The sequence below is a fragment of the Collinsella sp. AF04-24 genome (genome assembly GCF_003465685.1).
In the GTDB taxonomy this organism is placed as follows: Bacteria; Actinomycetota; Coriobacteriia; order Coriobacteriales; family Coriobacteriaceae; genus Collinsella; species Collinsella aerofaciens_AP.
In genome coordinates, this window is the sequence record NZ_QSBK01000021.1 from 1 (window position 1) to 41,619 (window position 41,619).

Here is a 41,619-nt window from a genome sequence, read left to right on the forward strand (position 1 = left end):
ACTTAGTTTTCAGAACATTCCGCAGACCAGGAAACCCCCTTATCCGCAGCTCCGAAGGAGCAGGATAAGGGGGTTTCCATGGTCGAGGACGTTCTGAAAACTAAGTCCAGCACGGGCCCGAACGATAACAACCGGCTACAGGTCGATGTGCGATTCCTTGATCGGGAACGGCTCCGCGAAGTGGCAGGCGCAGCAGTGGCCCGGGGCAACTTCCTTAAACTCAGGAAGCTTCTCGGAGCAGATGCCCTGCGCGATCGGGCAGCGCGTGTGGAAACGGCAGCCGGTCGGCGGATCCAGCGGCGACGGCGGATCGCCGGCGAGGATGATGCGCTTGCGGGTCTTCTGAATATCCGGATCGGGAACCGGCACGGCAGATAGCAGCGACTGCGTGTACGGATGGTGAGGCTCGCTATAGAGCGTCTTCCAGTCCGAAACCTCGACCATCTTACCCAGATACATAACGGCAACGCGATCGGAGATGTGCTGCACGACGGACAGGTCGTGGGCAATGAAGAGATAGGCCGTACCGAACTTGTCCTGAAGTTCCTTGAGCAGGTTCAGAACCTGGGCCTGAATGGAAACATCCAGAGCGGAAACGGGCTCGTCGCAGATGATCAGCTTGGGCTTCAGAGCGAACGCACGGGCGATGCCGACACGCTGACGCTGACCGCCCGAGAACTCGTGCGGATAGCGGTTGATGTGCTCGGGGTTGAGGCCGACGACGTCCAGCAGCTCACGGACACGCTCAATGCGCTCCTCCTTGGTGCCCACGCCATGAATAGTCATGGGCTCGGAGACGATCTCGCCGATGGTCATACGAGGATTGAGCGAAGCATAGGGGTCCTGGAAGATGAACTGCATCTCACGACGCATGTCCTTGATCTCATGCTTGCTCATCTCGGCAACGTCTTTGCCCTGGAAGAACACCTTACCTGCCGTCGGCTTGGTCAGGCGCATGATGGTGCGGCCCGTGGTGGACTTACCGCAACCAGACTCGCCGACCAGGCCAAAGGTCTCGCCCGGATAAATCTCGAACGAAATGTCATTCACAGCAGAGACGACGCGCTTGGAAAAACGCTTGGCGAACATGCCGGACTCTGCGGGGAACTCCTTAGAAAGATGCTCGACCTTCAGCAGCGGAGTGCGCTCGTTATTGTCTGTCATTTACGCCTCGCCTCCCTTCTTGGAATCCTTGCGCGTGCGGGACGTCTCAGGGGCGTTCTTGAGGAACTCGGGGTCACCGGAATAATGGCACGCAGAATAGTGGCCGGACTCGGTGACAACGCGCTCGGGGCGCTGCTTGCGGCACTTGTCCGTCGCATAGGGGCAGCGAGGAGAGAAGACGCACCCCTCGGGCAGATTCATGAGCGAAGGCGGGTTGCCGTGAATCGGCGTCAGCGGCTTCTTCTCATCGATGGCCTGCTCCGGGATGGAGCGAATAAGACCCCAGGTGTAGGGATGGCGGCTCTCGTAGAAGATTTCCTCAGCAGTACCGAACTCGACGGGACGGCCGGCGTACATAACCATAATCTTATCGGCCATATCGGCGACGACGCCCAGGTCATGGGTAATCATAATAATGGCGTTGCCGTTCTTCTCCTGCATCTCCTGCATGAGCTCGATAATCTGAGCCTGAATGGTAACATCCAGAGCCGTCGTGGGCTCGTCGGCAATCAGGATATCGGGATCGCAGGCAAGAGCCATGGCGATCATGACGCGCTGACGCATACCGCCGGAGAACTGGTGCGGATACTCATTGACGCGCTTCTCGGGCTCGGGGATACCCACGAGGTCCAAAAGCTCGGTGGCGCGCTTGAGCGCCTCCTGCTTGGAGTAGCCACGGTGCAGACGAAGGCCCTCGCCCACCTGCTTGCCGATCTTATAGACCGGGTTCAAGGAGGTCATAGGATCCTGGAAGATCATCGCGATATCGTTACCGCGAATGTGCTGCATCTCTTCCTCGGTCATCTCGAGGATAGAACGACCGCGATAGCGAACGTCGCCGCCCTCAATCTTTCCCGGAGGCATCGAGATAAGACCCATGATGGTCATGGCGGTCACGGACTTACCGGAGCCGGACTCACCGACGACACCGAGGGTCTCGCCACGATCGAGCGTGTAGGAGACACCGTCGACAGCGCGAACGACGCCATCTTCGGTGTGGAAATACATCTTAAGGTCATCGACCTCGAGCAGATGCTGGCCCTCGGGAACCGGCTGGTCCTTCAGGTCCACATAGTTCTTGTTCTTCTTCATCCTTATGCGTCCTTCATCTTGACGTCGAGGGCGTCGCGCAAACCGTCACCCAGCAGGGTGAAGGCGAGCACCGTCGAGAGAATTGCCAGACCGGGCATGATCATCATCCAGGGAGCAGTCAGAAGATACTGCTGACCGTCCTGAATCATGGAGCCCCACGAAGGCGTAGGCGGAATAACGCCCATGCCGAGGAAGGACAGAGCGGACTCGGTCAGAATAGCGCCGCCGATGTTCATGGTCGCGTAGACCACGATGGAAGCAACGGAGTTCGGGAAGATATGGCGCATAACGATACGGGCATCGGATGCACCCATGGCACGGGCGGCGTCAACATAGTCGTTCTCTTTGACCGTGAGGATCGCGGATCTAAAGACGCGCGCAATCGAAGGCCAGCCGAGAATACCGATGGCGATAAAGACGTTCTGAAGGCCACGGCCGATAACGGCGATCATGGCGACGACGAACAGCACGTACGGGAACGCCAGGAAGATGTCCGCGCAGCGCATGATAATCGTATCCCAGATGCCGCCATAGAAACCGGCAAGGGCGCCCATGACCAGACCGATCACCGTGGAGATGGCGGTGGCCATAATACCGACGGAAAGCGAAACACGTGCACCGTAGATAACACGAACGAGAATGTCGCGGCCAAGGGCGTCGGTGCCAAACGGGTGCTCGGCACACGGAGCCAGCAGCGACGTCTCGGCCATGGTGGTCGAGTCGGAAGCCGTCGGCGAACCGAGCCAGGGCTTAGCCCACAGATCTGCGGTCAGGGCAACCAAAACGACGACGATGATCCAGCAGACACCGATAACGGCGAGCTTGTTCTTGCGAAGACGCTTAAAAGCGTCGCCCCACAGCGTGCGGGACTTGGCGGGAGCAGATGCGGCCTTGGTGGCGGTAGCCTGCTCCTGAGACTGAGAATCAGTTTCCTGCATGAGACGTACCTCCCTTAGGCCTTATCCGACGGACCGCCAAGGCGGATGCGCGGGTCGAGGAATGCATAGCTAATGTCGACGAGCAGGTTGATCACCATGACGACGACGACGACGAGCGTAACGCCGCCCATAACGATGGGCCAGTCACGCATGCTGATGGCGCGATAGACCTCATAGCCGATACCGGGCCAGTTAAAGACCGTTTCGGTCAGGATGGCACCCGAAAGCATGCCGCCAAAGTCGACACCAATATAGGTAACGACGGGGATGAGTGCATTCTTAAGCGCATGCTTGATGATGATCGCGCGATTGGAGAGACCCTTGGCCTTTGCCGTACGGATGTAATCTTGGTTCATGACGTCAAGCAGCTGCGAACGCATAATGCGGGCAGCATAAGCGGTCGAAACCGAAGCCAGCGTAATGGTCGGAAGCACATAGTGCATCCAATCCTGATACTGAGAGCTGGAACCGCCGGCACCCGAAATCGGCATGGAGAATGCGCCGCCGGTGAGGTCCTTAAGGATGACGCCGAAGAACAGCTGCAGCAGCATGCCGAGCCAGAAGGCGGGAACGGCAACGAGGATCGACGTGGCCAGCGTTACCAAAATATCCCAGAAGGAATAACGCTTTACCGCCGAAATGATACCCGCACCGATACCCATGATCGCCTCGAGCACGATGGCGCACGCGGCGAGTTTGACCGTATACGGATACTTCTGGGCAAAGATTTCCGTAACCGGCAGCTTGCGCTGGTACGAATTACCCAGATCGCCATGAAGCAGACCGTTCATGTAATACAGATAACGGTCTACAAGCGACGTCTGAACGGGATCGCCGTTCTCGTCAAGGATCGCGTTACCGTCCTCGTCCGTCTGGACCAGGTGATAGCGTACGCGAAGCTGAAGCTCTACCTCGGGGGACAGAGCCTTGTCTCCACCGATCAGCTTGATCGGATCTCCCGGCACGATATTCTGGAGGGCGAACAGAATCAGCGTGACGCCCAAAAACACCGGGATGAACTGAAGCACACGTTTAACGATGTACTTACCCATACCACTCCCCTATCTAGGGATTAACCTAAATGGGATGCCGATCGCCAGACCGGCATCCCAAAATTACCATCAGCCAGTTTACCCCAGGTTAGGGGGAACTGTATGTTTCCCATGAGGTCTACGTAAATACTTGACCCTCACGGAAGCTGCAAACTCTTAGGCGAGCTCAGCGGTACCCAGATCGGCGTGCTTCTGCGGATCAACGTAGAGGTACTTGACGCGGTCGGAGCCAGCGATGGTGTGCGTGTAGAACATCACCGGGATGACCGGGCAGTCGGCGGCGACCATGGCGTCGGCCTCCTGCATCTTGGCGATACGCTCGTCGTCGTCAACCGTGGCACGGGCCTCGTCAACCTTGGCGTCAAAGTCGGGGTTGCTGTAACCGGAGCGGTTGTCGCCACCCAGGGAGTCGGAGTGGAACAGCGGATACAGGAAGTTGTCCATGATCGGGTAATCGGCGATCCAGCCCAGACGGCCGAACTGATAGTTGAAGTTCTGATACTGCTCGAGCAGGGCAGACCACTCAGGGGTATCGGAGACGGCGGTGACGCCCACCTTGGCGAGGTCGCCGATGATGGACTCCATGATCTCCTTGTGGCCGCCGTCCTGGTTGTAGGACAGGGTCACATTGATGCCACGATCGCCGTTAGCGCCAGCGGGAGCGACCTTGTCGAGGTACTCGTTAGCCTTGTCGACGTCGTAGGCGCAGAACTCCCATGCGCCCTCCTTGTAGCCGGCGATTCCCGGAGGAACGATGCCGTCAGCGGGGGTACGGGTGCCCTTGAAGATGGTCTTGCAGATGGCCTCACGGTTGATAGCCAGGGAGATGCCCCTACGCAGGTCAGCGTTGTTGAACGGCTCGGCCGTGGTGTTGCACGTCAGATAGTACGTGGAAGGCTCGGAACCGAGCAGCATGCGCGCACCATCACTCATGGTGTAGCCATCCTTGGACTCGCCGCGGTCCTTCTTGGCGGCGTCGATCTGAGCAACGGGAACGTCGCAGACATCGAGGTTACCGGCCTGGAACTCCTTGTAAGCGGTCTCCACGTCCTTGATGACCTGGAAGTGGATGGCGTCGATCTTGGCCTTGTCGCCATAATAATCGTCGAACTTCTTGAGGTTGATCTCCTGACCATCCTCCCACTTACCGTCCATCATGAACGGGCCGTTGCCGACCGGGGCAAGATAGAAGCTCTTGACATCGGTCTCGGCGCACTCGGGAACCGGGGACAGAGCCGGGTGAGAGGCGACGAAGGGGAAGTCGGCGTAAGCGGAAGACAGCTTAACGACGAGGGTCTCATCGTCGGGGCAAGTAACACCGCTGAGCTCGGTAGCGTTACCGGCAAGTAGATCGTCATAGCCCTCGACCATGGAAAGGTGATAGGAGACCTCGGAAGGACCATACTCGGTAGCGATGGCCGACTTGGTGTTGACCAGGCGCTCCCAACCGAGCTTGAAGGACTTGGAGGTAACGTCGTCACCGTTATGGAACTTGGCCTTCTTGATCTTGAAGGTGAACTCGGTGGCGTCGTCGTTAGCCTCAAAGGACTCGCAAGCCAGCGGAACGATCTCGCCCTTCTCGTTATCGTACTCCGTCAGAGCGTCGAAGAGCTGGTACTCGACCTGAGTGCCCTGATCCTCCTGGACGTTGTAGGGGTCGATGCAGACCGGGTTGTTGATGTAGAAGTTCAGCGTCGAACCGGACTCAGAACCGGAAGCGTCGCCGCCCTTCTTGCCGCATGCGGCAAGAAAAGCCATGGAGCTCGCAGCGAGGGTGCCGCCAACAAAGGCGCGACGACCCATAACGGGCTGGTGGAACATAGAATCAGCCATGCCATCCTCCTTATGAGATAGGACAAAGTGAATTCGGCCGGGCAACGTCGAGACAGCCCAATCGAACCATTCAAACGCGGTCCGCTGTTATGGCTGGTTATGCAATGCGGGCCAACGTTTTGCAATACAGTAGCGCATTTTATGCACAATTTGGCGCTGATTCCGGTTAACGGTCGAGAATTTCTTTAGTTGGGCGAAGTATGTGGGGATATTTTGGCTCTGTTACAAGTCTGTAAACAAAAAGGGCCCCGCACATGTGGGACCCCTTACAAACGTATATACGCCGATGCTTAGTAGCCGACGATGCCCTGCGGGAAGAAAAACATGCACAGAACGACACACACGGCAAAAACGACGGCCATAATTACCGTCAGGCGATCGAGGTTCTGCTCCATGACGCCCGTGGCAGAGCTGGAGTTATACAGCGAGCTAGCGATCATATCCGAAACGCCGGTGCCCTTACCGGAATGCATCAGAACGAGAATCGTCAGCGCCACGGCAGAAACAGCCCAAACGACAAACAGAAGAATCTGGAACGGACCCATAGATAAGCTCCTTAATAGAACAATTAAAACTCCAGTACTGTACCACAACCCCCAACACTCCCCCACCTGCCATTTAGGGACGGGTTAGAAATGGCAGAAATACCAAAAAGGGGGTCGTCCGGTTGTGGACAACCCCCTTACTAGAAAACGGTATTTGTTTTCTATTAGGCCTCGGTGGCGAGCACGCGACCCGTCATCTCGGCGGAAGGCTCAATACCAGCCATGGTGAGCATTGTCGGAGCGATATCGGAAAGACGGCCGTCCTCGATACCGGTGAGCTTGGCCTTATCATCAACGATGATGAACGGCACGCGGTTGGTGGTGTGAGCCGTAAACGGATGCTTGGAACCGTCGGAAGCAACGTCAAACATGTGGTCGGCGTTGCCATGGTCGGCGGTAATCAGCGCAAAGCCGCCCTTAGCGAGAATCGCCGGGACAACCTTGGACAGAGCATCGTCAACAGCCTCGACGGCCTTAACGGCGGCGTCGAAGACACCGGTGTGACCAACCATGTCGCAGTTCGCGAAGTTCACGATGTAGAAATCAGCGCGATCCTCGTTGATTGCGGCGACGAGCTTCTCAGTAACCTCGGGAGCGCTCATCTCGGGCTGCAGATCGTAGGTAGCGACCTTGGGGGAAGCGACGAGCACGCGCTCCTCGCCCTCCTTGGGCCCCTCGATGCCACCGTTGAGGAAGAACGTCACGTGAGCGTACTTCTCGGTCTCGGCGGTGTGCAGCTGCTTCAAGCCATTGGCTGCGATGACGTCGGCCAGAACGTTCTCGGGGAACGTCTTGGGGAAGGCGACCTCGACGTCAAACGTCGGATCGTACTCGGTCATCGTCACAAAGTGCGAGAGCTTGATCTGCTCGCGCTCAAAGCCGTCGAACTCCTTGTCCGTGAACACGCGGGTCATCTGACGGGCGCGGTCGGGACGGAAGTTGAAGAAGATGGCCGCGTCACCCTCGTGGATGCCCTCGTTGTGGGCAGCGAAGGGCTCGACGAACTCGTCGCCGCGCGGGTCCTTCTCGTAGTAGGCCTTGATACCGGCCACGGGATCGGTATCGGCATCGGATGCATTGACCATGACGTCGTAGGCGCGCTGGATGCGCTCCCAACGGTTGTCGCGGTCCATGGCCCAATAGCGGCCCGAAACGGTGGCGACGCGAGCGTCGCAACCGGTCTCCTCGGAAATCTTAGCCAGGAAGGCGCAGAACTCGCTCATGTAGCCGGCACCGGACTGCGGGTCGACATCGCGACCATCCATAAAGGCGTGGACGCGAACGGTCTTGACGCCATGCTGGGCAGCCATCTTGACCAGGGCCTCGACATGGTTCATGTGAGAATGAACGCCGCCAGGGCTCATAAGGCCCATGAGGTGCAGGGTCTTGCCCTCGGCCTTGACATCGTCCATAGCCTTAACGAAGACCTCGTTCTTGGCGATGGAGCCGTCCTTGATAGCGTTATTGATGCGCGAAAGCTCCTGGAACACGATGCGGCCGGCACCGATGTTGAGGTGGCCTACCTCGGAGTTGCCCATCTGACCGTCGGGAAGGCCCACGTCCTCGCCCGAAGCGCCGAGCGTGGTGTGGGGATACTGAGCGTACAGGCTATCAAGGAAGGGCGTCTTGGCAGCGGCGACGGCGTTCTCGCCATCAGCCGGAGCAAGGCCGCAGCCATCCATGATGATCAGGAGTGCAGGAAGATGACGCTGTGCCATATGTCCTACTCGCCTGCCTTGACGACCATAGAGGCGAAGTCGGCAGCCTTGAGCGAAGCGCCGCCCACGAGGGCGCCGTCAACGTCGGGCTTGGCGACGAGCTCGGCAATGTTGCCGGGCTTAGCGGAACCACCGTACAGGACGCGGATGCCGTCGGCGAGCTCCTCGCCAAACATCTCCTTGAGGGTCTCACGGATAGCGCCGCAGACCTCCTGGGCGTCCTCAGCGGTAGCGGTCTTTCCGGTGCCGATGGCCCAGATGGGCTCGTAGGCGACGACGACCTGCTTGGGGCAGGTGATCTCAAGACCAGCAAGGCCAGCCTTGACCTGGTTCACGACGTGCTCGACATAGGTACCAGCCTCGCGGACCTCGAGGGACTCGCCGCAGCAGAAGACGGGAACAAGACCGGCGGCAACGAGGGCCTTGGCCTTCTTGTTCTGGTCCTCGTCGGTCTCGTGGAAGTAGTCGCGACGCTCGGAGTGGCCGATGATGCAGTAGGTGCAGCCAGCGGACTTGAGCATGTCGCAAGAGGACTCACCGGTGAAGGCACCCTTGGCCTCCCAGTACACGTTCTGTGCACCGAGGGCGATGGGGGCAGCCTGAATGCGGTCATGAACCGTGGTGATGTCAATGGTCGGAGGGCAGACGAGCACCTCGACGCCAGCCGGAACCTCGGGCAGAGCCTGAGCCAGCTCGTCGGCGAGCTTGGCGGCCTCAGCGACGTCGTTGTTCATCTTCCAGTTACCAGCGATAAGAAGGGTGCGATTAGGCATCGAGAAGCGCCTCCACTCCGGGCAGGGCCTTACCCTCGACGAGCTCCATGGAAGCGCCACCACCGGTGGAGATCCAGCTCATCTTGTCGGCCAGGTTGAACTTGTTGACAGCCGCGACAGAGTCGCCACCGCCGATGATCGAGGTGCAGTCGGCCTCGGCGACGGCCTCGGCGATAGCCTGGGTGCCGTGAGCGAAGTTGTCGAACTCGAAGACACCCATGGGGCCGTTCCAGAACACGGTCTTGGCACCCTTGACGGCCTCGGCGTAAAGTTCCTCGGTCTTGGGGCCGATGTCCATGCCCTCACGATCGTCGGGGATAGCGTCGGAAGCGACAACCTCGGGGACAGCGTCCTCGCCAAAGTGATCGGCAACGCGGTTGTCGATGGGGAGCAGGATCTTGACGCCCTTCTCCTCGGCCTTCTTGAGCATCTCGCCAGCGCGCTCGACCCAGTCCTCTTCCTTGAGGGACTGACCGACGGTCAGGCCCTGAGCCAGGAAGAAGGTGTAGGCCATGCCGCCACCGATGATCAGGGTATCAGCGGAGTCGATGAGGTGATCGAGAACGCCGATCTTGGAGGAAACCTTGGAACCGCCGACGATAGCGACGAAGGGGCGCTCGGGCTCGGCGAAGATGCCGGTCAGCGTGTCGACCTCCTTCTCGAGCAGGAAGCCGGCGACGGCAGGCAGGTAAGCGGCGGGACCCACGACGGAACCCTGGGCGCGGTGAGCGGTACCGAAAGCATCGAGAACGAAGACGTCACCATAGGAAGCGAGCTTCTTGGCGATCTCGGGATCGTTCTTCTTCTCACGCTTGTCAAAACGGACGTTCTCGAGAACGAGGACCTTGCCCGGCTCGACGGCGGCAACAGCCTCAGCAGCCTTCTCGCCGTAGGTGTCGGCGACAAAGGCAACATCGAGACCAGAGAGCTCAGCGAGCTTCTTGGCGACAGGCTCAAGGGAGAGCTCGGGCTGGAAGCCGGTGCCATCGGGACGGCCGAGGTGGCTCATGAGGATGACGCGAGCGTTGTGCTCAACGAGGTAGTTGATGGTGGGCAGGGCAGCCTTGATGCGGGTGGTATCGCCAACGACGCCATCCTTGATAGGCACGTTAAAGTCAACGCGGACGAGAACGCGCTTGCCGTCGACATCGATGTCGCGGACGGTCTTCTTGGTAAAGGCCATGTTTGCTTCTACCTTTCGTACGTGTCTGCCTCCCATTACGGCAGACGATTTCCTATAAAAAGGGCGCGACCCTAGGGTGTAAGCCCTATAAGGCCGCGCCCTTCTTTAGACGCTCAACGAGCTATTCGCTAAAAGCTAAATTAAGCAACGAACTTCTCGAAGTACTTGATGGTGCGGACCATCTGAGAGGTGTAGGAGTTCTCGTTGTCGTACCAAGAGGTGACCTGAACGAGGGTCTGGCCGTTGCCGAGGTCAGAGCACATGGTCTGAGTGGCGTCGAAGATGGAGCCGTGGGTCTCGCCGATGATGTCGGTGGAGACGATGTCGTCCTCGTTGTAACCGAATGTCTCGGAGATGGTGGCAGCGTAAGCCTTCATAGCAGCGTTGACCTCGTCGACGGTGACCTTCTTGTCAACGACAGCGTAGAGGTTGGTGATGGAGCCGGTCGGCGTCGGGACGCGCTGGGCGGCACCGATGAGCTTACCGTTGAGCTCGGGGAGAACCAGGCCGATAGCCTTGGCAGCACCGGTGGTGTTGGGGACGATGTTAACGGCGCAGGCACGGCTACGACGCTTGTTGCCCTTGCGCTGCGGGCCGTCGAGCGGCATCTGGTCGCCAGTCCAGGCGTGAATGGTAGTCATGATGCCGGACACGATGGGAGCGAAGTCGTTAAGACCCTTGGCCATCGGGGCGAGGCAGTTGGTGGTGCAGGAAGCAGCGGAGATGATGTTGTCCTCAGCGGTCAGCGTCTCATGGTTGACGTTGTACACGATGGTGGGCAGATCGCTGCCGGCCGGAGCGGAGATGACGACCTTCTTGGCGCCAGCGTTGATGTGAGCCTGAGCCTTAGCCTTGCTGGTGTAGAAGCCGGTGCACTCGAGAACGACGTCGACGTCGAGGTCGCCCCAAGGCAGGTTGTTGGCGTCGGCCTCCTTGTAGATCTTAATCTCCTTGCCGTCAACGGTGATGGAATCCTCGCCAGCAACGACCTCGTGATCGCGAGCATAGTTGCCCTGCGTGGAGTCGTACTTCAGCAGGTAAGCGAGCATATCGGGAGAGGTGAGGTCGTTGATAGCGACGATCTCGGAGCCCTCATGACCGAACATCTGACGGAAGGCCAGACGACCGATGCGACCGAAGCCGTTAATAGCAACCTTTACTGCCATTGTGTCTCCTTTCGTAAGGCCCCCGCAAGCTACAGCGCCCGCCGTTGAGGCCCACAAACTAACCACTCGCCTAATATACCTTTTTTTTGACTTGAATTTCACGAGAATAGTCGAAATTGAAAATCAAATTTACGTTAAAACGTTTTAAAGAATAAAATAGCAGCTAAATCCGTATATAAGTCGATACTATAAACTACCTGTTTGCTTCAATGAGCTTTTCAAGCCTCAAAACTCGATGGTAGAGGGCCGACTTCGACAAGGGAGGGTCAGCCATCTCCCCTAAATCACGCAGCGACAGATCGGGATAGCGCTCGCGCAGGTCGCAAAAGACCGCCAAGGCATCCGGAAGCGCATCGCGAAGGCCGCGCTGCTCGAGCTCATCGATAAGCGCAAGCTGATGCTGGGCAGCACCGGCGCTTCTGGTCTGGTTGGCGAGCTCGGCGTTCACGCGACGGTTCACATCGTTCTTAACCAACTTGACCGCGCGCGCCTCCTCAATCTCGGCAACGCTGCGCTTGGCACCAATCAGCTTTAATAGATGCTCGATTTCCTCGGCGCTCTTAATGTACACGGCATATGACCCCCGCCGCGCATTAACACGAGCATGGACCCCAATCTGCCCCAACAGGTCGCAAAGTCCCCGGGCATACTGCTCGCCCTGCACCGCGATCTCCAAATGGAAATCGCCGCGTGGATCGGCCACGAAGCCGCCCGCGATGAGCGCGCCGCGGATGTAGGCAAGCCTGCAGCAGGGACGGGCAACGATGTGTCGGGGAACACCAGCGACGAGCCCTCCTCTGCGGTCTAGAATGCCCAGCAGCACCAGAGCCTTGTCCAAGTCGGGTTGATCGGGCAGGGTAATGAGATAGTTACGGACCTTATGCAAGACCGATTTACGAACGGTGAATTCCGTTTTGAGCTTAAGGATGCGATGCGTCAGCGTGATCATCGTGCGCGCGACGGCTCCCGTCTCGGTCGCGACCGTCAAACGATACCGCCCGGAGCCGGCCAACGAAAGCGTACCGCTCACACGCGTCAGGGCGGCAAGCGTCGACAAATCGCAGTATTCACATTCGGGTTCGCAGCGCGCAAGCTCGTCGCGCACCTCAGCGGTAAACGACATGCAGGCCTATGCCTTCGTGTTGGCGCGCGACAGGTCGCGGTGGGAGATGCTCACGTGATACTGGGCGCCTTCCAGGTAACGGGCCGTGGCCTCGGCAATGGCGACGCTACGGTGCTGTCCGCCCGTGCAGCCGATGGCGATAGAAAGCTGCGGCTTACCCTCCGCGATATAGCCCGGCATCACCGTATCGAGCAGCTGTGTCCAAGCCTTCCAAAACTCCTGCGTCTTGGGGTGGTCCAGAACAAAATCGGAGACCTTTTTATCGAGACCGGTCATCGTGCGCATCTCGGGATCGTAAAACGGATTGGGCAGGAAGCGGACGTCGATCATAATGTCCGCCTCGACGGGCATGCCGTGCTTAAAGCCAAACGAGAACACATGGACGTCCATGAGCTGTTGGTCGGACAGCTCGGAAAATGCCATACGTAGCTTGTTGCGCAGCGCAGAGGTGCGCAGACGACTCGTGTCGATAATCATATCGGCTCGATCGCGCACGCCCTGCAGCTGAAGGCGCTCGCGCTGAATGGCATCGGCCGTAGTCTCCCCCGGCTTGGCAATGGGATGACGGCGGCGATTTTCGCTGTAGCGACGAATCAGCACCTCGTCAGAAGCCTCCAGGAACACGATGTCGCAGCTCATCTCGCGCTCTTCGAGCGCGGCGACCGCATCGAGCAGCTCATCGAACAAGCCCTGGCTACGCAAATCGCAGGTGACGGCGAGATGCCTGCCCACGCCCGTATTAATGCCGACGAGCTCGGCAAGCTGGGCGATCAGACGCGGAGGCAGGTTATCGATGCAAAAATAGCCCATGTCCTCGAACACGTGCATGGCCTGCGTGCGGCCCGATCCGGACATTCCGGTGATGATGACGATATCGGGGATGCGCTCCGAGCGCTCCGCCGCATCCATGGCATCTCCCTTTTGCATGTGCTGCCTCCCGAAAACAAGCGCGGGACCCAGCAACCCGGATCCCGCGCGGTCAATTGCCTTTATTGAGTATACCGCCCCGAGCGGATACGAGGCCTGTCTTACGCCTCAAGCGCAGCCTTGAACCAACTTGTAATACTCGTGGGGTGCGTGATGGCGGTGCCGACGACAACGGCCCAGGCGCCAGCATCGATCGCGGCGCGAGCCTCCTCGGGCGTATGCACGCGACCCTCGCAAATGATGGGAAGGCCGGGGAATTCCTCGGTCGCCTGACGCAGGAGCGGCAGGTCGGGGCCATCGGCCATGGTGCAGTCGATGGCGGCGACACCGTGAGAGAGCGTGGTAGATACCAGGTCGAAGCCCATATCAACCGCACGGCGAATGTCCTCGATGGTGGCACAATCCGCCATCAGGAGCACACCCTCCTCGTGCAGCGGACGGAAGGTATCCTCGACCGTCTTGCCATCGGGGCGCGGACGATCGGTGGCGTCGATCGCCACGATATCGGCACCAGCAGCAACGCAGGCGCGGGCGTGACGCAGCGTCGGCGTGATGTAAACGCCCTCGTGTCCATCCTTCCATAGGCCAATAACAGGAACCTCACAGCGACCCTTAATGGCGGCAATGTCGGCAAGGCCCTGGCAGCGAATGGCGGCGGCGCCGCCGAGTTCGCAAGCGCGAGACATTTGAGCCATGGTCTCGGGCGTACGAAGCGGCTCGCCCATATACGCCTGAACGCTCACGACGAGCTTACCCTTCAGGGATTGAATCAAAGGATCAACGGTCATGTGCGACTCAACCTTTCTCAAAACAGCCTTCTGAGACACCGCACCTTGACGTTCAAACCGTCGCTCGCGTACCGAAGTACGCTTCGCTCCTCTTTCGCGTCAATCTGCGGCACCTCAGAAGGCGCACTTGGTAGTTATGTTTACTTCAACGACGCAAGAAGGTGTTCGGCGGCACCGATGAGCGGAGCATCGCCCTCCAGAGACCCGATGAGAATCGGCGTGTCCTGGAGCGGATCGAGCGCCTGGCTGGCATAGCCCTCGTGCACCGAATCCTTCCACGTCTGCGAACGCCAATCGGGACCCTGATGAATTACGCCGCCCGAAAGCACGATGACCTCAGGGTCCAGGATGTTAGCGAGCGAGCCCAAGCTGGCACCCAACGCAAAGCCGGCATCATGGATGACCTCGGTCGCCTTTGCGTCGCCAGCACGACACAGGTCGTTCACGTCGCGACCGACCGAAGGACGGCTGGGGTCAACTCGACCGAAGCGTTCGTCGTACATACGGCCAATCGAGGTGCCCGAAGCAACAGACTCAAGATGGCCGGAACGCCCGCAGGCGCAGGGAATGCCGGCGGCAGCCGAGCACTCGATGTGGCCCATATGACCGGCAGCACCATGGAAGCCCTGCATCACGCGGCCGTTCTCGACATATGCGCCACCGATGCCCGTACCGATTCCCAGGCACAAGACGGAGAACTTGCCCTTGCCGACGCCCCAGTGGGCCTCGCCCAGAGCATGAGCCTGCACGTCGCCCACAACGGCAACGGGAAGACCAAGGTCCTCGCGCAGACGCGGCCCCAACTGAACGCCGGACCAGCCGGGCATGATCTCATTGGCATAAGCAATGGTGCCCGTCTTGGGATCGACGACGCCTGCGGCACCGATACCGACACCGAGAACCTCGACATCGGGATTCGCCTCAAGAGCGGCCTTGATAGACGCCTCGATACGCTGGAAGACGGCCTCGCCGCCCTCCTGGGCCTCGGTAGGAACCTCGGCCTCAAAAACGGGATGGGGCACACTACCGTCAGCCGGGTACTCCATGATGGCAGTCGCAATTTTAGTTCCGCCGATATCGACAGAGCAGACGTACTTGTTCTCCATGTCGCTCTCCTTCGGAGATAAAAACAACTACAGGAAATGCGCCGTCAGGCTAGCCGTCACAGCGCAGTAAAGGTTTTCCAGGTGTCCGAGATCGCCGAGAAACCGTGTGGCCATTGACCTAATGGGTCATGGCCACACGGTTGAACGGCGAGGTCGGGTGCCTGGGAAGCTTTACAGGAGACCGTTGTCCTGAAGGACCTTCCTAATCGCCTCGACGTTCTCGCCGGTCATGGCCTTCACCGGGCGCGGCATGGTCGGGCTGTCGAAGATGCCCATGAGGTTCATAGCGGTCTTGAAGGCGCCGACGCCACCGGCATAGCCCTGGACGCCCGAGGTGACGTCCCAGATGTGCGAAATCTCATTGAGGCGATCCTGCTCGGCCTTGACGGTAGCCCAGTCGCCGGCCTGAGCGGCCTTCCACTGGCGCACGTAGCCCTCGGGCTCAACGTTGGCAAGGCCCGGGACAGAACCGTCGGCGCCACCGAGGTAAGCGCCGTCGACAACAACCTCGTGACCGGTGAGGATGCTCATCGGATGGCCGTTCTTCTCGTTCTCCTGAACGAGATAGCGGAACGAGATGTCATCACCCGAGGAATCCTTGACGCCAGCAAGGACGCCCTCGGCGCCGAGCTTGGCAAGGAGCTTCCAGGGGAGCTTGGTGTGAACGCAGACGGGAATGTCATAGGCAAAGATGGGCAGGTCGAGCTCCTCGTGCAGGATGCGGAAGTGCTCCTCGACCTCGGTCATGCCCTGCAGGGCATAGAACGGGCAGGTGGCGACAAGCGCATCGGCGCCCAGCTCCTGAGCGACCTTACCGTGCTCGATCATGCGCTCGGTCTCGGTATCGATGATGCCGACCAGGACGGGCACGCGGTGGTCGACGATACGAACGGCCTCGGCGATGATCTGGCGACGACGCTCATCGGTGGAGAAAACGACCTCGCCCGAAGAGCCCAGGAAGAACAGGCCATCGACGCCGGCATCGATCATGCGGTTGATGCTGCGCTCAAAGGAGGCAACGTCGAGCTGGTGGTCTTCGGTATCGGGAACAACGACGGGAGGGATAACGCCGGTGAATTTCTGAGTTGCCACAAGAATCTCCTTAGTTGTCTGGCGGGCGGCCCTATGCCACCCACTCTTGTTGGCAGTGTCCAGGCCGTCTAGGCCAAAGAACACGGGTAGAACGTTTGGTTAAAAAAGTCGATGACTTCGTTTTCGAACGCGTTGATGCGCTCATGAGCGTATTTGGCATAGATGATATGCCTCCGGTCACACTCAAGACCGTTGAATACGGCAAACTGGCCCTTGGGATCACTCACGGCATCCATGAGCGATGTGCCCATGAGCACCGATCCACGCACCCGAGACGACAACGCCTCGAGGCCACCGGGAATTGGATTGGCAACCGCCGTGCAGGCGAGGCCCCGCTCGTCCAGAGCAGAAATCGCCAGCGCGACTCCGCCGCCAAGGCCCTCGCCCCATGCAAAGATGCGGTCGGGGTCCACGCCATCAAGATTGCGCGCCACCTTCGCCATCGCGCAACCCCAACGGACGCGCTTGACAAAAGCAGGAGAGGCAATCCCCTGCTGCAGCTCGCTGGATCCAATCGCCTCATCGTCCAGCGCAAGCACGGCATATCCCATGGCCGCAAACCTCGTCATGTGATGCCATCCCCGCACGGGTCGGTCGATGTCGTGAAACATCAGACATAGCGGCACAAGCTCGGATGCTCGGGCGCGACCGGCAGGCTCGATCAAACGTGCGTGGACCACATCGCCACCAAGCTCAAAGGAAACCTCGGAGTAGCGGGCATACGGATTGGCGAAATCGATCGCCGTAATACTCGGCCCGCAAACCTCAAGGTCCGAAGCGGCTATCTCTAATTCGGAAACATCCGCAGAAGCATCACCGCGCCAATCCCGGAAATCAGCGAGCCTTGACGAGACCGTTCCGGGAATCCCCACAAGGTCGGAGACAATCAGCTCATTGACATTGCTCTCGCACTTAGACATGAGCCTCCCCTCCCTTGCAGAAAAACGGAATGATCAGATCGTCAAAATCCTGAATCTCCTCGTGGCCAAAGCCTTCAAAGAACTCATGACGCTTTTCACAGGTCAGGTTGTTATAGACCGCAAACTGCGTCGCTGGAGGACAGACGGTATCGGCTGTGCCGGTGCCAAACAGCACGGGGCATTTGACCATAGGGGCAAAGTTCTTGGAATCGAAGTACGCCAGCTTGGCATAGGCTTCGTCGATACGAGTCGAGTCCTCGTCAAACCAGCGAGACCAATAGCGCAGGCCCTCGTAGGCAATGTCGTCGGCATCCAAATCCCAGACCAGGCGGAAATCCGACAGGAAGGGATAGAGGATGGCGGCGCGATTGATAAGCTCGCTGTTAAGTGCACAGGTCGCAATGCCCAAACCGCCGCCCTGCGACGCGCCGTTCACAAACACACGGGCAAGATTGATGCCCTCGAGCTCGCGAACGATGCGACACAGGATGCGAATATCTTGGTGCAAGCGGACATAGTAGAGGTTGGCCGGGTCGCCGTCGATACCGGCGACGATATGGCCCGCGACCGTTGTGCCCTCAAATCCACCAATGTCCTCGGAGGGACCTCCTTGACCGGGGCAGTCGAGGGCGATGAGTGCCATGCCCATGCCCGCAAACGACGCCTGCTCAAACCAGCTGCGGCTTGCACCCGGATATCCATGGAACTGAAGTACCAATGGCACGGGCTCGTCCGAGACGGGTTTAAGGTACTTGGCATGCAGGCGAGCGCCACACATGCCGGTATACCAGAGGTCGAAAAGTTGGCAGGTCACGGCATCGGTGACCGATGCCGTCTCGATCGCATAGTCAAGCCCGACGGCGTCGGCCTCGGCCATGCGGTCCTTCCAAAAGAGATCGAAATCTGATGGACGGGGCATGGCGCCCCGATACCCACCAAATTGCTGTTGTAGCTCCTGAGCACTTGGCATGGCTCGTGAACCCAACCTTTCGAAATCGCAACGGAGGTGCGCCCGGCAAGGGAACCGGGCGCACGGGAGGGAAAGCGAGGCTACTCGCCGAGCTTGGGATGCAGCAGCGACGGCGCAGCACCGAGCAGCATCTTGGTGTAGGGGTCCTGAGGGTGCTGGAAGACCTGCTTGGCCTCGCCCTGCTCGACGATCTTGCCGCCATTCATAACGATGATGTCGTCAGAGATATAGCGGACCGTCTGGATGTCATGGCTGATGAACACCATGGCCAGGCCGAGCTCCTTCTTAAGGTCGGTCAGCAGGTTCAGAATCTGCGCGCGGACCGAAACGTCCAGAGCCGAGGTGGGCTCGTCGGCGATGATGGCATCGGGGTTCAACGACAGGGCACGGGCAATTGCGACGCGCTGGCGCTGGCCGCCCGAAAGCTGGCCGGGAAGAACCTCGGCGGCGGAGCTGGGCAGACCGGTGAGCTCCAGGAGCTCCTTGACGCGCTTCTCCTGCTCGGCCTCGGTACCCAGGTTGTGGACGCGCATGGGGTCGAGCAGTTGCTCGCGAACGACCATGCGGGGGTTGAGTGCCGTGGCCGGGTTCTGGAACACGACCGAGATGACGCGACCCATGTGGCGACGGTCCTCGGCGGTACGTTTGGTAACGTCCTTGCCCTTAAAGTAGACCTTGCCGCTCGTGGGGGCCTGCAGGCCGCACATGACGTTGGCGGTGGTGGACTTACCGCAACCGGACTCGCCGACGATGCCGATCGTCTGACCGGGCATGAGCCTAATCGTTACACCCTGGACGGCGTGAACCAGGTTAGGGTGCAGAATCGAGCCGGTACGGGTCCTAAAGGTGACGTGGACGTCATCAAGGAAGATGATCGGCTCGACGCCGTTGACTGCGGTCTCGCTCATCTACATCACCTCCGCGTGAGGGGTCAAACCATTTGCCTTGAGCACCTCGTCGGGGAGCTCGGAATAGAAGTGCTCGGTGCCGGGCACGCGCTTGAAGACCGGACGGGTGTCCAGGCCAATGCGCGGATGGCTCGAGCGGGGCGCGAAGCGATCGCCCTTGGGGAAATCGCGCGGGCTCGGAACGGCGCCGGGTACCTGGTGCAGGCGGCCCGAACCGCTCTCGATGGACAGAACGGAGCCCAGAAGACCGCGGGTGTACTCGTGGATCGGGTTAGTGAGCAGCTCCTTGGTGGGCGCCTGCTCGATAACCTGACCGGCGTACATAACCGTGATGTTATGGGCGACCTCGGCGACCAGCGCCAAGTCATGCGAGACGAAGATCATGGCAAAGCCGAGCTTGGCCTGAAGGTCGTTGAGCAGCTTGATGACCTGCTTCTGGACGGTAACGTCCAGAGCGGTCGTGGGCTCGTCGCAGATGACCAGCTTGGGGTCGCGGGTAAGGGCCATAGCGATCAGGACACGCTGACGCTGGCCACCGGAAAGCTCATGCGGGTAGCTCTCGAGCGTACGCTTGGGGTCGAGGCCCACGAGCTCCAGGAGTTCCTCGGCGCTGCGGGTGCCGCCGCGCTTGGTGAGCTGCTTCATCTGGGCAGAGATGAGCATGGAGGGGTTGAGCGAGGACAGGGCGTCCTGATAGACCATAGCGATATCGGTACCGCGCAGGCCGAACCACTCCTTCTTGCTCATCTTGAGCAGGTCGCGGCCCTCCCAGAGGACCTCGCCGGAAAGATGTTCGTCATCGTCGGTCAGGCCCATGATGGCCAGCGTGGTGATGGACTTACCGCAACCGGACTCGCCCACCAGGCCCATGGTCTGGCCGGGACGGACGTCAAAGTTGACATGGTCGACGACGTTGATATCACCGTGATGCTCAAACTGAATGCAGAAATCGCGGACCGAAAGGATCGGCTCAACAGACTCGTCGGGCACATGGCGATCGTCACGCTTGAGCTCGACATCGCGCAGGGCGCCAAGGCGAGCGGAGAGGGACTGGGCCTGCTCCTTGTAGGCGCGAACGGGGTCGGAGACCAGCAGGTCGGCCTCGCGACGCTTGGAGGAATCGGTCGGATCCAGGGCGGCGGAGGGAGCAGCGGCCATGGCGTCGGTAATGCCCTCGGAGAGGATGTTGAGCGCCAGGCAGGTGATCATGATGGCCAGGCCCGGGAACAGCGCCTGCCACCAACGGCCGGCGAGCACGCCGCCGCGGGCGTCGGCGAGGATGTTGCCCCAGGTAGCGGTGGGCTCCTGGATACCAGCGCCGATGAAGGTCAGCGAGGCCTCGAAGATGATGGCGTCGGCGACCAGGGTAACGGTGAAGACCATGATCGGGGCGATGCAGTTACGCAGAACATGCTTGATCAAAATCCACGGAGCCTTGGCGCCGGAAACGATGACCGCGCGGACATAGTCCTCGCCGTACTCGGACACGATGTTGGCGCGCACGATACGGGCAATCTGCGGAGTGTACATAAAGCCGATGGCGAAGATGATCGACGGCACGGAGTTGCCCAGGATGGAGACGAAGACGGCCGCGAGGGCGATGCCCGGGATGGACATGATGATGTCCAGGATACGCATGATCGTCTCGGAAACGGCCTTGCGCGAAACCGCCGCAAGGGCGCCCACGACCGAGCCGCAGACCAGAGCCATGGCAGTGGCGCCAAAGCCGATAATCAGCGAGTAACGACCACCGTAGAGCATGCGCGACAGAATGTCGCGACCCTTATCGTCGGTACCGAAGATAAATCCGTTGCCGGGAGCCTGGCGAGCCGTAAAAATCTCGACCGGGCTATAGGGGGCAAGAAGGGGCGCCAGAATCGCAGTCAGGGCGACCAGCACCAACACGACGGCGGCAATCTTAGAAGACAGCGTCATCTTCTTCCAGCCACCGAGCTTGAGCCCCTTGGAGGCAGCCTTCTCGAGCTGCTCGGTTTGCTTCTCTCGAATCTTTACCATAATCTACACCGTCCTGATGCGCGGGTTGATGAGCAGGTAGAGCATGTCAACCACGATGTTGATGATGATGAAGGCAAGAGCAACGACGATAACGACGCCCTGAACCAGGTTCGCCTCGTTGCCCTGAACGCCCTGCAGAATCGCGGTGCCCATGCCGGGGAGGTTGAAGATAACCTCGATGACGACGGCGCCGCCCATGAGGTAACCGATCTTAAGACCGAGGGTGGTGACCGGGGTGATCAGCGCATTGCGAAGAACGTTGATGCCGACGACGACCTTCTCGGGAACGCCGGCGCCGCGAGCCATACGGACATAATCCTTATCGAGCTCCTCGACCATGGCGGTACGCACGATACGAGTCATCTGGCCCGTCAGCGGAAATGCCAAGGCGATAGCGGGCATGATCATACGTCCCAGATAGCCAGCCGGATTCGTGGTGAAGTGAGGCAGAGCACCCGATGCCGGAAGCACCTTAAGGTAGGAAGAGAACAGCAGGATCAACAGAACGGCAAGCCAGAACGACGGGGTTGCCAAGCCGGCGATGGAAAAGACGCGGATCACTTGGTCCGGCCATTTGTCGCGATACAGTGCCGCGATGACGCCGAGTAAAAACGAAACGACCGCACCGATGGCAAGGCCGATGAAGGTCAGCTGCATCGTGACGGGCAGGGCCGTGGAGATGCGCTTGGCAACGGAGTTGCGAGCAGCACCATAGGTGCCCATGTCGCCATGGATCAAATCGCCCATATAGCGCACGTAGCGCACAGGCCAGGGGTCGTCCAGACCATACTTCTCATGGTACTCGGCAACCGCCTCGGGCGAGGCACCGTCACCCAACGCCGTGTAGGCGGGGTCGGTCTTGGAGAACGACATAAGGAAGAACACCAGGACGGTGACGCCCAATGCCATGATCGGCAGCGCCACAAGACGCCTTCCAATCAAACGTAGCAAGTTGTTCACGTTCTCTCCCCTTTCTTTTGTCGGTAGGACCAACTGGTATATGAGTACGGATACTCATTACAAGACCCGAGCGACATCGAGGTCGCCCGGGTCTTTGTTTCAACTATGAGGATACGGTCCCAACGACCGACATCCTGCATACAGACTCAAGCGAGTCTTACGCCTTGACGGTCGCAACGCCCCTGAAGGACATGCTCGTCGTGCCGATGCCCTTGAAGCCATCGAGGGCCTCGCCGTTGGGCGCAGTGGACGGATCGTCCCAGGAAGCGGAGACGGTCTTGACGTGGACAACGGGGTACAGAACGGCGTTGTCGGCAATGATGTCGAAGCACTCGTTCCACTTCTTCTGCTGCTCATCGCCCTCAGCGGCAAGAGCCTCGTCCATGAGACCGTGGAGCTTCTGCCACTCAGCGGACTCCTTCCACGGGCAACGGGTCTGCATCCAGACGTTGTCGCCGTACCACCAGTTGAGCAGCAGGTCGGGATCGGCGCCGAAGCAGGAAGGATCGCCAGGGGCAAGGAGGATATCGTAGGCCTCGCCGCCGTCGATGGCAGCGTAGGTGGCCGGCGAGGTATCGGTCTGGATGGTCACATCGAAGCCGAGAGCGTCGAGGTCATTCTTGACCTGGGCGGCCATGCCCTTAATCTGCTCGTTGTCGGTGGTGCGCAGGGTAATGGCACCCGGGGTGATGCCAGACTCCTCGATGAGCTTCTTAGCCTTCTTGGCGTCGGTCTTGTACACCGTGGAAGCCTCATGATAGTTGGTGAAGCTCTTGGGCAGGTAGCAGCTGGCAGCGGTGGCAAGGCCGGCGAAGGTGTTGCTGACCATCTTCTCGGTGTCGAGCGCATACATGACAGCCTGACGGACCTTGACGTTGTTCCAAGGCTCCTTGGCGACGTTGAACATGATGAAGCGGGTGCCGAAACCCTGAACGTTATCGATCTTGCAGCCGGCGCTCTCGAGCTGGTCGACGGCGTCAGCGGTAACGAGCTCCATAACGAGCGTGGAGCCCTCCTGCTGAGCGGTAACGCGAGCGGTGGGGTCGGTCAGGATGCTGTACTGGATCTTCTTATCCTCGGCAGCATACTCACCGTTGTACTCGGGGTTGGGAACCAGGGTGATCTCGGTATCGGAGATAGAGTCGTACATCCAGGGGCCGGAGCCGATCGGCTGCTTGGCGCGATCCTCCTCGGTCTGGGTGGCCGGGGTAACGCGGACGATGGCCAGACGATCCTTGAGCAGGGAGAAGTTGGGGACCTTGGTCTTGACCGTCACGGTGCTGGCGTCCTTGGCCTCGATGGACTCGAAGGGCTGGAAGAACGGAGCATAGGTAGCGGAAGCGGCGCAAGCGGTGTAGGAGGCAACGACATCGTCAGCGGTGACCTCGGTGCCATCGGAGAACTTGGCGCCCTTGCGGATGGTGACCTCGAAAGTGGTGTCGTCCACAGACTTGGGATCGTCGGTGGCGAGCTCTTTGAAGGTGCTGTAGTCGTGGTAATCGATGCCGTAGAGGCCCTCGACGACGTGCCAGTTAGCACCCAGGCCCACAGCGGAGCCGGTGCTGGCGGGATCGAAGCTGGACGGAGCGTAAGCGGAACCAGCGGTGATCACGCCGCCGCCACGGTTGGCGGAATCGGTGGAACCGGAAGCGGAACCCTCGTCGCTAGAGCTGCCACCGCAGCCGGTGAGACCAAGCCCTGCGACAGCAGCGACGCTGCCGGTGAGGCCGAGGAACGAACGCCTGGACATACCCTTGTTGATGATGGCCATGTCTTCTCCTATCAATAGAGAATCTTACCCGGGAGCGCCTAGACGTGCCCCCGCGCAACTTGCGGACGATATATACCTTACCTACCGACGAACCCAACTGAGGTGCCGCGCTCGGCGACCGATACATACATACGCTTGAACGGTATTTGCTACCGTTCACCGAATTCATTGACAAACGATTCGCCAGACAGTATGTATCGACGAGGTGAGATATCAGTCTTCGTCAACCCGCAGGATAGCAGGGTTGTTCACCATGGCTAGTCAAACGTTTTAGCGTTAATTAAACCCGAAATCGGCTGGTAATCGCCGTGAAATAAATGATTGAAAATCACGCAATCATGTATATCAGTTGTTTAGAGGCGTGTTTAGTTTTCGGATTGCTTTGCCGCCGCCTCGGCGCGCTCGGCATTCCATGCAACGAGCGCCTCGTGAACCGCTTTGGCGACATCGGCAGGAATGCCTCGAACTTCCGCGATCTCTTGCTCGCTCGCCGCGCGCAAACGCTTCATCGAGCCAAAATGGCGCATAAGGGCACGTTTTCTGGTGGGTCCCACGCCTGGAACGTCATCGAGTACCGAAACCGTCATGGCTTTATCGCGCAATTCGCGATGGAACGTGATGGCAAAACGGTGCGATTCATCGCGCACCTGTTTAATTAGATAGAGCGACGCGGACCCGGTCGGCAGCACGACGGGAGTCTCGTCCCAAGGCACGAAAACCTCCTCATCGGCCTTTGCCAAGCCACAAACTGGTATATCGAGCCCAAGAGCCTCAAGTTGCTTGATCGCAGCGGTCAATTGCGGCTTACCGCCATCGACAACGAGCAAATCGGGGCGCGAGCCAAAGCGCTCGTCGGCCATGCGCTCGGGAGCATAACGTCGTCCCAAAACCTCGGACATCGACACGAAGTCGTTTGCCTCGTCCAATTCGGCCTGAATTTTAAAACGACGATACTGACTCTTGTCGGCGCGCCCGTTGGTAAACACCACCATCGAGGCGACCGTAAAGGTGCCATGCAGTGTAGAGATATCGAAGCACTCGATACGCAACGGCGGCGATGGCAGCGCCAACGCACTTTCGAGCTCCAGGAGCGCTTGATTGGTGCGGTCGTCAGCGTACCCCGTTCGCATCATGTAGCGCATGAGGGCATGGCGCGCATTTTTGGATGCCATATCGAGCAGACGGTGCTTTTCGCCACGCTGCGGCCTATGGAGATGGCAGGAACGCTCACGCTTGCCCGCAAGCCACTCCCCCAGCGCTTCCGCATCCTCAAGCTCGACGGAAAGGTTGACCTCAGCTGGAATATCAGCCGTCTCGTCGTAATAGCGCTTAAGAAAGCCCGACTGGAGCTCTTCCTCGTCAACATCAAGACCCTTGTCGAGAATGAACTCGCAGGTGCGAACTGTTCGGCCCTCGCGAACGACGAAGACGCAAGCGGCGGAGATGGTCTCCTCGCGATAGAAACCGATGACATCTATATCGACACTGGAGGGAAAAACGACTTGCTGACGATCGTCCAGACCCCTGATGACCTCCAAACGACGTTTGACGCGTGCCGCGCGCTCAAAGTCGAGCGCCTCAGCGGCATCCGTCATCTCGGAGGTCAGCTCATCGACGACATCCTTGCGATGGCCCGACAAAAAGCGCTCGACACGCTTGACGTTCTTGGCATAGTCTGCCGGGGAAATCACGCCGACACACGCACCCGGGCCGCGCCCGACATGGTAGTCAAAGCAGGGGCGCCCGTTTTGCGCGCAAATCATATTGACGATGTCTTCCTCGCCCTTGTGGGACTCGACGATACGGCGACAACGACGCCACTCCGCACAGGATGCGGAGCAGATGGGGATAACCTTGCGCAGCGTATCTATCGTCTCACGTGCCGCGCGGCTATCGGTATAAGGTCCAAAATAGCGCGTTCCCGGCTTATGACGCTCACGCGTGTATTTGATAGCGGGATACAGGTCGCCCTTTGTAATGGCGATAAAGGGGTAGCTCTTGTCATCCTTGAGGTCGACGTTAAAGTACGGATGGTACTGACCAATCAAATTGCGCTCGAGCACCAACGCCTCGTGCTCGGTCTCCACCACGATATAGTCAAAGCTCGCCACCAGCTGCATCATCAGCGGGATCTTCTGGCGCTCGTCCTGCAGCGTCACGTACTGACGCATACGGGCGCGCAGGTTTTTCGCCTTACCCACGTAGATGACATCGCCCTTGGCGTCTTTCCAAAGGTAGCAGCCGGGCTGCGTGGGAACGCGCGAAACCTGCTCGGCAAGCGTTGGAATGTTGTCGTGACCGGCCACGCGCACCTACTTGCGACGAATCAGCGCCGAGACCTCGGGCATCTTAAGGACGACGGCAAGGCCAAAGGTAACAGCAAGCGAGACGACACCCGCAACGCAAACGTAGCCAAGAGTAATCAGAATCGAGCCGCCAAGTGCCCCGACAAAGTGCTCAAGCGCCCACATGACGCCGGCGCCTGCGGCAGCACCCAGGCCACCGAGCAAAAGGCCAAAGAAACCGCCATGCAGGATAGATTTAACCTGAAGACCACGCAGACGACGACGCAGCCACCACAGCGAGCAACCGACCAAGATCACGTAGTCGACGACATACGAAAGCGCGATTGCCGGCATACCGAAGCCCAGCACAACGCCAAACAGCAGAACCGAGCCGGCCTGGCCGATGGCGGAATACAGGCAATAGCGGCTATAGGGCTTCATGTCGAGCAAGGCAGAGAAGCTCTTCTGCATCAGCACGACCACGCCGTAGAGCGGCAGCGAGAACGCCAAGTAGACAAGGAACTCGGACACCAGCGCCACGCCGGACTCATCGAACTTGCCAGCGCAGTAGATCATGTTGAGCGGACGCGCGAAGACAATCAGGTACAGCGCGAACGGAACCAGGAAGAACAGCATCTGGGCGACGCCACGCGAAATGCCCGTGCGAACGCTGTCGTAATCCTTCTCCTGTGCGTCGTGAGAGAGCTCGGTATAGAGCGCCGTCGAAAGCGAGGCGGCAATCAGCGCGTAGGGCAGCGTGTACCACAGGCGCGCATAGGCGATGACGGAAGGACCGGTCTCGGGCTGGACCACCAGCGCGGCAGCGTTCGTGATAGAAGTCGAGACAAACATGCACACCGTAGCGAGCAGCGTCGGGATACCGAGCGCAATCGTCTGGCGCAGTGCGGGGTCCTTAAAGTCGATATGGATATGGGGATGCACGCCGTGCTTGCCAAGCGCGGGGATCTGACAAGCCATCTGAACAAAGACACCGAGGGTCGTACCGGCCGCAATCAAGATGATGCCGGCACGTTCGCCAAACTGTGCGGACACGGGCGCAAAGCCCATAAAGCTCGCAATGACGATCACATTGTTGAGGACCGGGGCAAACGTCGACCAGAAGTAGTCGCGGTGTGCGTTGAGAACGCCCGAGAACACCGAGCCCAAACCATAAAACAGAATCTGGATGGCGAAGAAACGGAACATGAACGCAGCGGTATCCATGCTGCCGCCGTCACCCGAAAGGAACGATTGCGTCCAAATAAAGCCCGGAGCGAACACGGTCCCCAGCAACGAAATGCCACCCAGCACCAATAGCAGAATACCGAGCAGGTTGCCCACGTACTCGTTCGAGGCCTCGCGACCCTGCTCACGCCTCACGCCCATGTACACGGGCAAAAACGCCGTCACGAGCATGCCGCCCATCACGAGTTCGTAGAGCATATTGGGCAGGTTGTTGGCGACCTGATAGGAGGACGAGAGCAGCGACATGCCGATAGCGGCCGCCATTGCCCATGTGCGGATAAAGCCGGTGACGCGAGACACGATGGTCAGGATGGTCATAAGCCCGGCGGAACGACCAACCGTGGAGTAGTCCGACGAGCCCATATCATCAGTGCCATCTCGCGACGAAGAAGCTTCGGATGAGGGTGTCTGAGGCGCAGATTCTTTTGCAAAATGAGCTCCGCACTTCAATTCTTCCTGCGGCATCGCTCAGTCCTCTCTCGTAATCGGGGCGACCGTCGCCCCGCAAAATGCAATTAAATCATCGGGTGCAAGCTCAAGCTGATAACCACGCTTGCCTCCCGAAATAAAAATGGTATCCCAAAGGACACATGTCTCATCAATGAGCGTCCGGTAGCGTTTTTTCATACCGACCGGACTGCAGCCGCCGCGAACGTAGCCAGTCGCCGCAAGCAAATCCTTCACATGCATCATGGCCAAGGACTTCTCCCCCGCGGCACGCGCGGCGGACTTTAGATCGAGCTCGTCGGCAACAGGGATGCAGCACACGACATGGTCGTTGGACGGCGTCACGCAGACCAAGGTCTTAAATCCTTGTCCGGGCTCCTCGCCAAGCTGCTCCGAAATCGCGACCCCCAGGCCCGCCGACTCATCACCATCGTCTTCGTACGTATGTAGAACATAGGAAATGCCGGCGCTTTCCAGCTCGCGCATCGCATTGGTTTTTGGCGTCTTTACAGCCTTTGCCATGGCATATCCTTTCCCTCGCATTCGGACGCAAGGATTAAGTATATGTCCAATTCGGCTGCATACGTCACTTCGACACAGCAAGCGCCATCGAATCACAAGGAGTCGATGGCGCCCATAAACTGAATCGCCTATTTATTGAGCATCAAGTTGAGCCTGACGCTCCCGGTCACGCCTGAGCAACGGCGCCAAAAACTTGCCCGTATAACTTTGCGGACAGTCCGCAACCTGCTCCGGTGTGCCCGAAACCACGACGGTTCCGCCGCCGTTACCGCCCTCGGGGCCCATATCGATCAGGCGGTCGGCAACCTTGATGACATCAAGGTTGTGTTCAATCACCAGCACCGTGTTGCCCGCATCGACCAAGCGCTGCAGCACATCGAGCAGCTGGCGGACGTCCTCAAAATGAAGGCCGGTCGTCGGCTCATCCAAAATATAGAACGTCTTGCCCGTCTGGCGTCGATGAAGCTCCTTGGCGAGCTTCACACGCTGCGCCTCGCCGCCCGAGAGCGTCGTAGCGGGCTGGCCCAGGCTCACGTAGCCCAAGCCTACATCGTACAGCGTCTGGAGCTTGCGCTTAATCTGCGGGATATTCCCAAAGAAGGCCAGTGCCTCGGTGACGCTCATGTCGAGCACGTCCGAGATAGTCTTACCACGGTAGGTGACCTCAAGCGTCTCGCGGTTATAGCGTTTGCCGCCGCAGACCTCACAGGGGACATAGATATCGGGAAGGAAGTGCATCTCGATCTTAATTTGTCCGTCGCCCTTGCATGCTTCGCAGCGACCGCCGCTCACGTTAAAGGAGAAACGTCCCGGCGAGTAGCCGCGCGCCTTCGACTCCGGCGTACTCGCAAACAGCGCGCGAAGATCATCCCACAGGCCAATGTACGTAGCAGGGTTGGAACGCGGCGTGCGGCCAATCGGCGACTGGTCGATATCGATAACCTTATCGATACACTCGATGCCCTCGATTTTCTTATACGGACCCACAGGGCGCGTCGAACGGTGAATGGCATTCGTAAGGGCAGGTGCGATAGTGTCGGTAACCAGGGAGCTCTTACCCGATCCCGACACGCCGGTAACGACCGTAAGCGTACCAAACTCGATCTTGGCGGTAACGTTTTTGAGGTTGTTGGCGCGGGCGCCCGTGATCTTAAGGCAGCCGCGACCGGGCTTGCGGCGTTCATCGGGAACCCGGATCATTCGTTTGCCGGTCAGATAAGCGCCCGTCATCGACTCGGGACGCGCCATGATATCGGCAGGCGTTCCCGCCGCGACTACGTGTCCGCCGTTCACGCCCGCGCCGGGGCCCATGTCGATCACATAGTCGGCAGCACGAATCGTATCCTCATCATGCTCGACGACGATGACGGTATTGCCGATATCGCGTAGGCGCTCAAGCGTCTTGATCAGGCGCTCGTTATCGCGCTGATGGAGGCCAATCGATGGCTCGTCCAAAATGTACAGGACACCCATGAGGCCGGCGCCGATCTGCGTTGCCAGGCGAATGCGCTGGGCCTCGCCTCCGGAAAGCGTCGCCGAGGCACGATCGAGGGTCAGATAGTCGAGTCCGACATCGACCAGAAAACGCAAGCGCTCCAGGATTTCCTTGACGATGCGCCCGCCGATAAACTGTTGGCGCTCGGTGAGTTCCAGGCCCTCAAAAAACTCGAGCGACTCACGGCACGATAGGCAGCAGACCTCGTAAATGGACTTGCCGCCCACGGTGACGGCGAGCATCTCGGGGCGCAAACGAGCGCCGTGGCAGCTCGAGCACGGCTCCTCGCGGATGTACTTCTCCAAGCGCGCCTTGGTGTTCTCATTCGTCGTCTCGGTATAGCGCTCGTACAGGATATTGCGCACGCCCGAGAACTTGGTGTCCCACTGGCTGCGGCGCCCATCGAGCTTTTGATAGTCGACCGAAATCTTCTGGTCGCCCATGCCGTCTAAAAACGCGCGACGCACCCGCGGAGGCAGATCCTCCCACGGCGTATCGACGCTCACCTTAAAGTGTTTGCAGACCGCAGCGAAAATCTGTGGATAGTAGTTAGAGTTGCCAAACAGGCTGCCAAAGACCCCGTCGGCGATCGACTTCGAGGGGTCTTCGATTAGGGCCTCGGCATCGACCGTCTTCTTAAGGCCCAGGCCATCGCACTCTGGGCACGCGCCATAGGGCGCGTTGAACGAGAAATCACGCGGCTGCAGGTCATCGATGGAGTGCCCATGCTCCGGGCACGCTAACGCCAGCGAATACTCCAGCAACTCGCCTTCGGTCCCCTCGGGAGCGTCGCGGTCGGGCAGCAAGTATACGTTCACATTGCCGTGCGCCAGCACGGTCGCCTGCTCAACAGACTCGGCGATACGGCCCAGAGAGTTCTCACGGATCACGATGCGGTCGACCACGACCTCGATATCGTGCTTGAACTTCTTGTCCAGATCGATCGGATCGTCGAGCGAGCGCACTTCACCGTCGACACGCACGCGGCTAAAGCCCTCGGCGCGAAGATCCTCAAACAGTTTGGTGTACTCGCCTTTTCGCCCGCGCACCACCGGTGCCAGCACAAACGCGCGGCGGCCCTCCCCCGCCGTCAAGACCTTGTCGGCAACCTGGTCGGTCGTCTGGCGCTCAATGACACGGCCGCATTCGGGACAGTGCGGGGTGCCCACACGGGCGAACAGCAGGCGCAGATAGTCATAAATCTCGGTTACGGTGCCAACCGTCGAGCGAGGGTTTTTAGACGTCGTCTTTTGGTCGATCGACACCGCCGGCGAAAGGCCGTCGATTGAATCCAAGTCGGGTTTGTCCATCTGTCCCAAGAACTGGCGCGCATAGCTCGAAAGACTCTCGACGTATCGACGCTGGCCCTCGGCATAGATAGTGTCAAATGCCAGCGAACTCTTGCCCGAGCCAGAAAGACCGGTAATGACCACGAGTTGGTCACGCGGAATGGAAACATCGATATCACGGAGGTTGTGCTCACGGGCGCCGCGAATAACGATAGAAGAATCAGACATGGAAGCTCCTTGCCTCCTATTGCATCGAATCATACTGCCGATGAGTTTAGCGCACTCGACGCGCACAGGTGTTCGTAATACAAGATTCGCAGACCTTTAGCTTTGCGTATCGGGCGCTTTGTTTCTCGAAATGCCGTGGAAAGGTTACAGTAATCTAATACTGAACTTAATTTGCTATACCAGAGGAACGTCCATGACCGAAGATATCCCCCTTGAAATCACTTCGAGCGACATGGCCAATCTGCCCATATTCATCGCCGTCCTTATCGTGGCCGCCGTCGTCGTGCGCGTGTATTTTTCAATCAAACGCAACGAAAAGCCACCCATTGCCCGCGTCTTTTGGTGCGCGACGCTCCTCATCCCGCTCGGCGTGGCAGCTGCATGGGTTACGAATCAATTGCTCGTAAATGAGGGCAGCTCCCTATGGGTCCTTTCTTATTCGGCGCTCGGTGCTGCCGCCGTCATGCTTCTTGTCGAGCCCTTGGTTTCGGGACTTATCGACCAAACCGACCTTGCGACGGGAACGGTTGCCTGTATTTGCCGTGACATCCTTGTCATCGCCGCTGTTTCAGCGCTCTCGTTCGTTTCACTCGAAATTGCCTGCAACGAAACGTTCTATCGCATTCCCGCCAACTCATTCGGGTTTTCCGTCGGGTTGCTCGCGACGGTTCTGCTCTCCCTTTATTTGCTGGGACAGCGTCATGGAGGCGTCATGGTCCTCGTGCCCGTCGTCTGTTGCGTCCTTGGCATTGCCGAGCACTTCGTCATAACGTTTAAAGGCGAAGCCATCCTGCCAAGCGATATCTTGGCCCTTGGCACCGCAATGGAAGTGAGCGAGGGATACGAGTTTACCTTTACCGCCGGAATCGTAACCTCTCTCGCCCTGCTGGAGATTTCCCTGGGGCTTCTTTCGCTCATCCGACCGCGAAAGCTCCGTACGCCCACCCATGTCTTCCCCGCTATCGCCGCTAACCTCTGTGCTTTTCTGCTAGTGACCGTTGTGGGGCTCTCAGGCTTTTCCAACATCGACTTGGAGCAGGCGCTGGATTTTGGATTTGACCGTTGGCAGCCCATCACCACGTATGCGTCTCAGGGTTTTATCACTTCGTTCACCGAAATGGTCAACGAGTTGCCCATTGAGAAGCCCGAAGACTATACGCCCGATGAGGCGCAGAGCATCGAGCAGGAGCTCGCCGCCGTCTACGACAGCACATATGGCTCGAGCGAACAGCGCGCGGCGGCCGTTGCCCAGTTCAATGAAATCAAGCCGACGATTGTTGCCATCATGAACGAGAGTTTTAGCGACCTTTCGTGCTTTGAGCAGCTCCAGGCGGCCGGGTACTCCGGCCCCGCATTCTACAACTCGCTTCCCGACACACTTGTTCGCGGCACCATGCTCGCTTCGGTCGCCGGTGGCGGAACGGCGAACTCCGAATTCGAATTTTTGACCGGAGCGACAACGGCCTTTGTCGGATTAGGCAAGATCCCCTATCAGCTGTATCAGATGAATGGCGTAAACAGCCTGGCAAAGGACCTTAAAGAGCTTGGGTATACCACTACCGCTATGCACCCGCAAAACCCCGTCAACTACCATCGAGATAAAATCTATCAGCAGCTGGGCTTTGGAGACTTTCTTTCAATCGGCGATTTCGAAGGTGCGCCCTATTACCATGCCGGCGTATGCGACTACGCCACCTACGACAAGATACTCGACCTGCTTAGAACCGACGAAGCGCCGCAGTTCATCTTTGACGTCACGATGCAAAATCACGGCGGCTACGACTATGGCACCGTTCCCGCCGAAGAGCTGACAAACTATTGGGTCGAGGGAGCCAGCGAAGGCGCCAACAGCGCGCTCAACACCTATCTCACCTGCATCAACGCATCCGACCGGGACCTCGAGTACTTTATCAACGAGCTCCGCAACATCGGCAGACCGGTTGTTCTTGTCTTTTTTGGCGACCATCAGCCGAGCGCCGCAACGACTCTCAACGACGAGCTGTACCCTCAGGAAGATACGGCAAGCCACGCTTTCCGTATCTATCAGTCGACATATCTCGTCTGGGCTAACTATGAGATCGCCGGCAATACCGAGCTCAACGTCTACGACACCGTCGGGGCAAACGAGATTGCAGCCATTACCCTTAATAAGATCGGCGCCCCGCTCACCAATTACCAAAAGGCCCTGCTTGCGACAAGGTCAGATGTGCCCACCATCAATGTCGCCGGCTATCTCGGTGCCGACGGGCTGCGCTACGACTTGGAATCGGAAGACAGCCCATACGCCTCGACGATCGACAAGCTGCAGCGCATGCAGTACCTCGAGTTCGCCAGCAAAGTTCAGTAAGCCCGCCCATTCGCTTGGGCCCATCATATTGCAAGCGCACTCGGCCCAAATGCATCGCAAATGACTCCCGCTCGCAAACGAGGGTACAATGACGCTCGTGTCACATCGCGGGGCCCCGGCCCCAGCATATACAAAGGAGTCATACATGGGTTGCGAACACGCACAGGCCGCCGGCGGACAAACGTCGCCATCGCAATTTGAGGAGAACACGCTGTCCGAGGTCAAGCGCGTCATCGCCGTGCTTTCCGGCAAGGGCGGTGTCGGCAAGTCGTTTGTCACCGGCGCCATCGCCACCGAGCTTGCCCGTCACGGCCACAAGGTCGGCGTCCTCGATGCCGACATCACCGGTCCCTCTATCCCCAAGATGTTCGGTATGAGCGGACGCCACGTCCATGCCCTTGGCAACCTTATGCTGCCCGAAATCTCCGAGCACGGCGTCAAGGTCATGAGCTCCAACCTGCTGCTCCAAAACGAGACCGACCCCGTCCTTTGGCGCGGTCCGGTCATCGCAGGCGCCATTAGGCAGTTCTGGAGCGAGACCTCGTGGGGCCCCATCGACTACCTGCTGGTCGACATGCCTCCGGGAACAGGCGACGTCGCGCTCACCGTCTTCCAGTCGCTGCCGGTCGACGGCATCGTCATCGTCACGAGCCCGCAGGATCTGGTCTCGATGATCGTCGCCAAGGCGGTCAACATGGCCGAGAAGATGAACGTCCCCATTCTGGGCATTGTCGAGAACATGAGCTATATTGAGTGCCCCGACTGCGGCAAGAAGATCGAGGTCTTTGGCAAGAGCAAGCTCCCCGAGGTCGCAGAGCGCTATAACCTCGACATCTTGGGCCAGCTTCCCATTAATCCGGCACTCGCCGAGGCCTGCGATAAGGGCGAGGTCGAGACCGCGCTGCCCGATGGCATGTTGCCCAAGGCAGTCTCTGCCGTCGAGGCTATTACCCCGCACGAGACCGACGAGGCCTAAGTGAACGCGAGCGCCCTCTATGACGTCTTGGTAATCGGCGGCGGGGCTTCAGGCCTCGCCGCCGCCATTACGGCCGCACGCGCTGGCAAAAGCGTCTGCATCGTTGAGCGCGATGTCGCCTGCGGCCTCAAGCTCCTTGCGACCGGTAACGGCCGTTGCAACCTCTCCAACGAATCGATTGATCCTCAGCGGTATAACCACCCAGCATTCGTCACATCCGTCATGGGCCCCCAGCCCGAACAAGAGCTTATGGGTTTCTTCTCCTCGCTGGGTATCATGACAACCTCCGAGGAAGGCTGGCTGTACCCGCGCTCCCTTCGCGCCGAATCGGTGCGCGACGCGCTTCTCAACGTTTGCGACCGCCTAGGTATCACCTTAATCTGCGGAGCCTACGTTGCCTCGGCGCACAAAGCTTCCGAAGGCTGGGCACTCCAAATAGACCGTCCAGCGCGGGCGCTCAAGGCAAAAAAGCACGACGACCGAAAATCGGAGCTCCGCTCGCTTCGGAAAGCGCTCGCTGATGTCCCTCGCAAGAACGTGGCCCTGCAGGCACATGCCGTAATTATCGCCACGGGCGGCAACCCCACCGGTATCGCCGATACGTTTCGCCTCCCCCTCACTTCGCTGCGCCCCATCCTCTGCCCCGTATCGGCAACGGTCTTTGGCGATCGGGCGGCGCTCAAGACGTTGGATGGCCTGCGCGTCCGCGCCCGCTTGACGCTCGCCCGCAATCATAATGAGCTCTGGCACGAAGACGGTGAAGTGCTGTTTCGAACCTTCGGTATCTCGGGCGTCGCTGTCTTCAACCTCTCTCGTCGTATCCAGCACGGCGATACGATCCTGCTCGACGTTTTCCCCGACCTCTCCAAAGACGAGTTGCTCGATACGCTCAACCGGCGCGTTGAGCTGCTCGGCGGCTTTTCGCCCCGCGATCCCCGTTGGCTCGACGGCATGCTCGCCCCGCAACTCTCCCGCGTCGTCTGCACAGCGTTCGAGCAGTGCCATCCAGGCTCCAACGATGTCATCCACCTGGTCTCGATCCTCAAGCACTTTAAGTTGCTCGTCAAGGGAACAGCCGAGGAGCGCTCAGCGCAGGTCACGCGTGGTGGCGTATCTGTCGAGAGCATCTCAACACCCAGCCTACGCGCGCGCAGCGTTGTCGACGCCCCGCTTTACGTCTGCGGTGAAGCGCTCGACATCGACGCCGATTGCGGAGGCTTTAACCTTGCGTGGGCCTGGATCTCGGGCATTCGCGCTGCAAGCAGCCTGTAGCCGCGCAGTCTATAATCAAAAACGCATTCGGGCCGTCTGGGATACCGGACGGCCTCTTTCTTGCCTCTAAGGAGACCTCGATGATCGAAATCACCCAAGTCAACGCGTCGCTCGATGAAGCCGACGATGAAAATGCCTGTCTCATTGTTGGCAAGCGAGTCGCCAAGCGCGTCCTACGTTGCAAGGACTCCGAGATCAAGTCCATCGAGCTCCACCGCAAGTCAATCGACGCTCGCAAAAAACGAGACGTCCATTTTATCCTGAGCTTTCGTGTTGAGCTGACTAGTCCCCACCTCGAGCGAGAAGCGGTCGACAGCGTTGCCGAGCGTGACCGCTCGCGCGTACGCGCGATAGAAGACGATGAGCCTTCATTCCCCTCCCCCGCCTCCGACGTACCTCAAGAACGCCCTGTCGTTGTCGGCGCCGGATGCGCCGGCCTTTTCGCTGCGCTTACGCTCGCCGAAGCAGGTCTTAAGCCCTTGCTCATCGAGCGCGGCGACCCGGCATTTCGCCGCTCGCAGGCGATCGACCTCTTTCTAAAGGAGCGCATCCTCGACCCCGAGAGCAATATCCAGTTTGGCCTGGGCGGCGCGGGGACCTTCTCGGACGGCAAGCTCAATACGGGAACCAAAAATCCCGCCCATCGCCTTATCCTCGAAACCTTCGTCGAGGCGGGTGCGCCCCGCGATATTCTGTGGGATGCCAAGCCGCACATTGGCTCCGACATCCTTCCCACGGTCGTCACCGCTATATCCCAGCGCATCGAGCAGCTCGGAGGTGTCGTCCGTTATCGAACGAAGCTCGTCGACATTCGCATCGACGCGTCTGGCGCCATCACCGGTATTGATGTCCAATCGTCCCAAGACACCGCTTGCGAGCCAATCGAGACAAAGCACCTCATCCTCGCCTGCGGGCATTCTGCTCGCGATATTTTTGAGCTCCTTAAGGACCACAACGTGGTCCTCGCACAAAAGACCTTTGCCATGGGCGTTCGCATCGAGCATCCGCAGCGCGACATCGACCGAGCCCAATTCGGAGCCTCTGCGGGACATCCTGCCCTCGGAGCAGCCCCCTACAAGCTCGTCGCCCATCTTCCCAACGGCCGCAGCGTGTTCTCGTTTTGCATGTGTCCCGGCGGGCAGGTTGTCGCCGCCTCTTCCGAGCAGGGCCACTTGTGCGTCAACGGCGCCAGTCTCAATGCCCGCGACGGACGCAACGCAAATGCCGCCCTGCTCGTTAACGTCACGCCTGAGGACCTTCCCAACGATGACCCACTCGCCGGCATCGAGCTCCAGCGCGCCTGCGAGGCGGCCGCCTACCGCCTGGGCGGTTCCAACTGGAACGCACCGGCACAGCTCGTCGGAGATTTCCTCGCAGGACGCGCCAGCAAGGCGCCCGGAAAGGTAAAGCCCACCTATCCGCTCGGTGTGACCTGGACGGCAATTGACGAAGCCCTGCCGCAGCATATCGTCGAGTCGCTCCGCCTGGGACTTCCCCTACTTGGAAAAAAGCTACGAGGCTACGACCGCTCCGATGCTGTCCTTACCGGCGTGGAGACTCGCTCGAGCTCACCGGTCACCGTCACCCGAGACCGAACATGCCATGCCGTGTCGACCCCGGGCCTCTACCCTTGCGGTGAGGGAGCTGGATATGCCGGCGGCATCATGAGCGCCGCCACCGACGGCATCCGTTGTGCCGAAGCCCTGATCGCAGACCTCTAACGCACGAATTCCAGCGCGCAAAAGACGCATGCCCCGAGCTCCGCAGGGAACTCGGGGCATGTTCGCTATTTCTTAAACCGTGCACCCTGGCGTTTTCTGCCCGATGCGAACGTGGAACCCTTGCGAGCCTGCGAACGTAAGCGCTCGATCGTCTCGTCCTCAGACGCACCCTCGAGCATCGCCCGAATCTGAACGACGGCATCGCGCAGGCGCGCCGCCTCCTCAAAGTCCATGGCGGCAGAAGCGTTACGCATATCCTCTTCCATGGTTTCGACGATCCGCACGAGCTCGTCATGCGGCAGTTCTTCCAACTGCTCCGCAAGTGTCTGCTCGGGCGCCACCGTTTCCGGCACGCCACCCTCGCCCGACTCATCGGGCGTATAGAATGCGCCATGGCCAAGAGAGTCGCCCTTCGAGCGTCCCTTGGAACCCACGGTTTTTTCGGCCTCGGCAATAAAACTTGAGATGTCGTTGATGGCCTTGCGCACCGTCTTGGGCACAATGCCATGCTCTTCGTTATATGCCATCTGAATCTCGCGACGGCGCTGCGTCTCCTCGATGGCCTCTTTCATCGAATCGGTCACAACGTCAGCATACATGATGACTTCGCCATCGGCGTTACGGGCCGCGCGGCCAATCGTCTGAATCAGCGAACGGCGGTTGCGCAAGAAGCCTTCCTTATCGGCATCGAGAATTGCCACCAGTGAGACCTCGGGAAGATCCAAGCCCTCGCGAAGCAGGTTGATGCCAACGAGAACATCGATCTTGCCCTCGCGCAGCGTTCGCAGGATCTCGACACGATCCATTGTCGCCGTATCAGAATGCATGTAATTGACCTTAATGCCCGCATCAAGCAGATGGTCGGTCAGGTCCTCGGCCATGCGCTTGGTCAACGTGGTCACCAGCACGCGCTCCTTGCGGGCAACGCGCTCGCGAATCTCGTCCTCAAGATCGTCAATCTGACCGCGAACCGGACGCACATCGATCTTGGGATCGAGCAGGCCGGTCGGACGAATAATCTGCTCAACATCGTTCTGGCTCACCCGCAGCTCGTAGTCGCCCGGCGTGGCCGAAACGTAGATGAACTGGGGGATCCTTGCCTCAAACTCATCGAAACGAAGCGGGCGGTTATCGAGTGCCGAAGGAAGGCGAAAACCGTGTTCCACCAGCGTCACCTTACGCGAGCGGTCACCTTCGTGCATGCCGCGAATCTGCGGCACCGTCACATGGCTCTCATCGATGATGCAGAGCATGTCCTTAGGGAAGTAATCGATCAGGGTAAACGGCGGCTCGCCCGGTTTTCGACCGTCCAGATGACGCGAGTAGTTCTCGATACCGTTACAAAAACCCATGGTCTCGAGCATCTCGAGATCATAGTCGGTGCGCTGCTGCAGACGCTGTGCCTCGAGCAACTTGTCGGTCGCCTTGAGCTCGGCCACACGCTTCTCGCACTCTTCACTGATTGATTTCAGAGCCGCCTTGACCTTCGGCTTCTCGGTCACGTAGTGCGATGCCGGCCATACGGGGATGGCCTCGTACTCACGAAGCATCTCACCGGTAACCTCATCGATCTCGGCAATAAGCTCAACCTCGTCGCCAAAGAACTCAAACCGCAACGGATGCTCGGCATAAGGCGGATACACGTCGACAACATCGCCGCGCACGCGGAACGTGCCGCGCGCTAGGTCATAGTCATTGCGATCATATTGAATGTCGATAAGTGCATGGATAAAGTCATCGCGCTCGAGCGGCACCTTCTTGTCGACGTTTGGAGCCAGACCCGCATAGTCCTCAGGAGAGCCAATGCCATAGATACACGAGACCGATGCGACAACGATCACATCGCGTCGAGAGAGCAGTGACGCGGTCGCCTGATGGCGCAGCATCTCGACCTCTTCGTTAATCGAGGAGTCTTTCTCGATATATGTATCGCTTTGCGGCACATACGCCTCGGGCTGATAGTAGTCGTAGTACGAGACAAAGTAGACCACAGCGTTGTTGGGAAAGAACTCTTTGAGCTCGCTCGCAAGCTGAGCGGCGAGCGTTTTATTGGGAGCCATGACCAGCGTCGGCTTCCCCAGGGCCTCAATAGTCTTAGCCATCGTGAAGGTCTTGCCCGAACCAGTCACGCCCAGCAAAACCTGATAGCGATCTCCGTCCCTCACACCCTGCACAAGCGACTCAATGGCCTTAGGCTGAGAACCTGCAGGCTCATAGGGAGACACGACCTCAAACGGCACCTCAGAGCCCTCAACGCCAAAACGTTTGAGCTCTCCTCCAACACGCTCAACTTCAAATTCCGCCATGGATACTCCTAACTCATATATCTGCAGTATACGCAGGCGGCAGGCATAGTCCTATACGAACCGATCGGGATAGAGGGTCTTGTAGCGAACCCAGGCATTATTGACACGAATCAGATACGCCTGCGTCTCGGGAAAGGTGATTGCATTATGAAGCGACGTGCTCTGCTGCGCCCATCCGTCGACATTGCCCATGCCGGCGTTATAGGCGGCAATGGCGCTGTCAGTCGACCCGTTAAAATACGTTAGAAGATACGAAAGATACGCACAGCCAAACTCGATGTTCGTAGCGGGATCGTTAAGGTTGTCGGCGGAATACTCGCTACCATCGACAAGACCCTTGGCAATCATATCCTGGGCAGTCTCGGGCATCAGCTGCATCAATCCCCGAGCGCCTTGATTCGACTCAGCCTCGGGATCCCAATTCGATTCCGACTTTATGACAGCACACACCAGATATGGATCAAGATTGTGCGAAATGCTCGATTGCTTTACATACGCCTCGTAGTCAATTGGATACAAAGGCTTAAAGAAGGCGGCAGGAGCATACGAGTAGACGAGCGAAATAAAGCCGAAGACGAGCACAACGGCAAGTGGCGCAACGCGATACCACGTAAAGAAACGTGTCTTAGGCATCGGCCTCCTCCTTATCCGTTACATCCCCGAAGCCATGGCGCACAAGCCATGCGTCCAGTTGTTCAAAGAGCGAATTATCGCCTCCCGCATTATCGATTACCGTCGTAGCGAGATTGCAAAGCGAAGCCTCATCAGGTTGGCATGCAGAGCGAGCATCAAAATCAGAGGACTCCATACCACGATGAATGGCACGCTCGCGACGAACTGCCAAAGGAGCACTGATAACCAGAATTTCATCAGCCAGGCCAAAAGCATCCTCAAAACCAGTCGGGGCAGAAACCTCGACAACCGCAAAGGGATAACGGGGGGACGAAACCGTACAACAAACCGGATCGAGAATCCTAAGCGAAAGCTGTTCAATGAGAACGGGGTGCACAAGGCCATTGAGCCGTGCGACCGAATCAGGAGAAGCGAAAGCTCGAGAAGCGAGGATGCTGCGGCGAATGCCGCCCTCCTCATCCAAAATATCCCAGCCAAATTCTTCCGCGAGGGCATTGACGATATCGGAGCCTGGCACATACAGCGATTTGGCAAGCTCGTCCAGATCGATAAGCATGGCGCCATGAGATTCGAGATAGCGGCAGGCAGTCGACTTACCCGAAGCAATATTGCCCAAGACAAAAACGGTAAACATCAAGTCCTCCCTAACGCCAATGGGAGTTATTATCGCGCAAATACAAAAGAAGGACTCAAAATACAGCCAAACAGTAAGACAAGCTAAAAGAAGGCGAGTTCTTGTATTACAGCTCTTTATAAAACGCAAAAAAGGGGGAGGCCGCGAGGCCTCCCCCTTCTTCAAGTCATCCGA

Annotated in this window: 32 protein-coding genes; 4 read left to right on the forward strand and 28 right to left on the reverse strand. The window is 59.0% G+C overall.

Annotation, left to right across the window (positions count from 1 at the left end):
• Positions 1 to 135 precede the first annotated feature (135 nt).
• The 25 genes from DWV32_RS08375 to uvrA form a co-directional block, all read right to left on the reverse strand.
• On the reverse strand, positions 136 to 1,164 hold the full coding sequence (locus DWV32_RS08375) for an ABC transporter ATP-binding protein (RefSeq protein ID WP_117564866.1): 1,029 nt from the start codon (positions 1,162 to 1,164) through the stop codon (positions 136 to 138).
• A complete protein-coding gene (locus tag DWV32_RS08380; RefSeq protein WP_117564867.1) occupies positions 1,165 to 2,256 on the reverse strand; it encodes an ABC transporter ATP-binding protein in 1,092 nt (363 codons plus the stop codon). It abuts the gene before it with no gap.
• Positions 2,257 to 2,258: 2 nt separating this feature from the next.
• On the reverse strand, positions 2,259 to 3,194 hold the full coding sequence (locus DWV32_RS08385) for an ABC transporter permease (RefSeq protein ID WP_117584279.1): 936 nt from the start codon (positions 3,192 to 3,194) through the stop codon (positions 2,259 to 2,261).
• A 14-nt stretch (positions 3,195 to 3,208) separates the two neighbouring features.
• Positions 3,209 to 4,246, reverse strand: a complete 1,038-nt coding sequence (locus DWV32_RS08390; RefSeq protein ID WP_117757875.1) for an ABC transporter permease — start codon at positions 4,244 to 4,246, stop codon at positions 3,209 to 3,211.
• A gap of 156 nt (positions 4,247 to 4,402) precedes the next feature.
• Positions 4,403 to 6,079, reverse strand: coding sequence for an ABC transporter substrate-binding protein (locus tag DWV32_RS08395; protein ID WP_117757876.1), 1,677 nt, complete (start codon positions 6,077 to 6,079; stop codon positions 4,403 to 4,405).
• A 290-nt stretch (positions 6,080 to 6,369) separates the two neighbouring features.
• On the reverse strand, positions 6,370 to 6,624 hold the full coding sequence (gene secG, locus DWV32_RS08400) for a preprotein translocase subunit SecG (protein WP_006236144.1): 255 nt from the start codon (positions 6,622 to 6,624) through the stop codon (positions 6,370 to 6,372).
• A gap of 164 nt (positions 6,625 to 6,788) precedes the next feature.
• The gene (gpmI, locus tag DWV32_RS08405) at positions 6,789 to 8,342 is read right to left on the reverse strand and encodes a 2,3-bisphosphoglycerate-independent phosphoglycerate mutase (RefSeq protein WP_117757877.1); all 1,554 of its coding nucleotides are present in this window, start codon (positions 8,340 to 8,342) and stop codon (positions 6,789 to 6,791) included.
• 5 nt (positions 8,343 to 8,347) lie between these two features.
• Entirely contained in the window at positions 8,348 to 9,115 is a 768-nt protein-coding gene (gene tpiA, locus DWV32_RS08410) for a triose-phosphate isomerase (protein WP_089572945.1), read from the reverse strand.
• Complete coding sequence (gene pgk, locus DWV32_RS08415; RefSeq protein ID WP_117564871.1) at positions 9,108 to 10,298, reverse strand: phosphoglycerate kinase; 1,191 nt, start codon at positions 10,296 to 10,298, stop codon at positions 9,108 to 9,110. Before pgk ends, tpiA begins: the two co-directional genes overlap by 8 nt.
• Before the next feature lie 140 nt (positions 10,299 to 10,438).
• Complete coding sequence (gap, locus tag DWV32_RS08420) at positions 10,439 to 11,464, reverse strand: type I glyceraldehyde-3-phosphate dehydrogenase (RefSeq protein ID WP_022094880.1); 1,026 nt, start codon at positions 11,462 to 11,464, stop codon at positions 10,439 to 10,441.
• A 193-nt stretch (positions 11,465 to 11,657) separates the two neighbouring features.
• On the reverse strand, positions 11,658 to 12,587 hold the full coding sequence (whiA, locus tag DWV32_RS08425; RefSeq protein ID WP_117564872.1) for a DNA-binding protein WhiA: 930 nt from the start codon (positions 12,585 to 12,587) through the stop codon (positions 11,658 to 11,660).
• A 6-nt stretch (positions 12,588 to 12,593) separates the two neighbouring features.
• The gene (gene rapZ, locus DWV32_RS08430; protein WP_022094878.1) at positions 12,594 to 13,514 is read right to left on the reverse strand and encodes an RNase adapter RapZ; all 921 of its coding nucleotides are present in this window, start codon (positions 13,512 to 13,514) and stop codon (positions 12,594 to 12,596) included.
• A 101-nt stretch (positions 13,515 to 13,615) separates the two neighbouring features.
• A complete protein-coding gene (locus tag DWV32_RS08435) occupies positions 13,616 to 14,302 on the reverse strand; it encodes an N-acetylmannosamine-6-phosphate 2-epimerase (RefSeq protein ID WP_022094877.1) in 687 nt (228 codons plus the stop codon).
• Positions 14,303 to 14,442: 140 nt separating this feature from the next.
• Positions 14,443 to 15,408: an ROK family protein gene (locus tag DWV32_RS08440; RefSeq protein WP_117757878.1), complete on the reverse strand. Its 966-nt coding sequence runs from the start codon at positions 15,406 to 15,408 to the stop codon at positions 14,443 to 14,445.
• A gap of 171 nt (positions 15,409 to 15,579) precedes the next feature.
• Positions 15,580 to 16,500, reverse strand: a complete 921-nt coding sequence (locus DWV32_RS08445) for a dihydrodipicolinate synthase family protein (RefSeq protein ID WP_089573615.1) — start codon at positions 16,498 to 16,500, stop codon at positions 15,580 to 15,582.
• A gap of 68 nt (positions 16,501 to 16,568) precedes the next feature.
• Positions 16,569 to 17,420, reverse strand: a complete 852-nt coding sequence (locus tag DWV32_RS08450; protein ID WP_117757879.1) for an acetylxylan esterase — start codon at positions 17,418 to 17,420, stop codon at positions 16,569 to 16,571.
• A complete protein-coding gene (locus DWV32_RS08455; protein ID WP_089573613.1) occupies positions 17,413 to 18,390 on the reverse strand; it encodes an acetylxylan esterase in 978 nt (325 codons plus the stop codon). The genes DWV32_RS08450 and DWV32_RS08455 overlap by 8 nt, the downstream gene beginning before the upstream one ends.
• 80 nt (positions 18,391 to 18,470) lie before the next feature.
• Complete coding sequence (locus DWV32_RS08460) at positions 18,471 to 19,298, reverse strand: ABC transporter ATP-binding protein (RefSeq protein WP_089573612.1); 828 nt, start codon at positions 19,296 to 19,298, stop codon at positions 18,471 to 18,473.
• Positions 19,299 to 21,314, reverse strand: a complete 2,016-nt coding sequence (locus DWV32_RS08465; protein ID WP_035138893.1) for a dipeptide/oligopeptide/nickel ABC transporter permease/ATP-binding protein — start codon at positions 21,312 to 21,314, stop codon at positions 19,299 to 19,301. It lies immediately after the preceding gene.
• 3 nt (positions 21,315 to 21,317) lie between these two features.
• On the reverse strand, positions 21,318 to 22,274 hold the full coding sequence (locus DWV32_RS08470) for an ABC transporter permease (protein ID WP_055251823.1): 957 nt from the start codon (positions 22,272 to 22,274) through the stop codon (positions 21,318 to 21,320).
• Between the two features lie 157 nt (positions 22,275 to 22,431).
• Positions 22,432 to 24,045, reverse strand: a complete 1,614-nt coding sequence (locus DWV32_RS08475) for an ABC transporter substrate-binding protein (RefSeq protein ID WP_117655648.1) — start codon at positions 24,043 to 24,045, stop codon at positions 22,432 to 22,434.
• A gap of 365 nt (positions 24,046 to 24,410) precedes the next feature.
• Positions 24,411 to 26,351, reverse strand: coding sequence for an excinuclease ABC subunit UvrC (uvrC, locus tag DWV32_RS08480; protein ID WP_311774759.1), 1,941 nt, complete (start codon positions 26,349 to 26,351; stop codon positions 24,411 to 24,413).
• Positions 26,352 to 26,357: 6 nt separating this feature from the next.
• Positions 26,358 to 27,938, reverse strand: coding sequence for a murein biosynthesis integral membrane protein MurJ (gene murJ / locus DWV32_RS08485; protein WP_117655647.1), 1,581 nt, complete (start codon positions 27,936 to 27,938; stop codon positions 26,358 to 26,360).
• 105 nt (positions 27,939 to 28,043) lie between these two features.
• Complete coding sequence (gene ybaK / locus DWV32_RS08490; RefSeq protein ID WP_089573609.1) at positions 28,044 to 28,544, reverse strand: Cys-tRNA(Pro) deacylase; 501 nt, start codon at positions 28,542 to 28,544, stop codon at positions 28,044 to 28,046.
• A gap of 132 nt (positions 28,545 to 28,676) precedes the next feature.
• Positions 28,677 to 31,556: an excinuclease ABC subunit UvrA gene (uvrA, locus tag DWV32_RS08495; protein ID WP_089573608.1), complete on the reverse strand. Its 2,880-nt coding sequence runs from the start codon at positions 31,554 to 31,556 to the stop codon at positions 28,677 to 28,679.
• Positions 31,557 to 31,749: 193 nt separating this feature from the next.
• Between uvrA and DWV32_RS08500 the strand changes: the two genes are divergently transcribed.
• The 4 genes from DWV32_RS08500 (at position 31,750) to DWV32_RS08515 (ending at position 37,872) form a co-directional block, all read left to right on the forward strand.
• The gene (locus tag DWV32_RS08500) at positions 31,750 to 33,903 is read left to right on the forward strand and encodes an LTA synthase family protein (protein WP_158566122.1); all 2,154 of its coding nucleotides are present in this window, start codon (positions 31,750 to 31,752) and stop codon (positions 33,901 to 33,903) included.
• A 145-nt stretch (positions 33,904 to 34,048) separates the two neighbouring features.
• Positions 34,049 to 34,879, forward strand: coding sequence for an Mrp/NBP35 family ATP-binding protein (locus tag DWV32_RS08505; protein ID WP_022094864.1), 831 nt, complete (start codon positions 34,049 to 34,051; stop codon positions 34,877 to 34,879).
• The gene (locus tag DWV32_RS08510) at positions 34,880 to 36,151 is read left to right on the forward strand and encodes an NAD(P)/FAD-dependent oxidoreductase (protein WP_117757881.1); all 1,272 of its coding nucleotides are present in this window, start codon (positions 34,880 to 34,882) and stop codon (positions 36,149 to 36,151) included. It begins immediately after the preceding gene.
• Between the two features lie 80 nt (positions 36,152 to 36,231).
• Positions 36,232 to 37,872, forward strand: coding sequence for an NAD(P)/FAD-dependent oxidoreductase (locus DWV32_RS08515; protein WP_117655644.1), 1,641 nt, complete (start codon positions 36,232 to 36,234; stop codon positions 37,870 to 37,872).
• Between the two features lie 65 nt (positions 37,873 to 37,937).
• On the opposite strand, the gene uvrB is transcribed toward DWV32_RS08515, so the two are convergent.
• Genes uvrB through coaE form a run of 3 tightly spaced genes read right to left on the reverse strand, consistent with a single transcriptional unit; the run spans position 37,938 to position 41,445 of the window.
• Positions 37,938 to 40,178 (reverse strand): excinuclease ABC subunit UvrB, encoded by a 2,241-nt coding sequence (gene uvrB / locus DWV32_RS08520; RefSeq protein WP_089573604.1) that lies wholly within the window; start codon positions 40,176 to 40,178, stop codon positions 37,938 to 37,940.
• A 51-nt stretch (positions 40,179 to 40,229) separates the two neighbouring features.
• The gene (locus tag DWV32_RS08525) at positions 40,230 to 40,811 is read right to left on the reverse strand and encodes a lytic transglycosylase domain-containing protein (RefSeq protein WP_089573603.1); all 582 of its coding nucleotides are present in this window, start codon (positions 40,809 to 40,811) and stop codon (positions 40,230 to 40,232) included.
• Positions 40,804 to 41,445: a dephospho-CoA kinase gene (gene coaE, locus DWV32_RS08530; protein WP_117564883.1), complete on the reverse strand. Its 642-nt coding sequence runs from the start codon at positions 41,443 to 41,445 to the stop codon at positions 40,804 to 40,806. Before coaE ends, DWV32_RS08525 begins: the two co-directional genes overlap by 8 nt.
• Positions 41,446 to 41,619: the final 174 nt, after the last annotated feature.

Coding starts and splice junctions, on each gene's coding strand:
- DWV32_RS08390 (WP_117757875.1), bottom strand. CDS start 4,246: ATGGGTAAGTACATCGTTAAACGTGTGCTTCAGTTCATCCCGGTGTTT.
- DWV32_RS08475 (WP_117655648.1), bottom strand. CDS start 24,045: ATGGCCATCATCAACAAGGGTATGTCCAGGCGTTCGTTCCTCGGCCTC.
- gpmI (WP_117757877.1), bottom strand. CDS start 8,342: ATGGCACAGCGTCATCTTCCTGCACTCCTGATCATCATGGATGGCTGC.
- pgk (WP_117564871.1), bottom strand. CDS start 10,298: ATGGCCTTTACCAAGAAGACCGTCCGCGACATCGATGTCGACGGCAAG.
- DWV32_RS08500 (WP_158566122.1), top strand. CDS start 31,750: ATGACCGAAGATATCCCCCTTGAAATCACTTCGAGCGACATGGCCAAT.
- coaE (WP_117564883.1), bottom strand. CDS start 41,445: ATGTTTACCGTTTTTGTCTTGGGCAATATTGCTTCGGGTAAGTCGACT.
- tpiA (WP_089572945.1), bottom strand. CDS start 9,115: ATGCCTAATCGCACCCTTCTTATCGCTGGTAACTGGAAGATGAACAAC.
- DWV32_RS08440 (WP_117757878.1), bottom strand. CDS start 15,408: ATGGAGAACAAGTACGTCTGCTCTGTCGATATCGGCGGAACTAAAATT.
- DWV32_RS08375 (WP_117564866.1), bottom strand. CDS start 1,164: ATGACAGACAATAACGAGCGCACTCCGCTGCTGAAGGTCGAGCATCTT.
- ybaK (WP_089573609.1), bottom strand. CDS start 28,544: ATGGCAAAGGCTGTAAAGACGCCAAAAACCAATGCGATGCGCGAGCTG.
- DWV32_RS08460 (WP_089573612.1), bottom strand. CDS start 19,298: ATGAGCGAGACCGCAGTCAACGGCGTCGAGCCGATCATCTTCCTTGAT.
- DWV32_RS08505 (WP_022094864.1), top strand. CDS start 34,049: ATGGGTTGCGAACACGCACAGGCCGCCGGCGGACAAACGTCGCCATCG.
- DWV32_RS08515 (WP_117655644.1), top strand. CDS start 36,232: ATGATCGAAATCACCCAAGTCAACGCGTCGCTCGATGAAGCCGACGAT.
- DWV32_RS08385 (WP_117584279.1), bottom strand. CDS start 3,194: ATGCAGGAAACTGATTCTCAGTCTCAGGAGCAGGCTACCGCCACCAAG.
- uvrA (WP_089573608.1), bottom strand. CDS start 31,556: ATGTCTGATTCTTCTATCGTTATTCGCGGCGCCCGTGAGCACAACCTC.
- DWV32_RS08465 (WP_035138893.1), bottom strand. CDS start 21,314: ATGGTAAAGATTCGAGAGAAGCAAACCGAGCAGCTCGAGAAGGCTGCC.
- DWV32_RS08455 (WP_089573613.1), bottom strand. CDS start 18,390: ATGCCAAGTGCTCAGGAGCTACAACAGCAATTTGGTGGGTATCGGGGC.
- DWV32_RS08380 (WP_117564867.1), bottom strand. CDS start 2,256: ATGAAGAAGAACAAGAACTATGTGGACCTGAAGGACCAGCCGGTTCCC.
- DWV32_RS08435 (WP_022094877.1), bottom strand. CDS start 14,302: ATGACCGTTGATCCTTTGATTCAATCCCTGAAGGGTAAGCTCGTCGTG.
- DWV32_RS08450 (WP_117757879.1), bottom strand. CDS start 17,420: ATGTCTAAGTGCGAGAGCAATGTCAATGAGCTGATTGTCTCCGACCTT.
- DWV32_RS08395 (WP_117757876.1), bottom strand. CDS start 6,079: ATGGCTGATTCTATGTTCCACCAGCCCGTTATGGGTCGTCGCGCCTTT.
- murJ (WP_117655647.1), bottom strand. CDS start 27,938: ATGGGCTCGTCGGACTACTCCACGGTTGGTCGTTCCGCCGGGCTTATG.
- whiA (WP_117564872.1), bottom strand. CDS start 12,587: ATGTCGTTTACCGCTGAGGTGCGCGACGAGCTTGCGCGCTGCGAACCC.
- rapZ (WP_022094878.1), bottom strand. CDS start 13,514: ATGCAAAAGGGAGATGCCATGGATGCGGCGGAGCGCTCGGAGCGCATC.
- secG (WP_006236144.1), bottom strand. CDS start 6,624: ATGGGTCCGTTCCAGATTCTTCTGTTTGTCGTTTGGGCTGTTTCTGCC.
- uvrB (WP_089573604.1), bottom strand. CDS start 40,178: ATGGCGGAATTTGAAGTTGAGCGTGTTGGAGGAGAGCTCAAACGTTTT.
- gap (WP_022094880.1), bottom strand. CDS start 11,464: ATGGCAGTAAAGGTTGCTATTAACGGCTTCGGTCGCATCGGTCGTCTG.
- DWV32_RS08525 (WP_089573603.1), bottom strand. CDS start 40,811: ATGCCTAAGACACGTTTCTTTACGTGGTATCGCGTTGCGCCACTTGCC.